Here is a 40,704-nt window from a genome sequence, read left to right on the forward strand (position 1 = left end):
GATCGTTACATCGCTCATTGTTTTTTCTGGATCTGATCCTAAGACTACACCCATCGTGATGTATGGACCTGCATCTTCAGGAGTATTTGTAGGTGCAGGCAAAATGTTGCGAATATCGAAGTCTGCATCGGTAGCTAGATGAACGACTTCTTGTGCTGGAGCGTCTGCTTTGTCTACTTTCACAGGTTTGATTGGATTTTCTACAGCGTCTTTCAAGAAACGACCAAGTGTTCGATAATCATGGTGCAAAATTTCACCTACACGTTTACGACTAGCCATTGTCCCGATGTTCACACGTGTGCCGGGGAAACCTTTGATATTATTGAAAGTCATAGCTGGTCCTTCTTGAGTTGGACGTTTTACTGTACCGCCAGCACCGATATAACGGTAAACACCAGATAATTCTGCTTCAGGATCGATTTCAATATCTGTTTCGTGATATTGACCTGGAAGTGTTTTTAGTTCTTCGATGACTTTTCTTAAATCATACGGTTGATCTGTCATGAAAAATTCCTCCTTAGTTGTCTTTACCTATCTATAGTAAAAGGTGCAAAGGAGGAAAACAATTCAACTTGATTGATAAAATATTCCTTAATGGAATGAATACGTTTTTTGCTAATAGAATAAACTATGATATACTTACAGCGATAAGAAAGCGCATACTAAATGCTGATGGAAGGAAAGTGAAAAAAATGGAGGAGTCGTTTCCTAAAGCAGTAAAAGTAGAAAATATAGCGAATATTTTGAAAGTTACATTTGAAAACGGGGAAGTAAAATACGTGAAATCTCATTGGATAGAAGAGATAACCGATGCCTTGCAATTTGGAAAAAAAGGAAGAGGAAAAAGAAAAAATCTTCTCGCTTTGTCTACTAATATGTGGATTGGGACTGAAGTAACGATTGAAGCAGATGGAACAGTATTCATAAATGGAAAAGACAAATATACACCGCAAGAACTGTGGCTCAAAGGGGAAAACCATATTCCAGAATTATAAATAGGCAAGAGGTTGTGACAGAAGTGGTCAGCTTCAAGAAATAAGAAGGAATATACGAAAATTGCTTCTCAAATTTTTGTGACATTTCGGCTTATTTCCGAAGAAGTTACTTCAGGAACACCGTGAATCAGAGGTTGTGACCGAGGAGTTGGCAAGAGAACGCCGTTTATCGAGAGGTTATGAAAAGCTGTTTATTCGCAAAAAAGAGTGGTGACAAAATTGTTGTCACCACCCTTTGTAGTAATCGGAAAAAACGAATAGCTTTATTCTGCACGCAAAGCGATAGCAGCGTCTTTTTTCGCTGCCATTCGTGCAGGAAGATGACCGCCAAGCATCGTCAATACAGTAGAGACAATCACTAGAATGATCGCATGGACAGGATTTAGTTGCGCAACATTTTTTAGATCCGTCATGCTGTACAAGATGCTATTGATAGGGAATGTAGCTAGCCAGGCAATAAACACACCTAGTATCCCAGAAGAAATACCTAAAATACACGTTTCTGCGTCAAATACGCGAGTGATATCTTTTTTCCGTGCACCTAAAGCTTTTAGTACACCGATTTCTTTTGTCCGTTCAATCACAGATGTATAAGTAATGATACTGATCATGATCATACTTGTTACTAAAGAGATCCCTGCAAAAGCAATGAGGACATAAGTGATAGCATCCATCAATCCGCCAGTCAGTTCAGTCATCGTTCCAGCTAAATCAGTATAAATGATTTTATCTTCATCTGATTTGCCTTTATTGTAATCATCTAAATAATCCAAGATTTTTTCTTTGTCTTCAAAATTGTTCGGATAAATCATGATACTTGAAGGCAAGCTGTCTCCACCTAAATAACTAAGCAATGTTTGTTTGGTACTTTCGTCAACTTTTTCAGTAGTTAAGACATTTACATCACTGTCTTTTTGGGCTTTGACGATTTCTGATTCTTTGTTTTCATTGACGATTTGAGTCGTTAATTGATCACTATAAGCGATTCCTGGTGATAAGAGATTCATTGTAGAAGAAGACTTCACCCGTAGGATTCCTGAAATCTTTAATTCATCTGAAGCATTCTGATACATCGCATCATAATCTGTATTAGGGATAAAATTCCCAGTTGGAAGTTTTGTATAGTAAGTATTGTTGTTTACTAATTTGAATGTTGTACCGACGATCTCATCGAAATCAAGTTTTTCGTCTTCCTTCACGTCAAATCCAAGATTTTTCAATGCATTGATATTAGTATTATTGTTGCCGTCTACGATCAGCACGACATCTGTTGCTGAGGCTGGATAACTTCCGGCAAGTAAAGAATAATTATCTTTTAAAAAGTTTTCTTTACTAGTGTCAAGCTGTGTAGGGAAACTTGACACTCCCACCCCTGTCATTGCTGACATCGTGCTAGACAAGGAAAGAGATTCCGCATCAGGGTTTTGATTCGAGAAGCTGACAGGCTGTACTTTGCCATTTACATCACGTAAAAGATTGATTCCTGTTGTACGAGTAAACCCAATATTATTACTTAAATTAGGATCGATGTCTGTTACATAATCGACGTATGTTTGATCGATTTTATTCGTATGCTGTGCCTTGTCTTCTTCGCTGACTTTTGCTGTGATCGTTTTGCTGTCTGGATAATCTGCTTTGCTTGCACCCAATCCAGCATCGTCACGGGTCTGGTTAGTCGTTACCTTAGAAATAGTGATCGGAAATTTCGCCATTGTTTCAGCTTGTGTGTTATCGATTTGCTTTTGGAAACCAGAAGAAAGGGAAAGGACGATCGCGATTCCGATGATCCCGATACTGGAAGCAAAGGAAGTCAAGAAAGTACGTCCTTTTTTTGTTCGGATATTGTTGAAAGAAAGCTTCAACGCTGTCCAAAAACTCATCTTCGTTCTGCGCAAGTTAAATTGATCATCTTTTGGTCGTTCGATGTGAGGATGGGAATCTGTTAAGATTTTACCATCAGAAAATTCAATGATTCGGTCTGCATATTGATTGGCCAGCTCAGGATTATGTGTGACCATGATCACTAATTTTTCTTTCGATAACTCTTGGATCAGTTCCATGATCTGAATACTTGTTTCTGTATCTAAAGCTCCAGTTGGCTCATCACACAAAAGGATATCTGGATCATTGGCTAGCGCTCGAGCGATTGCTACCCGCTGCATTTGTCCACCAGATAGCTGATTTGGCTTTTTGTGCATATGATCTGTCAAGCCGACTCGATGCAAAGCATCTTCTGCCCGTTTTCGTTTTTCGTCTTTAGAAACACCACTTAATGTCATCCCAAGTTCAACATTTTCAATAATGCCTAAATGACCAATCAAGTTGTAACTTTGAAAAATGAACCCGATAGAGTTGTTTCGGTAGGCATCCCAGTCGTTGTCCTTGAAGTCTTTAGTAGACTTTCCGTTAATCACCATATCACCGGAATCATAATTATCTAGTCCACCAATCACATTCAGCATAGTCGTTTTACCAGAACCACTAGGACCTAAAATCGCTACGAATTCTTTTTGTCTGAAAGCAACAGACACACCATCCAATGCTTTAGTGGTGGTTTCGCCGACTTTATAATATTTTTTTATATCTTTTAATTGAAGCATAATCACCCTTCTCCCGTATTGAAATATTCGGTATACTAATAAGTATACCGGAACAATGATCGTAGTATACGAAATAAATGTTAACTGAAGATGAACTGCAAGAAAAAATCTAGAAATTTTTCAAAAAACAGAGGGAGAACAATGAATCGTATTTTAATAGTAGAAGATGATCCGCAATTACAGTTGCTTTACCGTTCTGTGTTGGAACGAGCGGGCTTTTCAGTTATCACTGCACTGAATGGAGAGGATGCGCTGAAAAAACTAGAAGCGACACGTATAGAATTGATCATTACAGATATCATGATGCCGAAAATGGATGGCTATGACTTGCTAGACTCATTACGTAGCACCAGATTTGACACACCTGTTCTAATGATTACGGCAAAGGCCGATTTTGAGGATAAGAAACGTGGGTTCAAATTAGGAGCAGATGATTATATGACAAAACCCATCGATGTCAACGAGATGATCCTACGTGTGGAAGCATTGCTTCGACGTTCAAAAATCAATTACAGCAGTAGCTTGATGATTGGACAAACAAAATTAGAGCTGGATACTTATACAGTGTTACAAGATCAGCATTCGTTGATTCTGCCTCAAAAAGAATTTCTGCTTCTGTATAAATTACTGTCTTATCCCAATAAGATCTTCACTCGCCAACAGTTGATGGATGACATTTGGGGATTAGATACGAATACAGAAGAACGAACGATCGATGTACATATCAAACGTTTAAGGACCCGTTTTGAACAGACGGAAGACTTTCAAATCATGACAGTACGGGGATTAGGCTATAAGGCGGTTATTTAAAGATGAAAAAAAAGCTATTTTCACAATTATGGATCTATTTTGCTAGTATCGTCTTCATTTCGATCTTAGTGACACTGCTGTGTTTTCTCGGTTTTATTTTCTTATTGTCTCGGCATTCTATCTCACCTGCTGAATCGGCTGGAAAACCAACGCTATACCCGTTATTCGTCTTTGCAGGGTTCAGTATGATCGTGGGTACAGGAATATCGATTTTTGTTGGGCGGCGTATTCTGCATCCAATCAGTGCACTAGGGACAAATATGAGTCTGGTAGCAACGGGAGATTTTTCGATTCGAATGGATGAGCATCAGAAAGTAGCAGAAGTACAGCAACTGTATAAAGATTTCAATGTTATGGTCCAAGAACTCAATAGTATCGAAACATTGAGGAATGATTTTGTGTCCAGTGTATCCCATGAATTCAAAACACCATTAGCAACGATCCAAGGATATGTACAATTGTTACAATCCCCAAATCTCTCTGACGAAGAACGCCAAATATTTTTATATCGGATTATCGAAAGTATCACGCAGCTTTCACAATTAACAGAGAACATCTTAAAATTGAACAAACTGGAAAACCAGCGTATCCAACTGGAAAAGAAAGAGTACCGATTAGATGAACAAATCCGAGAAGTAATCGTTTTTTTGCAGCCTAAATGGGAGAAAGAACAGCTAGAATTAGATATCGAACTTGCTGCAGTAAATTACACAGGCAATGAAGAGTTTTTGTACCAAGTGTGGTTGAATATCATGGATAACGCCATAAAGTACAATCAAGTCAATGGACAGATTCATATCAAACTATTTGAGACAGCCACAGAGATTGTACTGGAAGTGACCGATTCAGGTGTAGGAATGAATGAAGAGACCAGAGATCGAATGTTTGAAAAATTTTATCAAGGAGATACAAGCCGTCAAATTTCTGGGAATGGGCTAGGACTTTCACTGGTCAAAAAAATTCTAGAACTGCATGATGGACGTATTGATTATAGCAGTATCGAAGGAGTAGGAACGACAGCAATGATACGGTTAAGTAAACAATAGGAAAAAGAATAAAACCCCCTAAAATTCTATTGAAAGTTTTTAGGGGGGTGTTTTTTAAAAATAAAAGTTATTTTATTTGTGTTTAACCCTTTATATTATGAATATTTTTTATATGATTAGTTATTTAACGTTTATGAATCTAAAACGTTTTTTTATTATTTACTTTTATTATTTATCAAATTAAATGCTATGATTTTCTTGTGAAAAGGAAAAAGGATGGCTGTTGAAGAAGAAAAAGGAAAAGTTAATGTACTTATTTGCAATACGAATAATGAAGGCGGGTAGGAACAATTTTGTGAAGAAGCTTTTTTATAAAGAATGGAAAAAATAGGAAATAAAAATAAAAAAACAATTAGCAGTCTTCCATGAAAAAATATTTTGTAGCTGGTTTGTCGTTTATTGTCTTTAGCTCGGTGGGTTTGCAAAATATGACTGTTTTTGCTGAAAGTCAAGTTATTAAAGAAGAAGGCACAGTTAAATCTGAAGATATCTCTCAAGAAGACATTGAAAAAATTGATAACGTCACAGCTAAAGATGTGGTTGAACATGCAAAAAATTAGGTTATAACCCAGAATTAATATGGACACGTCAGGAATTGCAAGAAGCCTATCAATCAATTCAGACAAGAGCTGGTGTAAATAGACTAATTACTATGAGTAATGATTTAAAATATTTGTATATGAGCAGTTTTACAGCAAAATTGGCTCTTTCTGGAGGGGCTGCAGCAGTTGCTGCATTGTTTCCTGGGATTGGAGTTTCAATAATTGCCACAGCGGTTACCATTATTATTGCAGAAAGAATTAATCTTGACAGAGGGATTATTGTTAGACTTTCTAGAAATAAAACAACAAATTTACTTGTTCCTACAGCAGTATGGCAACAGGGATGAGGGCTCAATCCATTTTATCAAGTGTGATTTTTGTGTTTGGTCTATTTTGGGCAGGAGTAGGTGATGGAGATTTTTCTTTAGACAATTTTTTTGTATTTAGTGGCTTGTTCTTACTGTTCTTTAGGCATAAAATCGCTGCTTTCTTATTGAAATACGAGAAATGATAGATGTGTCATTGAAACAAAGACATGATGCAAAAAAGAGAGCGAAAGTCATGAGTTGCTCTCTTTTTGGATGGATAGATAGACAGAAAATGAAGGGCTTAGTGTTCTTCTTGTCTCAAATACTCCCAAAATGTATCTGAAGCCAAAGAATGTTCACCGATTTTACGCGTAAATGCGAGATAACTTTCTTTTGTTGGAGAGATGGGGAGGATCACAGTATTTTCTTTTAACAGATTTCTGACTGTTTTTTCCATAACAATAGCAATCCCCATGTCATTTGCAATCATATTGATGATCAAGTCGATCCTAGATCCTTTATAAGAGATTCTCGGTTCAAATCCAGCTTCGCGACACAAGTTCAGCACAGGTTGATACAAGTTCGTAGTAGGGCCAAGAACCAAAAAATTTTCCTTTTTCAGTTCACTTAGATCCAATTTCTTTTTAGCAGCTAAAGGATGGGTTTTAGGCAGAACTGCTACAAAATCGTCTGTTTCAGTAGGTAGCCACTCAATCGAACTTGGTGGGGCCTGGAAGCTTCTGGCAAAGTGGATCGTATCACTATGTTCATTTGTATCGTCGTAAGTCAGTTCGATACTTTCCACTTCTTTCAACTGGACCGTAAATTCAGGATGGCGTTTCAAAAATTCGGTAATTTTGGAAAAGCCTTGGTAATTGATCATGGTTGGTAGCGTTAAGATATTTAATGAAAGATTGTTTTCTTGCGTATAGGTTTCAAGCACTTCTTGCATGGCATGGTATTGTTCTACGACATTTTTTACATAAGGGAGCAACAAGCTTCCAGCTTCGGTCAACTCGATTTTTCTATGGGCACGTTCGAATAATTTGACGTCTAGTTCTGTTTCTAACGAAAGAATCTGTTTAGAAATGTTTCCTTGGGTGGTGAATTGTCGTTCAGCAGTTTTGGTGAAATTCATTGTTTCGGCTAAATCAAGAAAAACTTCAAATTTATGGATATCCATCATATTCCTCCTACTTATTCCAATAAAGAATACTTTAACACAAAAAATGAATTGGTGTAACCTACTCTGTCTGGTACAATCTTTCTTGCAATGAAAGCAATGATTGCAGAAAATTTTCTGTAATAATTTTCGCTTTATAGAGAAAGAGAGGAGTTTTTTTGATGCCAACTGGAGTTTTGATCAATGTAGGTTCCGTTTTGCTTGGCGGACTAATTGGCGGATTAGTAGGAAATAAATTAAGCGAACACTTTAAAGCGCAGCTGACGATGGTTTTTGGTGTGTGTTCGATGGGGATGGGGATCTATTCCATTGCGCCAATGAAAAATATGCCAGCTGTTATTTTCGCTTTGGTGATAGGAACAGCGATTGGACTGATTGTTCATTTAGGTAATGGGATAAACAAGGGTGCTGCGTTGATGCAAGTACCTATTTCTAAAATCTTCCCTAGCGAAAAGCTTGGTATGACCCACGATGAATTTATCAGCACATTAGTGACGGTCATTGTTTTATTTTGTGCAAGTGGTACGGGGATTTATGGAAGCTTAGATTCTGGGATGACTGGAGACAGTACGATTTTGATTTCTAAATCTGTCCTTGATTTTTTCACAGCAGCAATTTTTGCATGTAATTTAGGATATGTCGTTTCTGTAGTAGCGATTCCCCAATTCATTATTTTTTATATCTTGTTCTTATTAGCAAAATTTATTTATCCATTGACTACACCAGATATGATCTTAGACTTTAAAGCTTGCGGTGGATTCTTGATGGTTGCTACCGGTTTTAGAATGATCAACGTGAAAATGTTCCCAGTAGCTGACATGATACCAGCGATGATCGTTATTATGCCACTAAGTTGGATGTGGACGAATTGGATTATGCCACTGTTATAATAATAATCAAAGAGAAGCCATTTTTTACTGACTAAAAGGGATCAAACCTTTTAGTCAGTTTTTTTGTATTTGACAAACTGATTTTGAAACTATATTATATGTTGTATAATATAGATTGGAATAAAATATTACACTTGAGAATAGAAGGTGACGTAATGCACATCCAGATTCCAACTGTTCTTCTTGATGGTACTGTGTTAGCAGCATTAAGCAAAGAAGATATGTATGGTTATGCCTTAACAAAAATCGTACAAGAAAGTCTCTCAGTCAGTGAATCTACACTGTATCCGGTTTTGAGAAGATTGAAAAAAGAAGGGTATCTTGAGACCTATGATGAACCTTTTGAAGGCAGGAACCGTCGATATTACTCGTTGACACCAATAGGAAGTCGTCATTTAGAAGAAATTATTGATGAATGGATTGTTTTTCGAGATTCTTTAGACCGGTTATTGGAGGAGAACACAAATGAATGATTATTTGAATGAAGTTGTGGATCATCTTCAAGAAATTCCTGAAGACGATCGTTTTGATTTGATCCAATATTATGAGGAATATTTTTTAGATTCCGGAAAAACATTAGATCAGGTCATTGATGAATATGGTACACCAAAGCAGTTTGCTTTAAAATTAAAAATCAGTTACTTTTCAGAAGAAGAACAAGCAGAAGATGAGTTAGTAAGAAGTCCAAAAAGACAAATACGTCTGATTTGGTTAATCATTATCGGTTTATTTGCTTCTCCTGTCCTCATTCCACTAGCATTGGGGTTTATATTGGTTATTGGGGGACTATTGATTGCTTTGCTGGCGCTCATTTTTAGTATCTGTGTCCTATGTATCAGTATCTTAGGTATTGGCTTATTCATGATCATCTCAGGAATCAGTGTGTTTGGTCAATCGATTCTGAGTGGGTTGTTCTTTATCGGTGTCGGTCTGTTCGCCACGGGAAGCGCAGTATTTATTTCGCCACTGTTGCTGAAAGGAACAAAATGGCTTTTTTATGTCATGATGAACTTTGTTAAATGGATGGGGCGGCGTTTTATTACAAAAAGAGATCTGCATTCAGCGGGCGTTTGAAGGAGGACAGATAAATGAGATTAAAACATTTTTTGATTACCGGTATTATCCTGATGGTTACTGGCGGACTCCTAGCAGGTGCAACTTATACATTAGGCGCTCAAAAGAGTCTGACTTGGGATAATGGTCCTCGATTGATCAATATGGTGACGGAGACGAAAAAAATCAAAGAGGCAAACAAAATCGTCATCCATGCAGAACATCAAACAGTGTCAGTCATACGCGGATTGGATTTTGAGATAAAAACGACCTACGATAAGACAGAAAAGCCAGAAATAAAGGAGAAAAATGGTGTATTGACCGTGAATGCAGTCAAAAAATCAGAAGGTGCGATTATTGGTTTGGAAGACACCAGTGCACAAATCACTATTGTTGTCCCTACAGATCAGGAATTATCTGAATTGACGATTGAAGGGAATAATAGTGCGATTGACATCAATGAAGTATCAATCAAAAAAGTGAATACTACGACACACGATGGTTGGGTATCATTCAATGAACTTACGGGAGGAACAATAACGGCGAAAGATGAATTAGGTTCTCTTCGTTTAGATGAAGTCAAGGTGGATAACTTGACCGTCGTAGGAGAAAGCAGCAATTTACATCTAGAAGACAGTTTGGTCAGTAAAGAAGGAAAAGTTACTCTAAACAGTAGTAATTTATCTTTGCATGAGATGGAAAACAGTGGCTATACTCTCCAAACATCTGGTGAATCTCATATTGAAAAAGACTACCAGCCAATAACAAATACGTTGTTAGAGCGAGGACAGAAACGGTTGAAGATTACTGCCAAAGACACTTCTATCAATATCATGACAGATCAAGAGGACAATGAAACAGATTGATCTAGCAAACAACTGGATAGTTTAAGAAAAAACAGCAAAGATCGGAAGGATCTTTGCTGTTTTTCATCGCTTAACACACATAACTATAGTAAAATAAGTAAGAACATATCTATAAAGAAAACAGGGTGAAAAAGTATATGAAGGCAGAAGAAGGTCAAAGAGAAAAGTTAAAAACAGAAATGGAAAGATTACATACTTATATCACTCAACTAAGTCAAACCTTCTATGATCCAGATAAAGAAAAAGTGATGGTCAACTATCCGAACAATTCAGAAGGTCGTCAATTAGAGCAAGTATACCATGAAGTTTTCAAACATTTATTGACGGTGAAGAAAGAACTGGACTATTATTCTTTACCGATTATCGATACAGGAATATTGAAGTATGATGGGGAGAAGGAACGATTTATCTTTAAATCTGTTCGGGAAGATTTGCCTCTTTCAGCAGGGATGGATCTAGAAATCTTGGTAGAAGACTATTTTACAGAAGAAAAACACTGGATTCGAACAAGATTGGATTATTTGCCGCAAGCAGCCGGAGGAACACAGGCAAGCGGTTGGTACATCACTGAAGACAAAGATTTGGAACTAGAAGGTGCAATGGCGCGAATTCGAAAAAAGGATTAAAAAGCAACGCTATATATTTATTGAAGGATAAAGGAGCGCAGAAAGTAGAATGAGAGAAAAAAGAGCAATTTATATCAATGGTTATGCAGGAATCGTCGGTTTGGTCGTATTAGCTTTAGTTGGTTTATTTTTCTTCTATTTAGGCATGTGGCAAGCGAAAGTTTGGGCACTATTTTTAAGTATTTTTCTTTGGTTGATCGCGTTACTGTTGCTAAGTTCGGCAACTGTAGTCAGTCCTAATCAAGCAAAAGTGATTTTGTTTTTTGGACAATATTTAGGTACGATCCGGGAAAATGGCTTTTTCCTTACGATCCCTTTGGCACAAAAAATGACTGTTTCGTTGAAAGTTCGGAATTTCAACAGTTCTGTTTTAAAAGTCAATGATTTAGACGGAAACCCCATCGAAATCTCAGCGGTAGTCGTGTTTAAAGTCATTGATACAGCAAAGGCATTATTCGATGTAGCGTATTATCAAGATTTTGTAGAAATCCAAAGTGAGACGGCCATCCGGCATATCGCTAGCCAATATCCGTATGATACCTTCAATGATGATGATTTAACGCTTCGAGGAAACACTACGGCAGTGTCTGACGAGTTGAAAAAGGAGTTGCAAGAGCGTTTAGCAGTAGCAGGTGTCGAAGTAATCGAAACACGTTTGAACCATTTAGCCTATGCAACAGAAATCGCCAGCGCCATGCTGCAACGTCAACAAGCAAGAGCTATTTTGTCTGCTCGACAAACCATTGTTGAAGGAGCTGTCACGATCACTCAAATGGCTTTGGAGCAAATCGAAGAAGGACAAGAAATCAATTTCACCGATGACCGGAAAGTCCAATTAATCAATAATTTACTTGTCTCAATCATTACAGACAAAGGAACGCAACCCGTTATCAATACAGGCGACATGAAAGACCGTAAGTGACATACTTTTTGTAAAATAGGAAGAAGGAGTTTAGGACGATTGTCTTAAACTCTTTTTTAGTTGTTTAAAGAAAATGACAAAATTGAAAGAAGAATGATAGATGATTCGAAGGCAGAATTGTTCGTTTTTTTCTATAATCAATATATAAAGTAAGAGAGAAGGAAAAAAAGTGAAAAAACTTCTGATCGGACTACTTGTTTTCATCGTTGTGGCACTTGCAGGGGTGAAAATCGCAGATTACGTAGTGATGGGCGGAGAAGAATACTATGTACAGATTACGACAGATGGTGCAAAAACAGTATCCAAAGCAGACTCTGGACAAGAAACAGTCAACTATAGATATATCCTGCCTGGTTATACAAAAGAGGGTAAGGAAAAAGAACTAGATTTCAATGGGCAATTAACTCGACCGCTTCGTAAAGGAGCATATTTAAAAATCACCTGGAATAAAAAGAAAGGTGTCACTTCATATGAAGAAGTCGAAAAAAAAGATGTGCCGAAAACAGCACTAGAAAAACTAATTAAAGGGTAGGGAAAGAAATGAACAAAATAGTCGAAGTACAGAATGTAACAAAAGTATACGGGAAAAACAATGAGAAAAAGACGCAAGCATTAAGCGGCATCAGCTTCGATGTAGAAAAAGGTGAATTTATTGGCATCATGGGGGCTTCCGGTTCAGGTAAATCAACACTTTTGAATATTTTATCCACATTAGACAAACCAACAAATGGACATATCCGAATCAATCAAAAAGATGTGACGACATTAAAAGGAAATCAACTAGCAGATTTTCGTGCGAATGAAATCGGCTTTATTTTCCAAGATTTCAATTTATTAGAAAGTTTGACAGCACAAGAAAATATCGCTGTTCCTCTTTCTTTACAAGGTGTCAGACCAAAAGAAATCAAGCAACGTGTCCAAAAAATTGCAGAACGTTTATCGATTGCTCATATTTTGGAAAGCTATCCTTCTGAGATTTCCGGTGGACAAAAACAACGGGTCGCTGCCGCACGTGCGTTGATCACCCAACCAACGATTTTATTAGGCGATGAGCCTACAGGTGCGCTGGATTCTAAAAGTGCCCGTGATCTTTTAGATACGATGGACGAATTGAATACAAAAGATCATGTATCGATTCTTCTAGTGACACATGATCCGTTTTCTGCAAGTTATTGCCAACGTATTTTATTCATCAAGGATGGCGGTATCCATCAAGAAGTGAAACGTGGAGATCAAAGCCGGGATTCCTTCTATCGGGAAATACTATCTATTCTTGGAAACTTGGAACAGTAGGGGGAGATTGACTATGCTTTGGAAATTATCACTTACTGGGATCAAGAGCCGTTTAAGAGATTACTTGGTATTATTCTCAGGATTAGTTATGGCATCTGCTATTTTTTACATGTTTGAATCAATGGCGAGCAACGAAGCCTTTTTGAAAAGTAATACGATCGTTGCAGCTACAGTTATCATTTTCCGACTAGGTTCTGTTTTACTAGGGATCATTACCTTCGTTTATATTTTGTATGCGAATTCCTTTTTGATGACGATGCGGCAAAAAGATTATGCCATGTTTATGATGCTAGGAGCAAAAGGCAGAAAAATCGCACAGATGATTTTTTCTGAAACATTCGTAGTAGGGATCGCGGCTACTTTAGTGGGTTCAGCTGTCGGTGTAGGATTGACAAGTATTGTCCACCAATTATTAGTGGATCAGTTAGATATCAATATTTCGCATTTTACACCTTTTAGCATTCATGGGTTGTTGATCACCGTTTTGTTTTTTGCTATTTTGTTTTTATTAGCAGCTATTGTTAATGCTTTTTCGATTGTCAAAAAACCGATTTTAGCATTGATTCGTGCGGATCAGACACCAACAAGAATCAAGCAGCATAAATTCTTGTTCTTCCTTGAAGTAGTACTTGGGATTGCTTTTCTAGGCTGCGGTTATTATATGATGAAGCACGTGAAGACCTATCAAGTTTTTGGTATGGGAGTAGCTCTAGTCACAATCGTGTTAGGAACTTATTTCATTTTCCACTCTGTGATCATTTTCTTCTTATCATTACTAAAGAAATCAGAACAGATTTCATTGAAAAAATTGAACAATTTCACATTGTCACAGTTAAGTTTTCGTATTCGTGAATATACACAAATGCTCTCCATGGTTGCTATGCTGTTTGCTTTAGCACTTGGTGCTTTGACAGTAGGTCTAGGATTTAGAAATGAAATTTCGGAAATGACGGAAAATGCTGCTGGTTATGACCTAGTGATGAATAATCCTCGGGCAGAAGATCAGCAAAAAATCAAAGAACTATCACCAACACTTTCTGCTTCTTATACTCAAAAAGAAGATGCGGGAACGATTTACTATAATGCAAGTGAATTTGTGGCTCAACCATTGATTATGATAAAATATGAAGATGGAACACCGCCAAAAATCACGAAAGAAAAAGTTCCTGCTGAAAAAATGAATGAACTGACTGTACAAGATGAGCTTCGTGGCTATGAATTGCCTGAGCAACAAGAAAAAGAAATCAAGGTAGTCAGTCAATCGGAATTTGATCAACTGAGCTTGCCACAATCCACTTTACAGCTAGTTCAGGTCAAAGACTTCCAAGCAAACTTGGAACCAATCAAAGCACTTGCTACACAAAATAAAACGAACAATCCATCTTTGCAAAAAGTAGAGTACAGTAACCAGAAGTATGAAATGTATGAAGGATATAATAGTCTATTCTCTGGTTTTGAATTTATGGGATTCTTCTTAGGTTTAGCTTTCTTGACTATGCTTGCTAGCTGTTTGATGTTCAAGATCTTGTCAGGAAGCAAGAGTGACATCGCTCGTTATGAAATGCTTGAAAAGATAGGAACACGACGTGGATTGCTTAAACAATCGATCCGTAGAGAAGTAGGTGTGTTATTCTTAGCACCAGGAATCTTAGGTGTAGTCCATGTCTTATTCGGATTACAAATGTTTGGTCTATTCATGCAAAATCCATACAAAGATATTTGGGTGCCATTTACGATCTTCTTCGTATTGTATTTCATCTACTATGTACTGACGACATGGTTGTATACTGGAATCGTATTGAAAAAGAGGTTGTGACAATATTTTTGTCGCAACCTTTTTTTTCTCGGTCTTTTATTAGAATATAGTAAATTTTTTCTCGTTACTCACGGAATAAGCTGTTAAGAAAACGGTTTCCATGTATACTGGAATCAGTACAAATGAAAGAAAAGAGGGTGCAAGGAACATGGAAATCAATGAACAAAATTTTGGCGGAAACTATCACTTGATTACGATCACGAATCAAAATGGGACATCTTTGTCTGTCAGTGATCTAGGTGCACGAGTCGTCCATTTTCAAACAATGATCGATAATGAAAAACGAGAGTTGGTTCTAGGCTTTGATGAAGCAAAAGAATATCTGGAAAAAGACCCTTATATTGGAGCTTCAATCGGACGTATGGCTGGACGGATCACGGATGGCACATTCAAATTAGATGATGAAACATTCAAAGTAAAAACAGATCCAGATACTGGACATTGTTTACATGGCGGTGCACCTAGCTTTGAAGCCAAGCAGTGGCATTATACAGTTATTAATGGTGAAAACGAATCCTCGGTCATTTTCTATCAGACTAGTCCAGACATGGAAAATGGATTTCCTGGCACGTTAGACGTAGAAGTACGGTATACACTGACGAATGATGATACATGGCGAGTGACAGTCCAAGGGATCAGTGACCGGAAAACGGTATTCAATCCGACAAATCATGTTTATTTCAATTTAACTGGTGATCCAGCACAGCCAATCGACGAACATACGCTTTGGTTGAACAGCCGATTATTCGCTACGCTCAATAAAGATACGACGCCTACAGGAGAAGTGGTTTCAGTAAGCGGTACAGCATTTGACTTTCAACATCCTAAAAAATTAGGTGAGGTATTCGCCAGTGATTTTCGCCAATCAATGATGGTAGGCGGTATCGATCATCCATTTTTATTGAAAAAACAACCCGATCTGCTAAAGGCAGCGGAATTGACGAGCCCTGATGAAAAAGTATCAATCCAAGTAAAAACGGATGCTTCGGGAATCGTGATTTTTACCGCAAATTTTGGAGAAGATGGGCCAAAAATGCGTGGGAAGAAATTAGTAAATCATGGCGGTATCACATTTGAGACTCAAGAATTGCCAGGTGCGGAGCGGCTTGAAAGCTTTGGAGATGTCACTCTGGAACCTAACCAAGTACGCGAATTTGTAACGGAATACAAAATAAATAAATATAAAGAAATAGAGTAAATTAAAAAAGGGAATGTGACACTGTCACACGCCCTTTTTTATTTATTCTATTTCTTTAAAGGCAGATCAAGCCAGAATGATTTGTCTAAACTTAACAAAGTTAGTACCGGAACAGTTGCAGCTTTAACTGTACGAGTAGTTGTTTCTGGTATCTGTCTTGCCGTGAAAGTGTTCCACAAATCCCAGATTGAAGCGACACGGAAGATGGAAGCAGCATTGTTGACGCGTTTTATCGTTGAAAATTCTAATCCTGTGATTGGCACGCCATCTGTTGTCCATTTGATTGGCACATCGAATCGCTTAGACATATGGAGGATTTCAGTGCTTGCTTCTTCAGTTGTTGCTGCTTCTTTTTTCGGTTCGTCATATTTTGTCAGGTCGTACGCTTCGATGATCGCGTTCAATTTTTGTGAATATTGGCGATCTGTAGCATAACGTCCTTCCAAATATTTGGTTGCTTCTTTGTAGTCTTTTGTTTCCGACTTCCAAGTTGGTTTGTAGAAGTCAGGATTGCCAGTCAGTCCATTTTTGATCAAGTCGGCATAGTCTTCCAAACTTTCCTTGTAAGAAGGATACTTACGGAATTGGGCGCGGATTTGGTAGCTTTGTCCCGAACTATCTTGTTCAAGTGTATTGAAGGTCACGCTGCTTCCTTTATACGATCCTTTGATACCAAAAAGGTTATGATTTGGTTCGCTTGATAATAAGCTGTTTCCAGATCCACTTTCAAGGATAGCTTGAGCCATCATGACTGATGCGTAGATTCCTTCTTTTTGGCCGATTTCCTGTGCATCATCTGCAATCTTTTTCAGGAACTGATCAGTTGTTTGGTTTTGACTGAAATGGAACGAGCCATCTAATCCATCTAAAATAGATGAGCCGCCTGTCAGCGAACCTGAAGCAGCAGGTAAACCTGCTAAGTTTACTCGGACAGCAAAATCAGGCGTGAAATCTGAAATAGAAGTTACTCGAACTTTATCTCCTGGTTGGGGCGCATGGATAAATTGTCCGTTCCCAATATAGATACCTACATGGTGAGTAACACCGGAAGAAGGTCCCCAGAAGACGAGATCGCCAGGTTGGGCCTGACTTACTGGAATCTGCGTACCTGCATATTGCTGTTCGCCTGTCCAGCCACCGATATAATGACCGGTTGCTTTCATATATACGTAATAAGTCAAACCAGAACAGTCAAAAGTATTTGGACCTTTTGCTCCCCATACGTATGGTTTTCCAAGATGCTTGAATGCTTCTCGAACGATTGCTTGTTGGACATTCGTTGCATTTGTAGGCAATACAGCATCAATTGGTGATTTTACAACAAAATCAGAAGAAGCAGAAGATGGATTCTCTATACTGCTTTGATTTGCTGTATTTGGACGAGACGAAGCATTGTTTGTTCCGCCATTCGATGAACCATTGTTTGGATGGTTTGGTTCTCTCTGAGTATTTCCATTGTTATTCGATCCAGATGGGTTTGTTTGATTCGAAGAATTCCCGCTGTTCGAATTATTGTTATTATTGTTTGAATTATTTGAACCATTATTATTGTTGTTATTGTTGCTATTGTTGTTATTACCCTCATCTGGTTTATTTGGCGTTTCCGGATCTGGTGTACTAGGGACTTCTTCACTAGGATCAGTTGGTTCCTCTGTTGAAGTATCCGGTACAGGTTCAAATTCTGCAGTAATAGATAAATTGTTCGTACCTACTGTAAAAGTCTTTGCCTCATAGTTCACTTCTTTAGCACCATTCACAGCGACTGAAGCAATTTGTTCACCTTCAGCTGGCGTAATAGTGTAAGTCACCTTCATTCCTGCTGATAAACCTTCTACCGTTCCGCTTTCTGTGATATTCAAAGGTTGCTGTTCAGCGGTATCCTCTGACGAAGCAGTTAGTTGGATCTTCCCAATCAAAGAAGGAGCAATCGTAAGGGTATATGTCTCGGCTGGCTTTTCATTTTCTGATGGATCAGCCGGATCAGTTGGTTCGGTCGATTCTGTTGATGAGTCAGTTGTTCCGGTTGTGCCTTCTGCAGAAGAATCCGTTGTTTCGCTAGTAGCTGAGCTGGAAGTAGATGTACCTGTTGTGACTGTTTGATCGGTTGTTTGATTATCTACAGCAAATACGGCATTAGTCGACAAAACAGTAGGAGCAATCAGCCAAGTAGCAGCTAGCAAACGCATCGTTTTTTTGTTTTTCATAATAAACTAGTCCTTTTCCTTTCATTGATTTTCTGTTTTATTCAGCATTCATAAGTTATTCGTTTGAACAGATAATCGTGTCGAAAAGCTTTTTCTTTCCATGAATCTGCTTGAGTATTCTAAATAAAACAAGTTGTAAAAAAGCAACGAGCAGTCATTCGTTGTGGTTTGATGTTCATTTTATTGCATAAACCATCTTTGTTTGGGGATAAACAAGTGGGGATAAAAATGGTCATGCATATGTAAATTATACCAAAGATTGGAGAGTATCACAAAAAATTTATAAAAATAACGATCCTAAAAAAGAAAAAAACTGAAATATGTGATAAGCATCTCATACTTCAGTCTTTTTTCGTTCATTATTCGTAAGACATCAGGTCTTCATCAAACCCGCTAACAAGGGTGGTGATCATTGCTACGACTAGACTAACAGCCAATCCTGCTAAGTACCAGAAAAAAGTACCGGAAATAAAGGCTGGCAATGTGGTCAGACTACCAAATACAAAAGCGATCGCTTTCACTTGAGCAAATCCCATAACAGCTCCACCAGCAGCTGCACCGATGCAAGCAGCAACAAATGGTTTTTTCAATGGAATCGCGATTCCGTAAACAGTAGGCTCGGTCACTCCCGCAAGTAAAATCGAAGCGAAAGCAGAACCGGAGATCGAACGTGTTTTTGAACGTTTACTTCGTAGGAATACCCCTAAAGCTGCACCAGCCATTCCAAAATTAGCTGCTCCTGTCAACGGAACGATACGGTCGAACCCATAAGCTGAGATATTGCTGATCATGACAGGATTTACAGCCCATTGGATACCAAATATCACCAAAATGTTCCAGCCTCCAGCGATGATTGCTCCACTGATCGGACCGTTAATATCCATCATCCAAGTAATTGCTGCAGCTAAGCCTTCACCAAGATAAACACCGGCAGGTCCGAAGACCATTAATGTCAAAGGAACCGTGATGACTAATGAAAGTAAAGGTACAAATACTAATTGCATGTTTTCGCGAATATATTTTTTAAGGAATCTTTCGACAAAAGAATAAAAGAAAATACCTAAAATCGCCGGCATGACAGTAGACGTGTACTGCATCAGTACTACAGGGATCCCCAGAAAATCAGTAGCTGCTTTTCCACTATCTGAAAGTAAAGAGGTCAAATTGGGCTCAATCAGCGCTGCAGCAATGACAGCCGCGATATATCCATTCACTTTAAACGTTTTGGCGGCAGAAAAAGCGAGAAAGATGGGCAGAAAATAAAAGACAGCATTCGACGCGGCAGACAAAATATGATAAGTCCCGCTCGTTTCACTAAGCCAGCCAATCGTAGTCGCTAAAACAACCAGACCTTTTAATATACCAGAACCGGCAAATAGGGGAATGATTGGCGTAAAGATTTCCGATATCAAACCAAATAGTTTTTCGATCGGATTTAACTTTTCTTTCGGAGCTGAATGATCGATTTGACGTGTCAATTCCTTATAAGCAGGGGCCAATCCCTGATCCATAATTACTTCTGCATATCTATCGAGTAAAATGAAATATTTGATAGAAGGGATTTGCTGCTTTAATTTTTCTACATTTGCTGCTGGCTGTTTTTGTAATTTGATACGAAGCCGAGTCGCACATGGGAGGACAGAATCAATATTGTCTTTTCCCCCTAACTGATCAATCAGCAGATGAATCTGTTCGGACAGTACCATCTGTTCAGGATTCATTGTCGTTTCCATTAGAAGACCACTCCACTCACTAAGATAATATTGGCATAAGGTGTCATCTCGCCTGTACGAATAAATGCATGGCAGTTATTCAAGTCTTTTTTCATTTCTTCATGTGGGATAAAGCTAATCGGTGTATCTGGTAACAGTAATTTGATTTTTTCCAATATTTCCGGATTCATTGTCTTTATTTCTTCCGCCAATTCAATGGATTGTACTTCAAGTTCTTCTAAAACGTTTTCTAAAACAGATAAAAAACTTGGAAGTCCATTTGAAACAGCTAAATCTATTTTTTCAGTACCAAAGGGAACAGGCATGCCTGCGTCCCCGATACTTAATTTGTCAAAGTGTCCCATTTGCGCGATTACTCGTGAAATATCTGAATTGATTACTTTTCCTTTTTTCATGTTTGTTTCTTCCTCTCGTTGTTAATTTATGACTGCTGATTGTTCTAAAGCTTCACGGTAAGGGATAGAAGGTTGCGCACCATAAGACTGTACGGCAATAGAAGAGGCTAGATTTCCATAAAGGATCGCTTCTTTCAAATTACCAAGATCTGGCTGAAGTGTGCTACTCAATGCCCCAATAAATGTATCACCTGCGGCTGTCGTATCGATAGCATCTACTTTAAAAGCAGGGACGATACCTTGTTCTTTTTCTGTGTGGTAGAAAGCACCGGTACTACCCAATGTAATGATTACTGTTCCGATGCCTAATTCATGCATTTTTTCAGCTGCTGCGACCAAACTGTCATGGTCTGTAACTCTGATTCCTGTAATAATTTCTGTTTCTGTCTCATTTGGTATAATGATATCTGTCTTTTCGAGTAGTTCAGTAGGAATGGTTTCTCTAGCTGGTGCAGGATTCAGGATCGTTGTTTTTCCTGCGTCTTTTGCAATAGAAAAAGCTAGGATCGTCGCATCTAAACTACTTTCGAATTGAGCAATAATAAAGTCACTGTTTGTAATCAATTCTTTGTTCTTTCGAACTTCTTGTTCATGGAAAGCATTATTTGCGCCTGCATGAATCAAGATACTGTTTTCTCCTGCTGCGTCCACCATAATCATTGCTTGTCCGGTTGCGGCGCCCTCAATTTCAGCAATTCCAGATGTATCGATATTTTCTTTCGTCAGTAGATCCAACAATTGCTGTCCTTCACTGTCAGTTCCAACACCTCCAATAAAAGATGTTCGTGCACCTGAACGTTTGGCTGCCACTGCTTGGTTGGCGCCTTTGCCTCCGCCAGCGTGAAAAATCTCATGTGCATGCATCGTTTCTCCTGGTTTTGGCATTTTGGTTAAACGAAGGGTAGTGTCCATATTAATACTTCCAATTACTGTAACCGTGTTCATTTCACAAACCTCCAACTATCTCATTCATTTTGATGGGAAGAATTATTTTTTAAAACGTTTTAGTAAAACGTTTTAATAGTTCGATAAAAATATAGCACACCTTGAAAGCTATTTCAAGGGTGCAGTCGAAAATCTTTTTTCTAGTCGTACAGGTAGCCGTTTTTCTTCCCACTCTTTTTCTGGGAATTGGATTCGTTCTAACAATAATTGGGCAGATGTTTGCCCCAATTCGAAGATTGGTTGTGCGATCGTCGTCAGTTTTGGCTTGATATATTCGCACATGTCTATATTATCATAGCCAATAATGCTATAGTCTTCTGGGATGCTTTTTCCAGCTTCCTCTAATCCGCGATATAATCCAAAAGCTAATTCATCATTTAAAGCAAACACACCAGTTGCAGCAGAATCAAGAAGTTTGGCTGTGATTTGGTAGCCGCCTTGTTTTGAGAACTGTGTAGGCAAGAGGATCAGACGGTCGTGAGGGATTTGGTAAACATCAAGAGCAGATTTAAACCCATCAATTCGAGCGTGGACATTTTCTGGCAGATTTTCAGGATAGATAAGGGCGATCGTTTGATGTCCTAGACTAAGCAGGTGCATACCTGCCAGATAACCACCGCGAAAATCGTCTGTTCGTACGGCATCACTAAATCCTTCAGATTTTTTTTGATCCAAAACAATGAAGGGCCGGCCTTGTTTTTTCAAATTTTCGTTGATTGCATCTGTAGAGACAGCAGAAGTCGCGATAATGAATCCATCCACCCCTCGACGTGTGAGTTCGGCTAGGTACTCGATTTCTTTTTGATGATCAGAATCAGCATTACATAATATCGTGACGAAGTTCTGATTGTACAAGATATCTTCAATTCCTCGCATCAATGTACTGAAGAATGGATTCGTGATATCAGGAACGAGTACGCCAATCGTTTTCGTTTCCTTGGTAATCATTTGTCTAGCAAAATAATCAGGTTGATAACCTAATTCTTCTTTAGCAGCTAAAACTTTCTGAACGGTTTTCGGACTGAATTTCTCCGTATTTCCATTTAATATCAAGGAGACAGTTGTGATTGAAACGCCGGAAAGTTTAGCGACTTCTTTGATTGTGATCTTTTTTTTCACCATGTTCATACTCCTATCTAAATCCTGTGGTTATTTTCCCATGAAATCAAAAAGAAGTAAATGAAAATCATATACGCTAGTACCCTATTTACTTTGTTGGATCGCTTCGATTATTTGTTTCGTTGAGCGTATTCGTGCAGTTTTCGGAAATATCTTGTTTATGAACAATTGATGCGATTCTTTGTCGCGATCACTACAAGCATCTTCAGCAAGTACGACATGATACCCGTGTTGGAAGGCATCCAATGCAGTAGCATATACACCGTTTGTTGTCGCTACACCGCTTAAAATGATGGTTTCAATTCCACGACGACGAAGTTGAAGATCAAGAGAAGTACCAAAAAAAGCACTTGGATTGTATTTTGTGATAGTCAACATATTGTCTGTATCTTTCAAAGAATCCTTCAAAAGTAAATCAGTGAATTCTGGAGGTACAGAAGCAGCAGTCATTCCACCCATATCAGTTTGTTGACTCAAATAAGGGAAAGTGGAGATGTCTACATTCACTAAAACTTTCAAGGCAACGGTATGTTTCAATGCTTTTGCTAACAAATCATTGTTTGTCAGAATAGATGCTGCAGTGTGTGGAGAGAGTGTACCGTTATTTACGATCCCTTTTTGCATGTCGATCGCGACAAAAGCAGTTTTTGATAAATCAAAAATCATATTTTCCTTTAAATCATTCATGATGTTCCTTCTTTCAAATAACAATGTTTTTTATGTAAGTAAATCATAAATCGTTTATTTGTCAACTAAATAAAGAATTCCTTTCTTTAGTCTAGAGAAATTCAATGGTAAAATAAGTGTGAGAAAACGTATTCGATGCATAGATAAAGCGAGAAATATCGTGAAAATGGAGGAATCAGCGTGAAGTATGTCGAAGTAAAAAATGAATACAAACGATACAAGATGGGAGAAACGACCATTACAGCAAATGACGATATTTCTTTTTCAATTGAAAAAGGCGAATTAGTGATTATACTTGGCCCAAGTGGAGCGGGAAAGTCAACGATTCTTAATATTTTAGGTGGGATGGACACACCTGATGAAGGACAGATCATTATTGATAACACAGATATTGCGCAATTTTCAGACAAGCAGCTTACTGCTTACCGACGAACAGATGTAGGGTTCGTCTTCCAGTTCTACAATCTCGTTCCTAATCTAACAGCAAAAGAAAATGTGGAATTGGCAACGGAAGTTTCCCCTGATGCGCTTGATCCTGTAGAAGTATTGACGCAAGTGGGCCTAGCTCATCGATTGAATAACTTTCCGTCCCAATTATCAGGAGGCGAACAGCAGAGAGTTTCCATTGCTCGAGCATTAGCCAAAAACCCTAAACTGCTTTTATGTGATGAGCCGACAGGTGCACTGGATTTTGAAACAGGAAAGCAAGTATTGAAATTATTGCAAAATGCTAGCAGACAACATGGCAATACTGTTTTGATCATTACACATAATTCTGCTTTAGCGCCCATCGCTGATAGAGTCATCCACATCAATGATGCAAAAGTAAGGTCAGTGGAATTGAATGAGCATCCTTCATCCATTGATGAGATTGTATGGTAGGAGGATTTTATGAAAACAAAAACATATCTTAAAGCAGGTTTTCGCGAAATCCGGCAATCTAAAGGGCGGTTCATTGCAATCATCCTTATTGTCATGCTAGGAACACTTTTATTTGTAGGTGTCAAAACTGCTGGACCTGTCATGCAAAAAACGATGGACCACTATGTTGGTACAGCAGGACTTTCTGATTTGCAAATCGTTTCTACTGGTGGTTTGACACAAAAAGATATCGCTCAAGCAGAAAAGATCCCAGATGCAAAAGTAGAAACAGGAAAACAGATCTATTATTCCAATACTGGAAAAAATGAAGTGATCCAAATCTTTTCTTATAACAAAAATAGCAGGCAGAACAAGCTACAATTAATTGATGGAAAACGCCCGGAAAAACCCAACCAACTTTTATTAGATGAAAAAGCGGAGAATGCAGGGTATAAAATCGGAGATGTCTATCAGATTGATTCAGATGAATTGAAAGAAAAAGAGTATACCATCACTGGCTTTGTCCGTTCTCCATTGTTCATCAACAATTTGGAGAGAGGATACGCGAATGTCGGAAATGGTAGCGTTGATTATTTTGTCTATTTGCCTGAATCCAATTTCAAGTCGGATATTTCTTCTGTCTTATATCTTGATTTTACGAACGTAAAGAATTTGAATACGTACAGCAAAGCTTACAAAGATAAAATGGAGCAAAATCAAGAAAAGGCAGAAAAGTATTTACAAGATCGACCCGAAGAACGCTTAGAAGAGCTGAAAAAATCGGCAAACGAAGAATTAGAACCAGCACAGCAAAAAATAACAGAAGGCAAAGCACAAATAGCGCAGGGAAGAACACAGTTAGAAGATGCTAAAAAACAGGTAGCGCAGCAGTCAGCAGCTATCCAGCAGCTTCCTGAAGCGCAACGGACAATCGCTGTACAAACTTTGTCTCAACAAGAAGCTCAACTCGCTGATCAAGAAAGGCAGTTAGTTGAGAAAGAACGAGAACTAGCTTCTGCAGAGGAAGAATGGAACGAAAATGCAGAAAAAATTGAAAATTTAACTAAACCATCATACCTATACAATGAACGTTCAGAAAATGTCGGGTTTCAAGAATTTGGTGATTTGGCTGAACGTATCGCAGCAATCGCCAATGTTTTTCCTGTTTTCTTTTTCTTTATTGCCGCATTGATCACTTTTACGACAATGACGCGTATGGTAGAAGAAAACCGTAGGGAAATAGGAACATTGAAGGCGTTAGGTTATACGAAAGTTGAAATCGCAAAAAAATATGCAATCTATGCAAGTCTAGCTTCAGGAATAGGCATTGTTTTAGGAACGATATTAGGAACGAATCTTTTACCAAGGATCATTTTTGAACTATCTAACGAGCGATATGACATTGGGAGTGCCCTTGTTTTTTATGACTGGCCACCGATTTTACAAGCAGCTGCCGCATTCTTCATTGCCGCATTTGGCGCTGCAATGATTGTTTTGTTCAAAGATCTAAGAGAACGGCCTGCTGCACTGCTTCAGCCGAAAGCACCGAAGCCAGGGAAACGTATTTTTCTTGAATACATCACTCCGCTGTGGTCACGCCTTAGCTTTAATCAAAAAATCAGTTATCGAAATCTCTTCCGATACAAGTCAAGAATGCTTATGGCGATTATCGGAATTGCTGGCTGTGCCGGTCTGATGGTTGCGGGCGTGGGATTGAAAGATTCTCTAAGTTCTGTCTCAGCCAAACAATTTGGACCGATCATTGACTATCAAGCAATCGTTACATTAGATTCATCCACGGAAGAGAGTCGTCAAAAAGCAGTGGATATGTTGCAGCAGCAAGAAAAAGTAAATGAGATCCTAGCTATTCATACTCAAACCGTAGAATTGAGAAAAAAAGGGCATGCTTCGCAAAGTCTGACAGTGATCGTACCGAGTAAAACAGCTGATTTTGATCGTTTTATCCATTTAACAAATCTTGAAGAGAACCCACGTTCCTTACCTAAAGCAGGAATCGCTATTACACAAAAAGCAGCAGAACTATTTGACTTATCTACAGGAGATCATATATCGCTTTATGATGAAAATCAAAAAGAATGGAAAGTCGAAGTAAAAGAAATCGTGAAAAACTATCTAGGCAGCTTTATTTATCTGTCCCCTGAATATTACGCTTCAGTGACTGATCAATCGATGACGGATAATGCATTTTTGGTGCGTACAGATAAGATGACAACGAAAGAAGAAGAAATGCTTTCCGAGAAACTGCTTGCTACAGACGCTGTGACAAATACGTCTTTCATGTCCAAACAAATCGAAACGCAAGAAGAATCAATGGCAAACTTAGACTCGGTTGTATTAATCTTTGTCGTATTGTCAGGATTGCTGGCTTTTATCGTCTTGTATAATCTAACTAATATCAATATTTCCGAACGTGTACGCGAATTATCTACGATAAAAGTCCTTGGATTTTTTGATAAAGAAGTCACGATGTATATTGTTCGAGAAAATATCATTTTTACTCTCTTAGGGATCATTGGAGGATTTGGTGTAGGATATGTATTGACTGACTTTATCTTACAACAAGCATCTATGGAAAATGTCATCTTTCCATTAGTGATTACATGGTGGGCTTATGTTTTATCAGCAGGATTAACCATCGTATTCACGGTTATTGTGATGATTGTTACCCATTTCAAATTAAAGCATATCGATATGATTGATGCGTTGAAATCGAATGAATAAAAATCGAGGTTGTGAAATCAGCGGTTTGACCTGAGTATTAGAGAAACAAACGGCAAAATAGTTCCTCATATTTTGCCGTTTGTTGAGCTAATACCGAAGGTCAGCTGATTGAACACCGTTTAAGAAAGAGGTTGTGACAGAAGTGGTCAGCTTCAAGAAATAAGAAGAAATTTAAGAAAACAGCTCCTCATATTTTTCATTTGAAAGGACTTATTGTCGTAGATGCAAGCTTTTGAACATCATTTATAGAAAAAACAAGAACATTTTGCTATTTTAGACAAGAGACTAGACAAATACATGTCTGATCTCTTGTTTTTTATTGGACAACACCCTCTTAGGAAGTATAAAGATAAATTTTACAAACGCTTTCGGTTCAGTTATAATAATAAATGATAACTTGTATATATAAGTTGTGATAGGTAAGAAATCAGTTGAATGGAGGCAAATATCCATGACATTTAAAGACAAAGTCATTTATCAAATCTATCCCAAATCTTACAAAGACAGTAATGGTGATGGAATTGGAGATTTAAAAGGAATCAAAGAAAAACTGCCATATTTGAATGATTTAGGGATCGATATGATCTGGCTAAATCCTATTTATCCAAGTCCTCAAAAAGACAACGGTTATGATATCTCTGATTACACAGCCATCGATCCTATCTTTGGTACGATGGAAGAATTCGAGCAACTAATAGCTAAAGCAAAAGAATACCAAATAGAAGTCATGCTCGATATGGTATTGAATCATGTTTCGACAGAACATGAATGGTTCAAAAAAGCACTAGCAGGGGATCAGTATTATCAGGACTTCTTCATTTTAAGAGAAGAACCAACGGACTGGGTATCAAAATTTGGTGGGAGTGCTTGGTCGCCCTTTGGAGATACAGGAAAATATTATCTGCACTTATATGATCAGACACAAGCTGATTTGAACTGGCGGAACCAAGCAGTAAGAGAGGAATTATTCAAAGTAGTTCGTTTTTGGATGGAAAAAGGGGTAAAAGGATTCCGTTTCGATGTTATCAATGTTATCGGTAAAGACGAGCAATTGAAAAACAATAAAGAAAATGATGGTAAACCTGAATATACGGATAAACCAATCACCCATACGTATCTAAAAGAATTGAACCAAGCAACGTTTGGGACGGATTCCACTATCATCACAGTCGGCGAAATGAGCTCTACGACGATCGAAAATTGTATCTTGTATACAGAACCTAGTAGAGAAGAATTATCAATGGTCTTTAATTTTCATCACTTGAAAGTCGACTATGAAAATGGCAATAAATGGTCAACTCCTCCATTTGATTTTTCAGAATTAAAGCGACTGTTCCATACTTGGGGAGAAAAGATGAGTGATGGTAATGGCTGGAATGCTTTATTTTTTAATAACCATGATCAGCCACGTGCGCTCAATCGGTTTGTAGCTATCGATCAGTATCGAAAACAAGGAGCAGAGATGCTAGCAACCATGATCCATTTAAATCGTGGAACACCATACATTTATATGGGAGAGGAAATCGGCATGGTCGATCCAGACTATTCCTCAATTTCCGACTATATTGACGTAGAAAGTTTGAATGCTTACAAGTTGCTCCTAGCACAAGGATTCACAGAAAAAGAGGCGTTCCGTCGAATCAAAGCAAAATCTCGTGATAACTCTCGAACACCCATGCAATGGTCCGATGCAGAACAAGCAGGCTTTACTACAGGAAAACCTTGGTTAAAAGTTGCAGGTAAGCTAGAAGAGATCAATGTAGAGAAAGAACGATCTTCTGAGGATTCTATTTTGTCCTATTATAAGAAATTGATTCGGTTGAGAAAAACATATCCAATCGTTGCACAAGGCGATTATCATGCTTATGGAGCAGATCATCCGCAAGTTTATGGCTATCTTCGCCAATTTGAAGGGCAGCAGCTGCTTGTATTAACAAATTTCTATGATAAAGATACAAGGATCACCATTCCAGAAGGATTCACAGAAGCCGATATTCTTATCGATAATTATTCCGATACTGTTCTTCATCAAAATCTGGAGCTAAAACCATATCAGGCAATTGCTTTACTAAAAAACTAAAACCAAAAAGTATAAAACGCCGATCCTACGAGTATTCTCGTGAGATCGACGTTTTTTATTTTATTTAAAATAATCTTCTTCAGAAAATGAAGAGTGTTCATATTCTCCTTTGTCGCCATAAAATTTATTGTAGCGTTGTTTGAATTTACGGAAAATAAAAGTAACGAGTAATTTGACTAACGTATAGATAGGAATACCGAAAATAACGCCCACAATTCCCATTAGATCACCCATGACAAGCAAAACGATTAAGATCGTAATCGGATGGATCTGCAACCGATCACCCATTACTCGAGGAATTACCAAGTCACCATGGAGAAGCTGTACGGCAAACCAGACAATGACAAATTTGACAGCCATAAAAGTAGAGTCTTGGAATGCAATGATCAAACCCGGGAAAAAAGCGATAAACGGTCCAATATATGGAATAATACATAATAACCCAGCAGAAATAGCTAAAACACTGGCAAATTCTAATCCGATCAGTAAGAAACAAACCCAGTAGACTGCTCCAAGGATAAATGAAGCAATGATCTGCCCCTTTAGAAATGAACCCAATTGTTGATTAGCAATCTTTGTCAAATTTTTAAAATCTGTACGAAAGGCTGGTGGGACAATCGCTAAAACTGACTGATAAAATTTTTGAGGATTTCTCAAAAGAAAAAAAGTGACAATGGGCCCAGTAAATAAAGTAATGAAAATAGCTGTAACAGTTGAAAAAATATTGCTGATCCGTTGTGCGCCACTTTCCCAATAATTTCCAATAAAGCCAGCTATATCAGACGTCACGTCATCAATAGAAGTAAAAAATTGATTAAATGAATCGGCAAAAGGTGTTTTCTCCAAAAATTGACGGAGACTCTCTTGGAAATCTTGAAATAAATCTGGCAAACTGCTAATCAATGTTTTTGTCTGTTCTTCAAGAAAAGGAACAAGCCATACGCTTCCAAGCCCCAATAAAAATAAAATAATCACATAAACAATAATGACTGACAGGTTCCTCGAAAGGTGCTTGCTTAAACGTTTGATGACTGGTTCCAAAAGATAATATAAGATCAGCGCAAACAATAATGGGGGCAAGATAGTAGCGATAATAATCCCAACAGGCTTGAATATAAATGAAATCTGATGGAAAAAATAAATGATCAGTGCCAGCAGGATCACCATACCTAAAACATAGTAAGAGGTTTTGCCTCCCAAAAAGCGGATCAAACGATTCGTTGTATCTGTTTCTTTTTTCACTCATTTTCCTCCTTTGTCTATAACTTTATTATAGACAAAAGAGGGGATAAAAGGAAAATGATAGAGTTGATTGAAAAAATATCGTGAATCATCCATACGAAAGTTCTCCTCAATTAAAATAAGAAAACGCTTGACAGCTCTTTTAGCCCTATGATAAATTAAATCCTGTTGCTAAAACGTAACTATTACGATTTGTTAGAGGCGAATCGGAACATTTAAATGAAAGAAGATGAGAAGGAGTGTTATAAATGAAACGACTGATAGGTATATTGGCTACACTGGTTTTAACAGGTATGTTAGCTGGTTGCGGGGCAAGTGGAGAAGCAGGGGACAGTAAGGAAAAATTGAGCGTGATGACGACCTTTTATCCTATGTATGATTTTACAAAAGCAATCGTCGGGGATGAAGGAGAAGTAGAATTATTGATTCCAGCAGGGACTGATTCCCACGATTATGAACCTTCTGCTAAAGACATGGCAAAGATCCAAGATACAGATATCTTTGTTTATAATGATGAAAATATGGAAACATGGGTCCCCGCAATCCAAAAAACATTACAAGAAGGCAACGTCCATACGATAAAGGCGACAGAAGGTATGCTTTTACTTCCGGGAAGTGAAGAAGGACATGATCATGACCATGAACACGGGGAAGAAGGTCATACACATGAGCTAGATCCGCATGTATGGCTAGCACCAAGTTTAGCAATCAAGCAGGTAGCAAGCATACGTGATCAGTTGATTGAAGCTTACCCAGAAAAACAGGAAGTATGGACAAAAAATGCAGCAGCCTATACCGAGAAACTTCAGGAACTCCATCAGCTTTATCAAGAAACATTTAAGCAAGCAAAACAAAGATCTTTTGTCACGCAACATGCTGCATTCAACTATCTGGCATTAGAATATGGATTGAATCAAGTATCTATTGCTGGTCTTTCTTCTAGTGAAGAACCCTCTGCGGCGAGAATCGCTGAACTGAAACACTTTGTTAAAGAACACGGGATCAACTATATTTATTTTGAAGAAAACGCCAAAGATAGTATTGCCAGAACGTTAGCAAACGAAGCAGGTGTATCTTTAGAAGTATTGAATCCTTTGGAGGGGCTGACGAATGAACAAATAGAAAATGGAGAAAACTATCTTTCTATCATGGAAGCCAACCTCGAAGCGTTGAAAAAAACGACAGAGACAGAAAACCTGTTAGAAGATACTTTGACTCCCAAAAAAGAAAAGAGCGTCTATAACGGTTATTTCGAAGACGAGGATGTACAAGATCGCTCTCTTTCAGATTGGGCAGGAACTTGGCAGTCAGTAGATACGTATGTAGAAGATGGGACATTCGATCCTGTTTTTGAATATAAAGAAAAATTGAATCAGGATAAGACAGCACAAGAATATAAAGAATACTATACGAAGGGCTATCAAACAGATATTGCTTCAATCAAGATTGGTGAGAAAGAGATGGCATTTACGTTTAAGGATGGAACAACGAAACGTTCAAATTATCGTTATGTAGGGAAAGAAATCTTAACCTACGAGGCAGGAAACCGTGGTGTAAGGTATCTATTCGAAGCAGAAGATAAGGAAAGTGGCGCGTTTAGATATATTCAATTCAGTGATCACACGATTGCACCGGCTGACTCCGAACATTTTCATTTATATGCAGGAAATGAAAGTCAAGAGGCATTGCTAAAAGAAATGGAAAATTGGCCAACATTTTATCCAGACACAATGGATGGCCGTGAAATTGCACAGGAAATGCTTTTGCACTGAGAAGCAAAAAGAACCGAAGGGTTTGGATCGGCTGATTATTTAGTCGGTCCAAACTATTCGGTTCTTTTTATGAAATTAACTTTTTTAATCCACGGATAGAGACAGGGATAGTCTCACCGTTTGCCAACGTGACTTCTCTGGTTTTTTTATTAATCGACCGCACGTTTTGTGTATTGATAACATAAGATTTATGACAACGAATAAAATTCCGATGCATTTTCTCGATTTCTTTGATCTTCTCGTAGAATTGCAATTGAGCATGAGTCAAATGAACTTCCAATTTATGTGGTGCGCCTAACGAAGTAGAAAAATATTGGATTTCTTTGATCGGTAAAAATTTGATCTCATCATTGAACTCTATTTTGAAGATATCTTTTTGGATCTGGGACATTTGAAAATCTTCAAAAATTTTGCTCAGGATCTGCTCGACATTTTCTTTTAAATCATAAAGGTCTTCTTTCACAATATAGTCAGTCGGCTCAATGTTGCTTTTTAAGATTTTCATCGACATTTCCGTATGAGAAGTCACATAGATTATTTTTCCTAAAGGATCTAATTCACGGATCAATTTACCAATCGCTACGCCATCCATTTCACTGTCTTCTAATTCAATATCTAAAAAATAAATACCAAAAGAAGAAGTTCTGATCTTGGCCGCATTGAGAAGTTCTTCCGGATCAGAAGTAGAAATATGAACATAACTGTCTAAGTTTTCAATCATGATCCTGTTTTTGATCAACGTTGATAAAACTTCCAATTGTTTTGGATCGTCTTCGCAAATATAAATGGGAATCATATCATTACTCCTTTATTTTATTTGAATATAAATCGTTTGAGAAAAACGTTGGTTTTCAATTGATGTTTCAAGGAAAAGATAAGGGTTTGTCTTTGTCAATTCATCCAAGATAAATAAGCCAAGTCCTTCGTTTTTTGGATTTGTTTTTGTTGAGAAACCTTTTTGTTTCAACTGGTTTAACGGTAATGTATTTGTTGTTGTATTGATTACACGAATCATCACGGAATGATTTTTCTTGATGATCGTCAATTCGATCTTTTTCTTCTTTGCAGCACTAGCTCCTTCAATCGCATTGTCCAAGATAATACCAAGCATACGTACAAGGTTTACCGTATGTTTCGTATCCAACTCGATTGGCTTAGGAAAATGAAGCTGGACGATCAATCCTTTTTCCTGTGCCATCATAAGTTTTAATGACAGCAAACTGCGTATTTCAGGAACTTTCATATTATCCAACATACTTAGATTGGCCGGGAAAAGGTTCATCATCTGGCGTGTAGGCAATATCGTTTGATCGTAGTACGACCGTAATCCTTCCAAGTCGCCTTCTGCAATATAGCTGTGAAGAGAAAAGAGCAGATTTTGGTAATCATGTTTGAATTCTCTCAAGTCTTGATAGTTTTTTTCCAGATCTTTGATATAATCCTGCTGCATCCTGACTTGTTGCTCTAACAACTGATCAGCTAATTTCTTATTAGAGATTTTCCAATAATAAACCAAGATGATCAAGCCGACACACAGATAGAGAATGAAAAAACTAGTATTCAAAGCTAAGACATCAGGTGTTTCACCAGAAAAACGGGTATAAAAAATAATGATATAGTATGTAAATAATATCAACGTCCCAATCGTACCGATCATACGGCGGTCCACTGTGTGAAACCAAGTCTCTAACGATTTTTTAAAACAAAAAGCTAATAAAGCAGATAAAAGAGCGGATAAGGCAATGTGAAAATACTGCAAGGAATCTCCTGGTTCAACAACCGCAGATTTCAAAACAAAAAAATCGCCGATGCTTGTTAAATGATCTCCTAAAAGCGACGTCAATAATCCACAAGGAAGCGCGTAAACTAATTGTTGACGCGAAGTCGAAAAGAAGAAAAAAGTAAGCATCAGCATTCCTATAGCAATTAGAGCAGTAAAAATCCCTAAAACTGAGTAGACCCATCCAATCAAAACGCAAGAAATCAGAGTGACTCCTGCAAACAGATAGTTGTATCGGATATGATGGTCAATCAATAAGATACAAATTGTGTAAATCAAATATTGCAACGCTATGGACCATAAAAACATAAAGTACAGCTCCCATTGATTTTTACCAAATTATAGCACAATTAGCGTATTATTTTTTTAATTTTTCAGGGATTTTGAATTCAGAACTCATACCAAAGCAGCAGCCAGATACAAAAAAGTCAGATAAGTTAGTTAATTGTTTAATGATTGTTTTTTTCATGAAAGATTCCTCCAAAATTCATCAAGTAGTTTGTAATAGGAAGCAACGTAGCTATTTCTAAAACAATCCCAAGTAGCAAATAGGTAGAAAAGTAAGAAGCTGAGAAAAATAAAGTGATGAGAGAAAAAATTAGAAACATGCTGATTGCCTTCTTTAATAATGGTGGACGTTTCTCGGGTTCAATGGGATTGATTGCTGTACCTCTTGATCCATAGCGAAGCAGTAACAAAAAGCAGCTGATTAACAAAAAGACCATCATTGGGAAGGAGATAGTCAATTGCAGATGTTTCATCACCAAGGGAACGCCCCATAAATAAAGCAGTGTCCACAGCAGACAAACGAATTCAGAGTCGGAATGCAATCCATAAGCATATCTGCGGATGCAGATATAGGAAAGAAAGGTGATTCCTGTTTCCGCCCATGAGCCCGTCACCAGAGAAAAGACTAGAACGACCGCTAGTTTTCCAAGGTTGTTCAATAAAACTTCTAAGGCAAATTTTACTTGGACATACACCATATCTTCTTCCGATTTATCTCCGCTGAATAAGGTTTCTAATAATTTGTTCACAACTTTATCTTTCATCTCATACGTACCTCCACCACAAATTTTATGCTAAAAAAAATAAAAAACGTGTTTTGTTTCATAAAAAGTGGTTTTGGCATCAAAACCGTCATGATTTCCTTAAAAGAATCTTCATTTTTTAAATCCTTTCCAAAAAAGGTGACAGTTTTGATACGAAAAGTACTTTTTATGACAAGTTTGTGTTTTTTCGATTATTTTATGTTAAAAATTTACTGACCTTAGAAAAGGTGATGGAGGGATTCTTATGGAAAATGAACAATTGTTTGAAGTCGGCGAAACATATGCATTTAAATCTGATTTATTTGAATCACCAATAAAAGGAAAAATAGAAAAAATCTATGAAAATAGCGTGATGATACGTGTCATGAATTGCGCAGCAGAAGACAATGATACCGCTCATAATCTGCACTGGCAGTTAGTTGTACGCAAATCAAGTACAATAGAAGAATAAAAACAGATAAAATGTTGAGAGCATAAAAGAGTAGAAGTTCATCCATTCTACTCTTTTATTTTCATGAATAGGCGTGACTTCTAGCTACTATTGGCGAAGCAGTCTTTAAGGAGCAGATAAAGTCAAGGCTTTTATTTCTATAAATGAAGTAGTAAAATGAAGAACAGATTTTATTACAGGAAGGATGCCGATAATTGTGATCATTGTTGCAGGAACGATCGGTGCAGGGAAAAGCACACTGACTGAAATGCTTGCCCAAGATTTAGAAACAAAACCTTTTTATGAGAACGTGGAGGATAATGAAGTATTGCCACTGTTTTATTCTAATCCGGAAAAGTATACTTTTTTATTGCAGATATTTTTTCTAAACAAACGTTTTTTGGCGATTAAAGATGCTTTCAGCCATGATGATAATGTACTAGACCGCTCTATCTACGAAGATAGTATGTTGTTTCATCTGAATGCCGATTTAGGGCGTGTTTCTGAAGTAGAAGTAAAGCAGTATGAGGGCCTTTTAGAGACGATGCTGAAGGAATTAGAAGAAATTTCGCCACAAAAGAAACCGGATCTACTGGTTTATATTCGTGTGTCTTTTGAAACTATGTTAGCAAGAATCAAAAAAAGAGGTCGGGAATATGAACAGTTAGAGCAAGATCCTGAACTCTATTCCTACTATAAAGAACTCAATCGACGTTATGAAGAATGGTATGAACAGTTTGATATATGTCCCAAAATAGTAATCGATGGGGACAAATACGATTTCGTAGCCGATCCAACGTGTGGAGAACAAATCGTACAAGAAATCAAGATGCGGGCAAAGAAAATGACAGAAGAGGCAGATGCCCAATCGATCCGCTACACTACAAATAACCCGAAAGCAAAGGGTATCTTTACAACTGAATAATAAAAAACTAAGCAAATTGCTCACTCACAAATATTTCTTTGTGAACAGCATCCTGCTTAGTTTTTTGATTCAGGGGAATCAAAAGGTGAAACGGTTCGTATGATAAAACTGCCATAACTGAAATGTCTGAGTGAGGGCCATGATCAAGAATAAAATAGAAACAATCAAAATCGAATGGGCGCCAAACAAATGATGACAGAATACAAGGACAATAGCCCCTGCGATAAAGGCAAGAACGACAGTTAAATAGTGGAAAAATCGATCAAAATCTGCTTTTTCTTTAGAAATACAATAATCATATAAATTTGTTGCTACCCCTTTTAAATTTCCTGTTGTGAATAAATTGGTGTAGGCACGCCCGTTGATTTTATCAAAAGCCACCCACTGGATCGAAGCCGTAAAAGCAATTAAAATCGTTACTAATGCGGGATGTTCATGGACAGGTGTCAAACTAACAAAGAAAAAAATCACCGCTTCATAATATAGAACAAATAAACGCCAGAAATGTTTTTCTTTTTTTCTAAAATAATCAATCAAATACTTTGTTAGAAGAATCCCTAAGAAAAAGAAAAGGGTAGACAATACTTTTTTGCCAACGCTTAGCCACTCTCCGTCAAAAGCTTGGATGATCGATAGGATGATATTGCCAGTTTGGGCAGAGGCAAAAGCACCATACTGGATATAAGTATAACTGTCCATTGCTCCTCCGATAAATGTCAGCAAAAGACCAATTGTACGCCCCTCGTGAAAGGAAGTCTGCATTTTTTTCATCACCTTTTATGAATATAATTTTGTCTTCCTTATCTTAGCATAAACGATTGAAAAAAAGGAAAAATTTTCAGAAAACCAAAATCATCTCGCTCCCCATTTTCATTTTTAGAAAGGTCTGTTAGTATAAAGAAAAAAATAGACAACGAGATTTTAAATAATCAAATTGGAAGAAACAACTTCAAAGAAGAAAGATGGGAAGGAAATCAATCAGTTGGATGAAAAAGAAATTCTCCGATTACAAAAAGAACTGAATCGTTGGGAGAACAAATATAAAAAGCTTCAACAAGTCTTTCGGCTACAAGAAGAAATCATTGCTACCTATGAAGCGGCTTATGGAGAAGCCCCTGGACTTATTGAGGAAGAGATGCAGGAAAAAGAAAGCAAAGGAAACAACTCTTTCTTTAAAATGATGGAGAAACGTTCTTATAATCGCTTCAATCAAGAACAAAAAGCAGCTATCACATACGACATGGAGAAACATCTTCGAATCATAGCGGGAGCTGGGAGCGGCAAGACGCAAACAATCTGTGCAAAAGCGGTGTACCTGATGACACAAAAACAAGTAGACGAAGAACGCATACTGATGATCACTTTTACACGGAATGCTGCAAATGAACTAAAAAAACGAGTAGATAATTTCAGCCAAAGGAAAACTGCTGTCCATATCGGAACATTCCACAGTATCTTTTTTAGGATATACAATGAGATTTGTCGAAAATTCCCTGAAGTGGCAATGCAAGGGATACAAGGAGACTTTTCAAAAGATACTGCGCAAAAAGTAAATGCTGTTTTGCAACAGCTGATACGTAAATATAATCTTTATCTATTTGATCAATATGGAGAAAAAACGATTGCTTCTCGCTTAGACTATTGGCAGAATATGAACCTATCAATAGAAGAAATGATTCAGTTAGTTAAAGAAAAATATGATTCCATTGATAAGAATGCAAGACAACCGATATCAGAACGACTGTATGGATTGCTCACAGAACTCCAAGAACAAAAAAGAAGGCAGCAATTGTTAGAGTTCAATGACGTACTCCAAAATTTGAAAAGCGCTTTGGAGAATGAAGAGATTCAGCACTATATTGGACAGAAATATGATTATCTATTTATTGATGAATTTCAAGATACTAATCCACTTCAATGGGAAATCGTGAAGCGGATGACAAAGGAAAACGGGATCAAGTTAATCGTTGTTGGAGATGATGACCAAAGTATCTATGGATTCAGAGGATCAGAGCCAGCGTATATCAAGAACTTTGAAAAAGAATATCCTACTAAAACTCTTTTCTTATTAACTAATTACCGCTCTCGGGCAGCTATTGTCCAAGGAGCGAATAGATTGATCAGCTATAACAAAAATGATCGGATACCAAAGGCGATGATTCCAGCACAAAAAGAAGCGGGTGTTATGGAGGCTTATTTGTTCTCAGATACAAAAGCAGAAAGCCAGTGGCTGATAAGTCAAATTCAGTCATTTATTCAAAAAAATGGGAAATATAAGGAATCGATCATATTATACCGATCGGCTTCGCAAACACAGCAACTTGTCCAATCTCTGCTAAAAACGAATATTCCTTTTGTACTGGAAGCAGATAGTCCATATGAAGGTATCTTTGGTATCAAGTCTTTCCAACAGTTCTATCAAAAAATCGTTCATTGGCAAACAGCTCAGAATCCGCAAAAGAAAAATCAAACCTATCAGCAATTGCTGCGGCAGCTGATGGTAGACTGCTATCTGAAAAAAAGTGAATGCGATCAATACTTTTCTCCTAAATATCAAAATACAGCCATTACGGATTATATTTTGTCGGTAAGACCCAATTTAAAATCCAAATCTGCAGAAATCCGCCAGTTTGAGGAAGCGTTGCGTAAAACAGACCAGCATCAAGAAGTCTATTCGCTTGTACAAAGCTATCTTCATCTGCCACGTATAGCTAAGGAAATCGATCAGAGTGATCAAGAATGGATACGAGAAGAAGTAAAGCAACATGCTACTTTTAGAAGTATCCAAGCCTTATCGCAAGAAACCCAAGCAACAGCTAAAGAATTAAAAACCCGCTTGATTGCTTACAGACAAGGAAAACTTGATGCGCTAGGTATCCAGAGCATTCATAAAAGTAAAGGTCTTAGTTACAGAAATGTCTTTTTAATTGGCTGTAACGAAGGAAGTTTGCCTTATAACGGAGCAACAGAAAAGAAAGTCATCGACTCTAATGAAATAAAAGCAGAACCAGTGACGACGATAGAAGAAGAACGAAGACTATTTTATGTTGCGATGACTAGAGCAAGAAATCGTCTGTATCTATGTGTACCTCAAATGAAAAATACAAGAAAATTGAAAGTATCGAGATTTGTCAAAGAAACCGGTAGTCGTATGAAAAAAGGAAAGTGATGGAAAAGAGGTTGTGACAGGAGTGGTCAGCTTCAAGAAATAAGAAGGAATTTACGGAAATTGATTCTCAAATTTTTGTAAAATTTCGGCTTATTTTCGAAGAAGCTACTTCTGGAACACCGTTTATTCGGAAAAAGGAGGTGTGACAAGATTTTTGTCACACCTCCCTTATTTATTTTTGAAAAATGAGAATACTATTATTAAAATAGGGAATACATAGAATAATTCTCATTATTTAAACGTAAATAATCGATTTTTTTCGACTTTTTTTATTTTTTATTAGCTAATAATTGGTATTTTAAAAGAAATTGCAGTAGAATTGGATTATAATTAAAAAGGAGTGAGAAAATGATAAAAGTATATACTTCGCCTAGCTGTACTTCCTGTAGAAAAGCAAGAGCATGGTTGCAAGCGAATCAACTTGAATTTGAAGAGAAAAATATTTTTGCCGAACCGTTAACAGAAAGTGAGATCAAAAAGATTTTAGCAGCGACTGAAGGAGGAGTTCAAGATATTATTTCCACTCGATCGAAAATTTACGAGAAGTTGGGAATAGATTTTAACGAATTAACTTTAAAGCAAATGATCGTCCTATTCAAAGAATATCCTTCATTATTGAGACGACCTATTTTGATTGATGAAAAAAGAATACTAATCGGATTCAATGAAGATGAAATCCGTTCATTTGTCCCTCGTGAAATTCGGTGTGTTGCTAGAAACCTAATCTATTTACAAAACAATAACATCTTAAATTCATAGGGAGGGAGTCTTCGTGGAAGTGAAAGTCTACGGATCGGCGCACTGTGTAACCAGTCTGAAGGCGAAACAATGGTTAGAATACCATCAATTGCCTTATCAATTTGTTGACTTAGAAGAACGCGATCTAAGTACAGAAGAAGCAGAAGAATTATGCAGTTTTGAAGAAGTGCAAGCAGAACAGCTATTTGCGACTTGGTCTGAGGCTTTCCATAACATTGCGATAGACCTTTCCTGTGTAGGTAAGAAACAACTGATTTCTTTATGTACACAACATACAAAACTCCTCAGACGTCCGTTGATCATTATCGATGAAGTTCTATTTATTGGATACAATGAGCAGTTGATGGAGCAACTTATCCTAAATAAATAGTCTTTACCTATTTTAATCAAATTTCTGAGCGCTTCGTACAGTTAGAGCAGTTGAACACTTAACATCAAGTGTGTTATGTGTTCTTTTTTTGTCTTTATTTTTCTACTATAAAAGATATAATCGATTTATGTGGTCAAAATTCAAATGTACGAGGGAAAATAGGCTGAGAAATATATTGACATGTGTAAATTTACATGATATATTCATTTTTGTTGTTTTAAGTAATATGCAAATAAAATAGCATTAAAAAAACTTGAAAAATAGTTATTGACATGTTGCTAATGACACGAT

At 37.5% G+C, this 40,704-nt stretch carries 39 protein-coding genes (1 of these 39 running past the window's edge); 25 read left to right on the forward strand and 14 right to left on the reverse strand.

Going from position 1 to position 40,704, the window contains the following annotated elements; all coding sequences use genetic code 11:
• Positions 1-504 carry the beginning of a UbiD family decarboxylase gene (locus AC1F25_RS12150; protein ID WP_002314053.1) on the reverse strand. Its footprint begins 972 nt before the window's first position, so the window shows 504 of its 1,476 coding nt (coding positions 1-504); the start codon lies at positions 502-504; the stop codon falls past the left edge of the window.
• Positions 505-683: 179 nt separating this feature from the next.
• On the opposite strand from AC1F25_RS12150, the gene AC1F25_RS12155 reads away from it, so the two are divergent.
• Positions 684-995 carry a hypothetical protein gene (locus AC1F25_RS12155; RefSeq protein WP_025476985.1) on the forward strand — a complete coding sequence of 104 codons (312 nt, stop codon included), beginning with the start codon at positions 684-686 and terminating at the stop codon, positions 993-995.
• Between the two features lie 263 nt (positions 996-1,258).
• On the opposite strand, the gene AC1F25_RS12160 is transcribed toward AC1F25_RS12155, so the two are convergent.
• The gene (locus tag AC1F25_RS12160) at positions 1,259-3,595 is read right to left on the reverse strand and encodes an ABC transporter ATP-binding protein/permease (protein ID WP_002345400.1); all 2,337 of its coding nucleotides are present in this window, start codon (positions 3,593-3,595) and stop codon (positions 1,259-1,261) included.
• Positions 3,596-3,736: 141 nt separating this feature from the next.
• Here AC1F25_RS12160 and AC1F25_RS12165 point away from each other — a divergent pair, with 141 nt between their 5' ends.
• The 5 genes from AC1F25_RS12165 to AC1F25_RS12185 all read left to right on the forward strand — a co-directional run bounded on the left by AC1F25_RS12165 (position 3,737) and on the right by AC1F25_RS12185 (position 6,504).
• A complete protein-coding gene (locus AC1F25_RS12165) occupies positions 3,737-4,405 on the forward strand; it encodes a response regulator transcription factor (RefSeq protein ID WP_002310759.1) in 669 nt (222 codons plus the stop codon).
• Between the two features lie 2 nt (positions 4,406-4,407).
• Positions 4,408-5,451, forward strand: coding sequence for a HAMP domain-containing sensor histidine kinase (locus tag AC1F25_RS12170; RefSeq protein WP_002316668.1), 1,044 nt, complete (start codon positions 4,408-4,410; stop codon positions 5,449-5,451).
• Between the two features lie 365 nt (positions 5,452-5,816).
• Positions 5,817-6,011 (forward strand): hypothetical protein, encoded by a 195-nt coding sequence (locus AC1F25_RS12175; RefSeq protein WP_002310761.1) that lies wholly within the window; start codon positions 5,817-5,819, stop codon positions 6,009-6,011.
• Between the two features lie 92 nt (positions 6,012-6,103).
• Positions 6,104-6,340, forward strand: a complete 237-nt coding sequence (locus AC1F25_RS12180) for a hypothetical protein (protein WP_230078829.1) — start codon at positions 6,104-6,106, stop codon at positions 6,338-6,340.
• Positions 6,325-6,504 (forward strand): hypothetical protein, encoded by a 180-nt coding sequence (locus tag AC1F25_RS12185; protein ID WP_002310763.1) that lies wholly within the window; start codon positions 6,325-6,327, stop codon positions 6,502-6,504. The genes AC1F25_RS12180 and AC1F25_RS12185 overlap by 16 nt, the downstream gene beginning before the upstream one ends.
• Positions 6,505-6,602: 98 nt before the next feature.
• On the opposite strand, the gene AC1F25_RS12190 is transcribed toward AC1F25_RS12185, so the two are convergent.
• Positions 6,603-7,484: a LysR family transcriptional regulator gene (locus AC1F25_RS12190; protein WP_479994146.1), complete on the reverse strand. Its 882-nt coding sequence runs from the start codon at positions 7,482-7,484 to the stop codon at positions 6,603-6,605.
• Between the two features lie 161 nt (positions 7,485-7,645).
• Here AC1F25_RS12190 and AC1F25_RS12195 point away from each other — a divergent pair, with 161 nt between their 5' ends.
• From AC1F25_RS12195 to AC1F25_RS12240, 10 genes are all read left to right on the forward strand, one after another.
• Positions 7,646-8,374, forward strand: coding sequence for a DUF554 domain-containing protein (locus AC1F25_RS12195; RefSeq protein ID WP_002293223.1), 729 nt, complete (start codon positions 7,646-7,648; stop codon positions 8,372-8,374).
• Between the two features lie 155 nt (positions 8,375-8,529).
• On the forward strand, positions 8,530-8,847 hold the full coding sequence (locus AC1F25_RS12200) for a PadR family transcriptional regulator (RefSeq protein WP_002310766.1): 318 nt from the start codon (positions 8,530-8,532) through the stop codon (positions 8,845-8,847).
• The gene (locus AC1F25_RS12205) at positions 8,840-9,448 is read left to right on the forward strand and encodes a DUF1700 domain-containing protein (protein ID WP_479994147.1); all 609 of its coding nucleotides are present in this window, start codon (positions 8,840-8,842) and stop codon (positions 9,446-9,448) included. Before AC1F25_RS12200 ends, AC1F25_RS12205 begins: the two co-directional genes overlap by 8 nt.
• A gap of 14 nt (positions 9,449-9,462) precedes the next feature.
• Positions 9,463-10,293: a DUF4097 family beta strand repeat-containing protein gene (locus AC1F25_RS12210; RefSeq protein WP_479994148.1), complete on the forward strand. Its 831-nt coding sequence runs from the start codon at positions 9,463-9,465 to the stop codon at positions 10,291-10,293.
• A gap of 137 nt (positions 10,294-10,430) precedes the next feature.
• Positions 10,431-10,919 carry a DUF5348 domain-containing protein gene (locus AC1F25_RS12215; protein WP_002346166.1) on the forward strand — a complete coding sequence of 163 codons (489 nt, stop codon included), beginning with the start codon at positions 10,431-10,433 and terminating at the stop codon, positions 10,917-10,919.
• 49 nt (positions 10,920-10,968) lie between these two features.
• The gene (locus AC1F25_RS12220) at positions 10,969-11,841 is read left to right on the forward strand and encodes an SPFH domain-containing protein (RefSeq protein ID WP_002293231.1); all 873 of its coding nucleotides are present in this window, start codon (positions 10,969-10,971) and stop codon (positions 11,839-11,841) included.
• Between the two features lie 169 nt (positions 11,842-12,010).
• Positions 12,011-12,373, forward strand: a complete 363-nt coding sequence (locus tag AC1F25_RS12225) for a YxeA family protein (RefSeq protein ID WP_002310770.1) — start codon at positions 12,011-12,013, stop codon at positions 12,371-12,373.
• An 8-nt stretch (positions 12,374-12,381) separates the two neighbouring features.
• Positions 12,382-13,134: an ABC transporter ATP-binding protein gene (locus AC1F25_RS12230; protein WP_002314060.1), complete on the forward strand. Its 753-nt coding sequence runs from the start codon at positions 12,382-12,384 to the stop codon at positions 13,132-13,134.
• Between the two features lie 13 nt (positions 13,135-13,147).
• Complete coding sequence (locus AC1F25_RS12235; RefSeq protein WP_002316672.1) at positions 13,148-14,950, forward strand: FtsX-like permease family protein; 1,803 nt, start codon at positions 13,148-13,150, stop codon at positions 14,948-14,950.
• 148 nt (positions 14,951-15,098) lie between these two features.
• Positions 15,099-16,148 (forward strand): aldose epimerase family protein, encoded by a 1,050-nt coding sequence (locus AC1F25_RS12240; protein WP_002314061.1) that lies wholly within the window; start codon positions 15,099-15,101, stop codon positions 16,146-16,148.
• Positions 16,149-16,195: 47 nt separating this feature from the next.
• Here the strand turns inward: AC1F25_RS12240 and AC1F25_RS12245 are convergent, their stop codons facing one another.
• The 6 genes from AC1F25_RS12245 to AC1F25_RS12270 all read right to left on the reverse strand — a co-directional run bounded on the left by AC1F25_RS12245 (position 16,196) and on the right by AC1F25_RS12270 (position 23,231).
• Complete coding sequence (locus AC1F25_RS12245) at positions 16,196-18,352, reverse strand: glucosaminidase domain-containing protein (RefSeq protein ID WP_002310775.1); 2,157 nt, start codon at positions 18,350-18,352, stop codon at positions 16,196-16,198.
• A 359-nt stretch (positions 18,353-18,711) separates the two neighbouring features.
• The gene (locus AC1F25_RS12250) at positions 18,712-20,085 is read right to left on the reverse strand and encodes a PTS transporter subunit EIIC (RefSeq protein WP_002316674.1); all 1,374 of its coding nucleotides are present in this window, start codon (positions 20,083-20,085) and stop codon (positions 18,712-18,714) included.
• On the reverse strand, positions 20,085-20,480 hold the full coding sequence (gene rbsD / locus AC1F25_RS12255) for a D-ribose pyranase (protein WP_002293242.1): 396 nt from the start codon (positions 20,478-20,480) through the stop codon (positions 20,085-20,087). Before rbsD ends, AC1F25_RS12250 begins: the two co-directional genes overlap by 1 nt.
• A 21-nt stretch (positions 20,481-20,501) precedes the next feature.
• A complete protein-coding gene (gene rbsK / locus AC1F25_RS12260) occupies positions 20,502-21,425 on the reverse strand; it encodes a ribokinase (RefSeq protein ID WP_002310777.1) in 924 nt (307 codons plus the stop codon).
• Positions 21,426-21,533: 108 nt separating this feature from the next.
• Positions 21,534-22,547: a ribose utilization transcriptional repressor RbsR gene (gene rbsR, locus AC1F25_RS12265; protein ID WP_479994149.1), complete on the reverse strand. Its 1,014-nt coding sequence runs from the start codon at positions 22,545-22,547 to the stop codon at positions 21,534-21,536.
• 81 nt (positions 22,548-22,628) lie between these two features.
• Complete coding sequence (locus AC1F25_RS12270) at positions 22,629-23,231, reverse strand: isochorismatase family protein (RefSeq protein WP_002335186.1); 603 nt, start codon at positions 23,229-23,231, stop codon at positions 22,629-22,631.
• Positions 23,232-23,411: 180 nt separating this feature from the next.
• Here AC1F25_RS12270 and AC1F25_RS12275 point away from each other — a divergent pair, with 180 nt between their 5' ends.
• The 3 genes from AC1F25_RS12275 (at position 23,412) to treC (ending at position 28,914) form a co-directional block, all read left to right on the forward strand.
• Complete coding sequence (locus tag AC1F25_RS12275; RefSeq protein WP_002310780.1) at positions 23,412-24,113, forward strand: ABC transporter ATP-binding protein; 702 nt, start codon at positions 23,412-23,414, stop codon at positions 24,111-24,113.
• 9 nt (positions 24,114-24,122) lie between these two features.
• A complete protein-coding gene (locus AC1F25_RS12280) occupies positions 24,123-26,834 on the forward strand; it encodes an FtsX-like permease family protein (protein ID WP_479994150.1) in 2,712 nt (903 codons plus the stop codon).
• 451 nt (positions 26,835-27,285) lie between these two features.
• Entirely contained in the window at positions 27,286-28,914 is a 1,629-nt protein-coding gene (treC, locus tag AC1F25_RS12285) for an alpha,alpha-phosphotrehalase (RefSeq protein WP_002314064.1), read from the forward strand.
• Positions 28,915-28,974: 60 nt separating this feature from the next.
• Here the strand turns inward: treC and AC1F25_RS12290 are convergent, their stop codons facing one another.
• Positions 28,975-30,156, reverse strand: a complete 1,182-nt coding sequence (locus tag AC1F25_RS12290) for an AI-2E family transporter (RefSeq protein ID WP_002293256.1) — start codon at positions 30,154-30,156, stop codon at positions 28,975-28,977.
• Between the two features lie 248 nt (positions 30,157-30,404).
• Here AC1F25_RS12290 and AC1F25_RS12295 point away from each other — a divergent pair, with 248 nt between their 5' ends.
• Positions 30,405-31,928 (forward strand): metal ABC transporter solute-binding protein, Zn/Mn family, encoded by a 1,524-nt coding sequence (locus AC1F25_RS12295; protein ID WP_479994151.1) that lies wholly within the window; start codon positions 30,405-30,407, stop codon positions 31,926-31,928.
• Between the two features lie 67 nt (positions 31,929-31,995).
• On the opposite strand, the gene AC1F25_RS12300 is transcribed toward AC1F25_RS12295, so the two are convergent.
• From AC1F25_RS12300 to AC1F25_RS12310, 3 genes are all read right to left on the reverse strand, one after another.
• Entirely contained in the window at positions 31,996-32,724 is a 729-nt protein-coding gene (locus AC1F25_RS12300; protein ID WP_252706919.1) for a LytR/AlgR family response regulator transcription factor, read from the reverse strand.
• A gap of 12 nt (positions 32,725-32,736) precedes the next feature.
• Positions 32,737-34,017, reverse strand: coding sequence for an ATP-binding protein (locus AC1F25_RS12305; protein WP_002335188.1), 1,281 nt, complete (start codon positions 34,015-34,017; stop codon positions 32,737-32,739).
• Positions 34,018-34,157: 140 nt separating this feature from the next.
• Positions 34,158-34,760: an accessory gene regulator B family protein gene (locus tag AC1F25_RS12310; protein ID WP_002293263.1), complete on the reverse strand. Its 603-nt coding sequence runs from the start codon at positions 34,758-34,760 to the stop codon at positions 34,158-34,160.
• Positions 34,761-35,004: 244 nt separating this feature from the next.
• On the opposite strand from AC1F25_RS12310, the gene AC1F25_RS12315 reads away from it, so the two are divergent.
• Both AC1F25_RS12315 and AC1F25_RS12320 read left to right on the forward strand, forming a co-directional pair.
• The gene (locus AC1F25_RS12315) at positions 35,005-35,211 is read left to right on the forward strand and encodes a hypothetical protein (protein WP_002293266.1); all 207 of its coding nucleotides are present in this window, start codon (positions 35,005-35,007) and stop codon (positions 35,209-35,211) included.
• Between the two features lie 184 nt (positions 35,212-35,395).
• Positions 35,396-36,115, forward strand: coding sequence for a deoxynucleoside kinase (locus AC1F25_RS12320; RefSeq protein WP_002312814.1), 720 nt, complete (start codon positions 35,396-35,398; stop codon positions 36,113-36,115).
• Between the two features lie 78 nt (positions 36,116-36,193).
• Here AC1F25_RS12320 and AC1F25_RS12325 read toward each other — a convergent pair whose 3' ends face one another.
• Positions 36,194-36,877 (reverse strand): YoaK family protein, encoded by a 684-nt coding sequence (locus AC1F25_RS12325; RefSeq protein ID WP_002310796.1) that lies wholly within the window; start codon positions 36,875-36,877, stop codon positions 36,194-36,196.
• Between the two features lie 220 nt (positions 36,878-37,097).
• On the opposite strand from AC1F25_RS12325, the gene AC1F25_RS12330 reads away from it, so the two are divergent.
• The 3 genes from AC1F25_RS12330 (at position 37,098) to AC1F25_RS12340 (ending at position 40,413) form a co-directional block, all read left to right on the forward strand.
• Positions 37,098-39,284 (forward strand): ATP-dependent helicase, encoded by a 2,187-nt coding sequence (locus tag AC1F25_RS12330; protein ID WP_002345389.1) that lies wholly within the window; start codon positions 37,098-37,100, stop codon positions 39,282-39,284.
• Positions 39,285-39,632: 348 nt separating this feature from the next.
• Complete coding sequence (locus tag AC1F25_RS12335) at positions 39,633-40,043, forward strand: Spx/MgsR family RNA polymerase-binding regulatory protein (RefSeq protein ID WP_002286258.1); 411 nt, start codon at positions 39,633-39,635, stop codon at positions 40,041-40,043.
• A 13-nt stretch (positions 40,044-40,056) separates the two neighbouring features.
• Entirely contained in the window at positions 40,057-40,413 is a 357-nt protein-coding gene (locus AC1F25_RS12340; protein WP_002310798.1) for a Spx/MgsR family RNA polymerase-binding regulatory protein, read from the forward strand.
• Positions 40,414-40,704 lie beyond the last annotated feature (291 nt).

Source organism: Enterococcus sp. M-BR2, assembly GCF_056612775.1.

Bases quoted from the DNA above. Each gene is read 5' to 3' on its own strand.
- AC1F25_RS12185 (WP_002310763.1), top strand. From the start codon at position 6,325: ATGGCAACAGGGATGAGGGCTCAATCCATTTTATCAAGTGTGATTTTT.
- AC1F25_RS12335 (WP_002286258.1), top strand. From the start codon at position 39,633: ATGATAAAAGTATATACTTCGCCTAGCTGTACTTCCTGTAGAAAAGCA.
- AC1F25_RS12165 (WP_002310759.1), top strand. From the start codon at position 3,737: ATGAATCGTATTTTAATAGTAGAAGATGATCCGCAATTACAGTTGCTT.
- AC1F25_RS12250 (WP_002316674.1), bottom strand. From the start codon at position 20,085: ATGGAAACGACAATGAATCCTGAACAGATGGTACTGTCCGAACAGATT.
- AC1F25_RS12320 (WP_002312814.1), top strand. From the start codon at position 35,396: ATGCCGATAATTGTGATCATTGTTGCAGGAACGATCGGTGCAGGGAAA.
- AC1F25_RS12195 (WP_002293223.1), top strand. From the start codon at position 7,646: ATGCCAACTGGAGTTTTGATCAATGTAGGTTCCGTTTTGCTTGGCGGA.
- AC1F25_RS12270 (WP_002335186.1), bottom strand. From the start codon at position 23,231: ATGAATGATTTAAAGGAAAATATGATTTTTGATTTATCAAAAACTGCT.
- AC1F25_RS12200 (WP_002310766.1), top strand. From the start codon at position 8,530: ATGCACATCCAGATTCCAACTGTTCTTCTTGATGGTACTGTGTTAGCA.
- AC1F25_RS12305 (WP_002335188.1), bottom strand. From the start codon at position 34,017: ATGTTTTTATGGTCCATAGCGTTGCAATATTTGATTTACACAATTTGT.
- AC1F25_RS12170 (WP_002316668.1), top strand. From the start codon at position 4,408: ATGAAAAAAAAGCTATTTTCACAATTATGGATCTATTTTGCTAGTATC.
- AC1F25_RS12235 (WP_002316672.1), top strand. From the start codon at position 13,148: ATGCTTTGGAAATTATCACTTACTGGGATCAAGAGCCGTTTAAGAGAT.
- AC1F25_RS12315 (WP_002293266.1), top strand. From the start codon at position 35,005: ATGGAAAATGAACAATTGTTTGAAGTCGGCGAAACATATGCATTTAAA.
- AC1F25_RS12210 (WP_479994148.1), top strand. From the start codon at position 9,463: ATGAGATTAAAACATTTTTTGATTACCGGTATTATCCTGATGGTTACT.
- AC1F25_RS12180 (WP_230078829.1), top strand. From the start codon at position 6,104: ATGAGTAATGATTTAAAATATTTGTATATGAGCAGTTTTACAGCAAAA.
- rbsK (WP_002310777.1), bottom strand. From the start codon at position 21,425: ATGAACACGGTTACAGTAATTGGAAGTATTAATATGGACACTACCCTT.
- AC1F25_RS12205 (WP_479994147.1), top strand. From the start codon at position 8,840: ATGAATGATTATTTGAATGAAGTTGTGGATCATCTTCAAGAAATTCCT.
- AC1F25_RS12190 (WP_479994146.1), bottom strand. From the start codon at position 7,484: ATGGATATCCATAAATTTGAAGTTTTTCTTGATTTAGCCGAAACAATG.
- AC1F25_RS12240 (WP_002314061.1), top strand. From the start codon at position 15,099: ATGGAAATCAATGAACAAAATTTTGGCGGAAACTATCACTTGATTACG.
- rbsD (WP_002293242.1), bottom strand. From the start codon at position 20,480: ATGAAAAAAGGAAAAGTAATCAATTCAGATATTTCACGAGTAATCGCG.
- AC1F25_RS12310 (WP_002293263.1), bottom strand. From the start codon at position 34,760: ATGAAAGATAAAGTTGTGAACAAATTATTAGAAACCTTATTCAGCGGA.
- AC1F25_RS12160 (WP_002345400.1), bottom strand. From the start codon at position 3,595: ATGCTTCAATTAAAAGATATAAAAAAATATTATAAAGTCGGCGAAACC.
- AC1F25_RS12300 (WP_252706919.1), bottom strand. From the start codon at position 32,724: ATGATTCCCATTTATATTTGCGAAGACGATCCAAAACAATTGGAAGTT.
- AC1F25_RS12215 (WP_002346166.1), top strand. From the start codon at position 10,431: ATGAAGGCAGAAGAAGGTCAAAGAGAAAAGTTAAAAACAGAAATGGAA.
- AC1F25_RS12280 (WP_479994150.1), top strand. From the start codon at position 24,123: ATGAAAACAAAAACATATCTTAAAGCAGGTTTTCGCGAAATCCGGCAA.
- AC1F25_RS12220 (WP_002293231.1), top strand. From the start codon at position 10,969: ATGAGAGAAAAAAGAGCAATTTATATCAATGGTTATGCAGGAATCGTC.
- AC1F25_RS12295 (WP_479994151.1), top strand. From the start codon at position 30,405: ATGAAACGACTGATAGGTATATTGGCTACACTGGTTTTAACAGGTATG.
- AC1F25_RS12230 (WP_002314060.1), top strand. From the start codon at position 12,382: ATGAACAAAATAGTCGAAGTACAGAATGTAACAAAAGTATACGGGAAA.
- AC1F25_RS12175 (WP_002310761.1), top strand. From the start codon at position 5,817: ATGAAAAAATATTTTGTAGCTGGTTTGTCGTTTATTGTCTTTAGCTCG.
- treC (WP_002314064.1), top strand. From the start codon at position 27,286: ATGACATTTAAAGACAAAGTCATTTATCAAATCTATCCCAAATCTTAC.
- AC1F25_RS12245 (WP_002310775.1), bottom strand. From the start codon at position 18,352: ATGAAAAACAAAAAAACGATGCGTTTGCTAGCTGCTACTTGGCTGATT.
- rbsR (WP_479994149.1), bottom strand. From the start codon at position 22,547: ATGGTGAAAAAAAAGATCACAATCAAAGAAGTCGCTAAACTTTCCGGC.
- AC1F25_RS12325 (WP_002310796.1), bottom strand. From the start codon at position 36,877: ATGCAGACTTCCTTTCACGAGGGGCGTACAATTGGTCTTTTGCTGACA.